Consider the following 56,103-nt stretch of genomic DNA (forward strand, 5'->3'; position numbering starts at 1 on the left):
GCCGGCACCGACAGCGCGGGGTCGACCGACCGGCCCGGCGCCGACACCGCCGCGTCGACCGACCGGTCCGGCGCCGACACGACCGGGGCACGCACCGACCGTTAGGATCGCCGGGTGCGTCTCGTCATCGCCCGCTGCTCCGTCGACTACGCGGGGCGACTCTCGGCCCACCTCCCCCTCGCCACGCGCCTGCTCATGCTCAAGGCGGACGGCTCGCTGCTCGTGCACTCGGACGGCGGCAGCTACAAGCCGCTGAACTGGATGAGCCCGCCCTGCTCGATCGAGATGGGTGAGCCGAGCCAGGAGCAGGCCGAGGCCGGTATCACGCAGGTGTGGACGGTCACGCAGAAGAAGACGCAGGACAAGCTCGTCGTGAGCCTGTACGACGTGATCGCGGACGAGTCGCACGACCTGGGCGTCGACCCCGGGCTCGTGAAGGACGGCGTCGAGGCACACCTGCAGCAGCTCCTCGCCGAGCAGATCGAGCTCCTCGGCGACGGCCACACCCTCGTCCGCCGCGAGTACATGACCGCCATCGGCCCGGTCGACATCCTCGCGCGGGACGACGCGGGGGCGAGCGTCGCAGTGGAGATGAAGCGCAACGCCACCATCGACGCGGTCGAGCAGCTGACGCGGTACCTCGAGCTCATGAACCGCGACCCGCTGCTCCGCCCGGTGCAGGGCGTGCTGGCCGCGCAGACGGTGGCCCCGCAGGCCCGGACCCTCGCCGAGGACCGCGGGATCCGCGTCCTCGTGCTCGACTACGACGCGATGCGGGGCATCGAGGGCGGGCACACCCGCCTGTTCTGAGGCGGGGGCCGGGCCGGCTGTCGAAACGCGCACGGTCGGGAGGCCCGGGCCACCTCCGTCCCGCCGGCGCGGCACCCGGACGGGCGCGTCCAAGGCCCCGGCTAGGCTGGGCAGGACATGACGCGCCCGTTCACCGCCATCCTCTTCGACCTCGACGGCACCATCAGCGACTCCGCTCCGGGCATCCTCGAGAGCATGACGCACACCTTCACCACGGTGGGCGTCCCCGTGCCGGACCACGCGACGCTCATGTCGTTCGTCGGACCGCCGATCCTCGACACCTTCCACGACGCCATGGGCATGGACACCGCGCAGGCCGAGCACACGCTCGCCGTCTACCGCGAGCACTACCTCTCGCACGGCGCCCTCGACTCGGCGATGTTCCCCGGCATCGACGTCGTGCTGCACACCCTGCACGAGGCCGGCCTGCCGATCTCGACCGCGACGAGCAAGCCCGAGACCCCGGCGACGTACATCCTCGAGCACTACGGCCTGACCGGCGACATCGACATCATCACCGGCGCGAGCGACGACGAGGTCCGGAGCTCGAAGGCCGACGTGGTCGCGGAGGCGCTGCGTCGGCTCGACGCCCGCGGGTTCGACGTCAGCCGTCCGGTGCTCATCGGCGACCGGAAGCACGACGTCGAGGGCGCCGCTGTCCACGGGGTGCCGACGATCTTCGCGGCGTGGGGCTACGGCTCCCCCGCCGAGGCCGAGGGCACCGTCGCGCAGGCGGCCACCCCGCTCGACCTCCTGCCGATCCTGCTGCCGTGACCGCCAGGGGCGCCACGGGCCGGACCGCTCGCCTGCGCGACGCCGCCTGGCTGCTGCCGGCCGCGGTGGTCCTCATCGCACTGAACTTCCGCGGCCCGATCGTCGCGACCGCTCCCGTCATCGGGGACGTCCGCGCCGACCTGGGGCTCACCGCGGGCATCGCGGGGCTCCTCACGACGATCCCGGTGCTGTGCTTCGCCCTCGCCACGCCGCTCGCGAGCTGGGTGATCGCGAAGGCCGACCCCGAACGCGCGGTGTCCCTCTCGCTCGTCGTCGTCCTGGTGGGCACGGTCGTCCGGTCGCTGCCCTCGTCGGCGGCGCTGCTCGTCGGCACCGCGGTGATCGGCATCGGCATCACGATCGGCAACGTCGTCATCCCCGTGGTGATCCGCCGTGACACCGCCCCCGAGCGCGTGGGGCTCGTGACGGGCGTCTACACGTCGGCGCTCAACGTCGGGTCGATGATCACCTCGCTCGGCACCGCGCCGATCGCGGCCGTCTGGGGCTGGCCGGTCGCCATCGCGGTGTGGGGCGTCCTGGCGGTGCTCGCCGGTATCGGCTGGACGTTCACGGTCGGTCCCCGTGCGGCCTGGCGTCGGCCGTCCGTGGTCGAACCCGTCCCGGAGACCGGGCCGATCGACCTCGTGCTCGACACCGACCACGAGCGGAAGGCGACCGCCCCGACGCCCGCGCCGGCCCGCCGGTGGATCACGTGGGGGCTCACCCTGGCGTTCGGCGGGCAGGCGTTCTCGTACTACGCCCTCACCGCCTGGATCCCGACGCTCCTGCACGACGAGATCGGCTTCTCGAAGGAGTCGTCCGGCGCGAGCTCGTCGGTGTTCCAGATCCTCGCCGTCATCGGCGCGCTCGGCGTCCCGGTGCTGGCGGCGCGGTGGCGACCACGGGCGATCATCGCGCTCGTCGAGTTCTTCTGGTTGGCGATGCCGCTCGGACTCCTGTTCGCGCCGCAGCTGTGGCTCCTCTGGTCGGTCCTCGGCGGCGCGGCGCAGGGCGGCGGCATCACCATCGTGTTCACCGTGATCGTCCGGATCGTGTCGAGCGACGCCGACGCCCGACGGATGTCCGCGTTCGTGCAGGGCGGCGGGTACCTCATCGGGAGCGCGGGACCGCTCGTCGCCGGCACGCTGCACGGGGCCACCGGGGACTGGACGGCACCGTTGCTCGTCGTGCTCGTGGCGGTGCTCGTCCTCGGCGTGGTCGGGTCGATCGCCGCGCGTCGGGTCGACTGACCCCGGGGCGACCGCGCCCACCAGGACCTCCGGCCGCCGCGGGGCAACCGCGAGCAGGTCAGCCGGGGCCTCGCACCTCGGGAACGCCTGAGACCCTGTTCGGTCCCGGCTGCGCGTTTCCTGGACGATGACCGGACGAGCCGCACGTCGGCTCAGCGGAGGTCGTGTGTTCGGGGCGTGCTGGCGGCTCGATCGCGGTGCACCGTCATCCCGGACGGCCAGGGTCCAGGTGTGGACACCGGACGACCGGCCCGCTGGGCCGACCAACACCTCGCAGCGCGGCTGGCACTGCTCCTCGTGCTGCTCGGCGCGACCGTGCTGCTGGGCTGGAACCTCGCCCGCGGCGGCGACGCTCCCTTCTACGCGGCGGCCGCCCGGTCGATGTCCGAGTCGTGGCCCGCGATGCTGTCCGGCGCCTTCGACCCCGGTGCGACGGTGACCCTCGACAAGCTCGCCGGGTTCCTCGTGCCGCAGGCGCTCAGCATCCGGCTGCTCGGGGACTCCACGACGGCGATCGCGCTGCCCGAACTCCTCGAGGGCCTCGTCACGGTGTGGGCCTGCTCGGTCGTCGGGCTCCGGTGGGGCGGGGTCGGCACCGGCCTCGTCGCCGCCCTGGCCGCCGCGACGACGCCGGTCTTCGTCTCGATGTTCGCGCACCCGATGGAGGACGGCATGGTCACGGCCGCCCTCGCCGCCGCCCTGCTCTGCTGGCAGCGGGCCGCGATCACCGGACGGTGGTGGCCGCTCGTCGCCGCCGGGCTCGCGGTGGGCGTCGGGTTCCAGGCGAAGATGCTGCAGGAGTGGTTCGTGCTGCCGGCGCTGCTCCTCGGGACCCTGCTCGCCACCGCCCGCCCGGGTGGTCGGCGCTGGGGCGTGTGGTGGCGCCTCGCGCGGACGACGGCGCTCGGCGTCGTGACCGGCGCCGCGTCGCTCGTGTGGGTGGTCGGGCTGGCGCGGACGCCCGTCGGGGCCCGGCCGTACGTCGACGGCTCCACCGACGACGACCCCTGGGCGATGGTGTTCGGCTACAACGGGCTCGATCGGCTGCACGCCGGCGCCTGGCCCGGGTCCGTGGCGGTGCGCCCGTCCACGGCCGCCTCGTCCGCCGGGGACCCGGGGCGGATCACGAAGCTGCTCGAACCGCACCTCGGCTCGCAGGTCTCGTGGATGCTGCCCGCGGCCGTGTTCGCCGTCCTCGTCGGCGTGGTCGTCCTCTGCCTGGGTCGTCGACTCGCCGCCGACGCACTCGGCGGCCTCTTCAGCACCGGCGCCGGCACGACGGCCGGCACCGGCACGACGGCCGGCACCGGCACGACCACCGGCACGGCCGCCGCCCCCCGCACCGGCGCCGTCACCCTCGTGGTGGTCACCGTCTGGCTGGTGACCGCGGCCGGCGTCCTCTCCGTGACGCGGATCCCGCACACCGCGTACCTCGCCGCCGTCGGGGTGCAGCTCGCCGTCCTCGGCGCGGTCGGGTGGCGGGCCGCTGTCGCCCTCGCGCGGTCGCACGTCGTCTGGGTCCGGGCCGTGCCGGTGGTCCTCGCCGTCGGCCAGGCCTGGTGGTGGCAGTACCTCGCCGCGGGCAGCCAGGCGCCCGCGGTCCTGACCCGCCCGGCGACGACGATCGCGACGGCGACGGTCGTCGCGGCGCTGGTCGCGGTGGTGTTGCCGCCACGCTCGGTGGTGACACGCGGGGCGGACCCGTTCCGTGCCTCCCGGGCGGTCGTCGCGGTCGTCACCGGACTGGCCGTCGTGGCCGGACCGGCCGCCTTCTCGCTGCAGGCGCTCGACGCGGCACGCGACGGCAGCGGTCTCGACGCGTCGGTGGGGCGGCACCGACCGGACACCCCCTTCGCGGTGTCCGCCCCGGAGTGGCGCGGTGGGGAGCCGACGTACTACCCGACCGACGTCCGTCGGCTCGTCGCGGAGGCCGAGCGCCTCGACGCGCACCAGGCCCCCGGCCTGCCGCTCTTCCTCACCGACACGTGGCGCATCTCGTCACTGGTGATCTCCGCGACCGGGCTGCCGGTCCTGACCGACGGCGGCTTCTCGGGGAGGGTGCCGGTCTTCACGGCCCAGGACGTCCGTGAGCGCATCGCACACGGTCTGCACGTGCTCGTCATCCGGGCCGGCAGCGACCGCGACGACCCGGTGCTCCGTGCCGCGCTCGACGGCGGCTGCCGGATGGTCGTCGCACACCGCTCGCCGACGCTCCGCCACGACCACACGGTCCTGCTCGGACGCCGTGCCGGGCGCGTCCCGCCGGTGGCGTGGTCGGTCTGGCGCTGCGGGCTGCCCGGTCCCTCGGTCGGCCGGGTGCTCGTGCACCCCGCCGACGGGCACGGCCCCGTCCAGGTGCTGGTCAGCCCTGCTCGAGGACGTCACGCAAGGAGAGCGGTCGCCGCCCCGTGACCCGTTCGACGTCGTCCGAGACGCGCGCGAGCGCCCCCTCGGCGATCGCCGTGTAGGTGCTGACCCACGCGTCCGCCTGCCAGGGCTCCGGGTCCCACCGCGCCCGTGAGGCGTACGCCTCCTCGACGGTCTCCCGGTGGTACCGCACCGGTGTGCCGCGCACCGCCGAGACCGTCGCCGCAGCCTGGTCGAGCGTGATCGCAGCGGGGCCCGTCAGCTCGTACGTGCGGTCCAGGTGCGCGGACGGTCCGCGCAGCACGGCGGTCGCCACCCGCGCGACGTCGGCCCGGGCGACCGCCGCCATCGCGCCGTCGCCGGCCGGGCCACGGATCACGCCGTCCTCGCCGACGAGGTCCTCCACGAAGTCGAGGTAGAACGAGTCACGGAGGAACGTGTGCGCCATCGAGGTCGCACGGATCGCCTCCTCGGTCGCCCAGTGGTCGCGCCCGAGCGTGAAGGTCGCGTCGGCCGCGGCGCCGACGAACGACGTGTAGACGACGTGCCGGACCCCGGCGGTCGCCGCGGCGCCGACGAACGCGCGGTGCTGCGCGAGGCGGTCCTCGGCCTCCGCTCCGGAGACCATGAGGAGCAGGTCGACGCCGTCGAGCGCGGCGCGGCTCGCCCCGGCGTCGCCGTAGGTCGCGACCGCGACCTCGGCGCCCGGCAACCGCGGGGCGCGGTCCGGGTCGCGGACGAGCATGCGGAACGGCACGCCGTCGGCGGCGAGCGCCCGGGCGACCGCGCCGCCGATGTTGCCGGTGGCCCCGGTGACGGCGATGGTCATGGTCGGTCCTTCCGTCGGGTGCGGACCCGCCTGCCGGGCCGCGTGGTGCGGGTGGTGACGTCCGGACCGTCGCGTCGTCCGGGCGGGACCGCGTGCCGCGTCGCGCCGTGCGGGTGACGACGTCTGCCGGGTCGCGCCGTGCGGGTGGTCACGTCGCGACCGTCCGGGAGGCACGGATCACCGTGGCAGCGACCCTCGCGGCGTTCACGCCGTCCACATCGAGCGCCCAGGCGCGCGCGGCGTCGTGGTCGCGGCCGTGCCGCATGTGCCGGCCCACCAGGCGGTCGACGCGCACGGCGTCGTCGACGACGCACGCCCAGGTCTCGGTGCACAGCGACGGCAGGTCCGCCCAGGGGGCGTCCTCGTCGAGCAGGTAGTTGCCCTCGGTCACCACGAGACGGGTCCTGCGCGGCACCGGGATGCTGCCCGCGACCGGCTCGTCCACCCGACGGTCGAAGTCGGGTGCCCAGACGACCGGCTCGTCGGCGACCGCGAGGCGACGGACCAGTGCGACGTAGCCGCCCGCGTCGAACGTGTCGATCGCGCCCTTGCGGTCGCGCCGTCCGAGGGCGTCGAGGGCCGCGTTCGCCAGGCGGAAGCCGTCCATCGGGACCTGGACCGCCGTCCCACGTCCGGCGTGGTCGTCCACGGCCGTCACGATGCGCCGGGCGAGGGTCGACTTGCCTGCTCCCGGGGCCCCGGCGATGCCGAGCACCACCCGGTCGGGGCCGGACGCGAGGTCCACGGCGCGCGCGACGGCCTCGTCGACGTTCATCCGGGGCTGGGACACGGTGCCATCCTGGCAGGCCCGGTGGTTCACTGGCCGCATGGTGGATGCGACGACGGCGTTCAGCGGGTTCTCGGTCCGGGACGTGCCGGAGGCCAGGGCGTTCTACGAGGGTGTGCTCGGGGTCCCGGTCACCGAGGAGCACGGCATGCTCTCCCTGCAGGTGGGTGGGACGCACGTGCTCGTCTACCCGAAGGGTCCCGCGCACGAGCCGGCGTCGTTCACGGTGCTGAACTTCCCGGTGCCGGACGTCGACGCCGCCGTGGACGAGCTCACCGCCGCGGGCGTGCGGTTCCTGCAGTACGACGGCGTCACCGACGAGCGGGGGGTGAACCGGAACGGCGGACCGCTGATCGCCTGGTTCACGGACCCGTCCGGCAACGTGCTGAGCATCGTGGAGCAGGAGTCCGGCCCGAGCCGGTGAGCCGCCGCGTCCCCGTCAGCGGGTGAGCGCGCCCGCCCAGCCGAGCGCGATCGGGACCAGCAGGCCGTGCCGGTGGTGCGGCAGCTCCGCGATCGGGACCCAACGGGCCTCGTCCGTGGAGCCGTCGACCTCGTCGCGGAGCTCCCCGCCGACGATCGTCGCGCGGAAGACGACCTGCACGGCCTTCATCGGCCGACCCCGCGCGCCCGCGTGCATCCGGCGCTCCGGCGGGACGACGTGGTGGCGGACACCGAGCAGGGCGCCGACCCTGGCCTCGAGTCCGGTCTCCTCCCGGACCTCCCGCACGACCGCCTGCTCGACGGTCTCGTCGAACTCGACGCCGCCACCGGGCAGGGTCCAGGTGCCGGACTCCGGGAAGCGCAGTCGCGCGAGGAGCACCCGGTCGCCCTCCGTGACCACGGCGTAGGCCGCGAGTCGGGTGTCGTAGTCGGTGTACTCCATCACCCGACCATGCCAGGAACGCGAGCGCGACCCGCTCAGCCGCGCCGCGCCTTGCGGCCGTCACACCGTCGCGCTCGACCGCCAGCCGACCCGGAGTCGCGCCACCGCACGGTCGAACCCGCCGATGACCTCGGTGTCGTCACGGAGCAGGGCCTGGAGCTGCAGGCCCTCGTACAGCGCGACGAGCTGCTCGGCGGCGTGCCGCGGGGACGTCCCCTCCGGCTCACGACCGGCGACGACGTCGCGGGAGAGGCCGAGGGTGATGTCCTCGAACGAGTGGTCGTACTGCGCACGGAACCAGCCCTCGGCCGGGTGGCCCGGCGTCGACGCCGCGCTGAGGAGGGCGATCCGCAGCCGGACGAGCGACGGTTCGTCCAGCCCGGCCTGCAGGCGCGCTCGGAGGTACGCGACCACGCCGTCCCGTTCGGCCACGCTCCACAGCGCCCGGCGGCTCCCGTTGTTCCAGCGGTCCATCACCGCGACGACGAGGAGGTCCCAGATGGGGTAGGCGCGCCGCACGTCGTCGACGTCGAGGTCGGCCGCCCGGGCGATCTCGACGTGACCGACGCTGTGGAAGTCGCCGGCACGGTAGGCCGCGATCGCACCGGTCACCACACGGGAGCGGAGCTCGGCATCGGAATCGGACATGCCGTCGATTCTGGGGCGGCGGCGGAGCCGGGGCACCGCCCAGTCCGGGGGACGAGGTGGGGCCGGTGCGGTCCCGACCATCCCGGTGCCGGTGCCGGTGCCGGTGCGGGCCCGGTACGCGTAGCGGGCCCGCACCGCTCAGCCCCGGTCGAACGTGATCGTGTCGTCGTCGGGAGCCGTCACGCGACCCGTCCGGGCGAACTCGGCCCACACCGTGCGGATGCGCCGCCCGCGCTCGTCCACCGCCGGCCAGTCGCGCTCGGGCACGAAGGCCGAGCCGGCCCAGGCGGCCCGCCCGCCGAGGAGCATCGGCAGGTCGCTCATGTGCACCGCGCCGGTCGGCCGCGCCGTCGTGCCCCGCAGCAGCCGGTAGGAGGTCGCGTGCCCGCCCGCGGCCCGGTGCCGGTCGCGGAACCGCCGGACGTCACGGCCGTAGACCACCTCGGACAGCGGGCGGACGAGCCACCAGCGCACGAGCGGCCGCAGCACCCGCGTCCGGGAGACGGCGGCGATCGCGGGCACCGACCGGACGAACATCGCCGCCTCGTCGACCGCGGACCCGATGAGCACGTCGACGTCGGGCGCCACCGCACGCCACGCGTCGGCTGCACGGGACTCCGTCGGCAGCGGGTCCTGCCCGTACTGCGTGCCGAACGGCATCCCGCCGCGGAGGCCGAACGGCGCTCCGGCCCGCGCCCCCGCCAGCTGCCGGGCCAGGACGTCCTCGAGCGGGGTCGCCGCGTCGACGGCACCGACGGCTCGGAGCACCGCGCGGCTCATCCGGGCGCGCCGTCGGGAGATGCCGAGCGGTGCGCTCTGGATGATCGCCCGTCGGAAGAGGCCCTCTGCGCCACGGCTGATCATGAGGTGCGCGATCGCGTCCCCGCCCGCGGACTGCCCGAACACGGTGACGGTGTCGGGGTCGCCGCCGAACGACCCGATGTTCGCCCGCACCCACCGCAGCGCTTCGACCAGGTCGAGCAGCCCGAGGTTGGCCGGGACGCGTTCGCCGTCGCCGAGGAAGCCGAGCACCCCGAGGCGGTAGGTCACCGACACGACGACCACGCGCTGCTCCGCCACGAGGTCGTGGGCGTCGTGGATCGGGAGGTCGCCGCCGCCGATGACGTACGAGCCGCCGTGCACCCACACCATGACGGGCAGGCGCTCGTCGGGGCGTGCGTCCGCGGGCAGGGTGATCGTCAGACGCTGGCAGTCCTCGTCGACGCCGAGGTGCTGCATCGGCGGCAGCAGCTCGTCGACGAACGCCGCCGGGGGCTGCGGCGCCACCGGGGCCGGGGTGACCGCGGCGAAGGGCTCCGGGAACGCGGGCGCCGGCAGCGGTCGACGGAACCGTTCGGCGGTCGCGTAGGGGATGCCCTGCGCCCGGACGACGTCGCCGTCCACGCGGGCCAGGACGGTGCCGACCGAGGTGTCGAACGCGCGCAGATCGGGCATGCCGTCCACGCTAGCGGGCCGAGCATCGGGCGCGGGCCCGGAGCCCGATGACGGGCCGTGCCCCCGGGCGCGGACGGGGCCGGAGCCCGATGGCGACCCCGCCGGCGCGGCCCTCCGCGGTGCGAGGAACGCAACACGGCGTCGAAAACTACACAGCGGGTGGTTTCTCCGGTAGCGTCGTCATCGATCTCGCCGTGGAGCATCGCTCCTCGACGGGCTGCGACCCCCGGTGCTGCGACATCCAGTGCCGCGACACCAGTCAGGACCGAAGGAGCACTCCGCAATGCCCACCACCTCTGTGCAGCTCTACTCGCTGCGCGACGCCATCGCCGAAGACCTCGACACGGCCATCGCCCGGGTCCGCGAGATCGGCTACGAGAACGTCGAGCCGTACGCGTTCGTCGAGCGGGTCGACGACCTCGAGCGGGCACTGCAGGCCAACGGCCTCACGGCGCCCTCCGGTCACGTCGCCGTGATCGACGCCGAGGACACCGCCCCGATCTGGGACGCCGCGAAGCGCCTCGGCATCGAGACCGTCATCGACCCGTTCATCCCGACCGACCGCTGGCAGACCGCCGACGACGTCAAGAAGATCGCGGACCGGGTGAACGAACTCACCGCCGAAGCCGCCGGGCACGGCCTGAAGTTCGGGTACCACAACCACCAGTGGGAGTTCACGAACAAGGTCGACGGCCGCACGGTCTACGACCACTTCGTCGCGCAGCTCCACCCCGAGACCGTCCTCGAGGTCGACACCTTCTGGGCCACCGTCGGCGGCGCGGACGCTCCGGCAGTGCTCCGCTCGCTCGGCGACCGCGTCGTCGCGATCCACGTCAAGGACGGCAAGGTCGACGGCGACATCCTCACCGCCCTCCCCTCCGCCGAGAGCGCCCTCATCGTCCCGGAAGCGCTCCAGCGGGCGTTCGAGAACCAGAAGCCGGCCGGCCAGGGCGACGTCGACGTCGCGGGCATCCTCGCCGCCGCGCCGCAGGCCATCCGCGTCGTCGAGTTCGACGCCTACGCCGGGGACGTCTTCGAGGGCATCACCGAGTCGCTGCAGTGGCTGCGCGAGAACGACACCGCCGGGGGCGCAGCGTGAGCCGCGTCGGCGTCGGCATCATCGGTGCCGGCAACATCTCCGACCAGTACCTGACGAACCTCACGCAGTTCGCCGACGTCGAGGTCCTGTTCGTCGCGGACCTCATCCAGGAGCGCGCGAAGGCCCAGGCCGAGAAGTACGGCGTCGCCTCGTACGGCACGGTCGAGGAGCTCCTCGCCCGTGACGACGTCTCGATCGTGGTGAACATCACGATCCCGGCCGAGCACGCGAAGGTCGGCCAGCAGATCATCGCCGCCGGCAAGCACACCTGGAGCGAGAAGCCCGTCGCCACGACCGCCGAGGACGCGCAGGACCTGCTCGCCTCCGCCGAGGCCGCCGGCGTCCGCTACGCGACCGCGCCGGACACCGTGCTCGGCGCGGGCATCCAGACCGCGATCCGCGCCATCGCCCGCGGTGACATCGGGACGCCGCTCACCGCGACGACGATGTTCCACGTGCCCGGACCGGACCAGTGGCACCCGGACCCCGAGTTTCTGTACGCCCGGGGCGCCGGTCCGCTGTTCGACATCGGCCCGTACTACGTCACGACGCTGCTGCACGCGTTCGGCTCCGCTTCGCGCGTGCAGGCCGTGTCGTCGAAGTCGCGCGAGACCCGCGTGATCGGTTCGGGTCCCCGCGCCGGCACCGAGTTCCCCGTCGAGGTGCCCACGCACCACGCCGCGCTCATCTCGTTCGCCGACGGCCAGTCCGCGCAGACGACCCTGTCGTTCCAGCACGCCCTGCCCCGCAACGGCTTCGTCGAGATCAACGGCTCCGAGGGCACCATCGTGCTGCCGGACCCGAACGTCTTCGACGGCGACAGCACCCTGTGGACGCTCGGCGAGGACGAGCCGACGACGCTCGCGCACACGGGCTCGACCTGGGGCCGTGGCACGGGTGTCGTCGAGCTGGCCCGCGCGATCGCCGAGGGTCGGCCGGAGCGCGCCTCCGGCGCCGTCGCGTCGCACGCGCTCGACGTCATGCTCGGCATCCGCGACGCCGCCGAGTCGGGTCAGCCCGTGGAGATCGCCTCGCGCATCACCAAGCCCGAACCGCTGCCCGAGGACTTCGACCCCTCGGCCGCGGTGCTCGCGGAGGGCGTGCGAGCCTAGTCGCCAGCACCACGAGGGGCCGGTTCCGTCGGGAACCGGCCCCTCGTGCGTCCTGCGGTGGTCTTGACGTCCCTGCCTGGAGGCGCGGCTCGGCTCGGTACCGCGGGCCGCGGTGTCAGCGACGGGCGCCCAGCGAGACCGCGCGTGCGCGTCCCGGCGACGCGCTGGTCCGCGGGAGCGCGACTGGCCGCCCGAGCGGTACGGTGCGGCAGGAGGACGGACATGGCAGCACCGACGATCGACACCGAGGTCACCTACCCCGCCGGGACGGTCACGAGCGAGGGCACGGTCGTGCACGTCGAGCCGGTCGGCGGCGACCGCTGGGCGGTCTTCCTGGACCGGACGGCAGCTCACCCGGTCGACACCGCCTGGCCGGACCAGCCGGCAGACCGCGTCACGCTCTCGACGCCGGACGCGCAGTACGACGGCGTCGAGGTCCGGGTCGCGGGCGTCCAGGACGGGACGGTCCACGTCGGTGACGACCTCCCGGTGCGCACCGGCACCGAGGGGTGGGTGTTCGCGGTCGCCCACGTCGTGCACGCGGACCCGCCGGCACTCGGGGACCGCGCGACGGTCACGGTCGACCGGGGGTTCCGGACGGCGCTCAGCGTCGCGCACAGCGCCTGCCACCTCGCGGCCCTCGCCCTCGACGCCGTGCTCGCGGACCGCTGGTCGAAGCCCGTGCCGGAGGACTCGCTCGGCCGGCCGGCGTTCGACTCCCTCGCGATCGTGCGGTCGTTGATCGGCGAGTACCGCTCCGAGGACGTCTACCGGATCGGGAAGTCGCTCCGGAAGAAGGGCTTCGACCCGGGCGCCTTCGACGACGCCGACGGCATCGCGGACCGCGTGACCGGGCTGCTCCGCGCGTGGACGGCGACCGGGGGTCCGATCCACGTCGTGGCGGAGGACTCCCGGCTGTCCGCTCGTCGGCAGTGGCGGTGCGAGCTGCCCGACGGCGTGGCGGCGATCCCGTGCGGCGGGACGCACCCGGACGCGCTCTCGGACCTCGTCGACCCGACGGTCGCGATCTCGGTGGAGGACGTCCCGGGGGCTCGCGTGGTCACGATGACGACGACGCTCACCCCCCGCTGAGTCGCACCCGGTTCAGTCGACCGGCGGGACGAGCCGTTCGAGCAGGCGGAGCACCCGCTCGCCGTCGACCGCGTCGGGGTCGAGCAGCCACTGCACCTGCAGACCGTCCGACGCCGCGATGCACAGGCTCGCCAGGTCGACCGCGTCGAGGTCGGGGCGGATGCGGCCCGCAGCCTGGTCCGACGCGATGGACTCGGCGAGCTCGGCCCGGAGACCCGTGAACCGCTCGCGCACGAACTCGCGCGTCGCCGGGTGTCCCTCCTGCACCGCGTCGGCCGAGAGGGTCGTGTACAGCTGCACCAGCCCCGGGACGGCGCGGTTGCGGACCGCGCTGTCACGCATGTCGCCCACCGCGGACTTCACCCGGTCAGGAGCGCCCTGCTCGCGGACCTCGTGCTCGTGGTAGACCGCCAGCAGCAGCTCGTCACGACTCGGGAAGTAGTGCCGGAGGGCGGCGTGCGTGATGCCGAGCGACTCGGCGACCGAGCGGAGGGACGACGCGTCCACGCCCTGTTCGGCGACCATGCGGATCACCTGGTCGAGGATCTGCGCCCGACGCTCGGCACCCTTGCGGTACCCACGGCGCTGCGGGGCCGTGTCGTCGTCCGGCGGGGAGGTCATCCCGCCAACTTACCGCTGGAAGGTTTTCCGCGCGAGCGCCCGAGCCCCCGGTCACACGACGACAGGGCCGGTCCGTGGAGCGATCAGGCCTGCCCTGCGGCGACGGTGTACTCGTCGACCGGGGTGGGCATCCCGGCCGTGAGCGCATCCACGATCGACGACAGCGCCCGGGCGACGACCTCGTTGTCGGCGTCGTCGAGGTTGTCGAGCACGCCGACCACGGCCTCGTGGAACCGCGCGTAGGACCCGTCGATCTTCGCCGCCGCCTGCGGGGTCGGACGCAGCACCTGCTGCCGCCGGTCCGTGGGGTGGGCATCGCGCACGAGGTCACCGCTCTCCACCAGACCGTCGACGATCTTCGTGACCGACGCGTTCGACACCGTGAGCATGACCGCGAGGTCCTTCGGCCCCATCGGCCGGGCGTCGCGCTCCGCCTGGAGCAGGTACCGGAGCGCGAGCGACTCGTTCTTGGCCAACCCGCTCTCGATCCGGGCCTGTTCGACCTGCTGCTCCTCGGCGTGCTGCAGCCGCAGGATCGACTCGACGGCGCCCCGTGCGGCGGCGGACCGCGGCTGGCGGGCGTAGAGGTGGTTGTGCTCTCGGCGGACGATGGTCAACGGCATGTGGTCATGCGCTCCTGGGTCAAGCGGTCGGTGCGGTGAAGAAGTCGGCGTACGACGGCTCGGAGCGCGTCGAGAGGAGCGACGGGTCGTTGATGCGGCGCTGCACGAAGGCGTCGATGACCGCCTGGTTCGTGAGGCCCACCCGCGGGTGGCTCCGGCCGACGCTCGCCTGCCGCGCCATCCCCGTGTACGTGCTGTGCATGTCAGACCCGCCTTCCCGTCGATCCCTGCATCCTCGTGGACGTCGTCCTCGTGGACGTTCCGAACTCTTTCACGACGTCAACGATTCGCGCAACGAACTGTTTGCACTTTGGACGTTTCGCGCACTGAACCGTTCGGACGGTTCGCGGGGTCCGGTCAGTCGACCCAGACGACGGTGCCGTTCAGGTCGTGCTGCAGAGCGGCGACCCCCGCGCGCAGTGCCCGCCCAGCACGCTCGGGCGTGAAGGTCGAGGGGTCGTGGTGGCTCGAGGCCCCGAGCTCCTCGCCGCGGAACCCCGCCCCGGTCCAGTCGGCGGCGGTCACGTTCGAGGTGGGCTCGGCGATCTCCGCGCCGAGCACGAGGAACTGCTGGTGGAGCGCGCTCGGCGAGATCGCTGCGACGGGGTCCACCATCGCGTTCCTGACACTGATGACGAGGTCGGCCCGGTCCGCGACCGCCTGGAGCACGGCGTCCGTCATGCCGTCGGCGGATGCGGGCTGGACGTCGGTCACGGTGACCCCCTCGGCGGTCGCCCAGCTCCGGACCGCCGATGCCAGCGTCGCGGTCTGGGCATCGTCACCCGCGCCGTACTCCCCCGGCGACAGCAGCACGACGTCGTAGTCGGCCGGCGGGTGGGTGCCGTCCCAGGAGCCGGGGGCCGGACTGATCGTCGCCTCGGGCGACGGGGGACTGCTCGGGTCGACGAAGCCGGCGCCGAGCGTGCCGGCGGCGTCCGACGACGGGGACCGGGTGGTCGGGACCCCTCCGGCCTCCCCGCTCGGACCGGACGAGCACGCCGTCAGCAGGAGCGCGCCCGCGACGGTCACGGCGAGCACGCCCGCGAGCACGGGCGTCCGGGAGCGGATGCGGTTCACGGTGGGGCCTCCGGGCATGACGGGGCGAGCAGGGCCGGACCATGGAACCACGACGCGCGGCACCTGCGGGAGGCGTGGGCGCGCTGATCCGCGGTCGGTCGGCAACCGGTCGCCGACTGTTCACCTGCCGGTTGCCTCGACCGGAGATCGTCTGCCCGGTGACCCCCGGAACCACCCGCTCCCCGCACCGCACCCCGATCCTCCGACACCGGATCGTGGCCGCGGTGCTGCTCGCCGTCGTCGCCGTCGTCGGCCTCCTCGCCCTCGGCGGCCCGGCGTCGGCGCACGGCTTCAGCTCGGTCGTCTACGCGCACGTCGACTCGAGGGATGCGGGGACCGTGCGCGCGCGGCTCGGCCTCGAGTACGACCTCATGCTCGTGTCCGTGGGGACGAGCGAGCACGACGACCCGTTCTACCGGGCGGGCCAGGCCGCGTGGGACGACGGGGACTTCCCCGGGATGCGGAAGACCGCCGAGGCCCACCTCGAGTCACTCGGCGCGTACGTCCTCGACCGGTTCACCGTGACCCCCGGCGGCCGGGCGTGCGTGGGCGAACTGGAGCCGACGGTCACGGTCGACATGCAGGACGAGGTCCCGTACGCCGAGGTGACGGCGGACTTCACCTGCCCCGACCCCGGTCGCACCGACTCGGGGCACGTGGTGTCCTCGACGCTCTTCCCGGACCACGAGTCGTACGTCACCGGCACGAAGACGATCGTCACGTACGACGTCGACGGCAAGCAGGGCTCCGCCACACTGGCCGCGGACAGCCCGTCGTTCTCCACCGAGCAGTCCGCCGGGCAGCGGTTCTGGGAGTTCTTCACCCTCGGCGCCGAGCACCTGCTCACCGGCATCGACCACATCCTGTTCCTGGTGGCGTTGATCGCCGGGTCCCGACGACTCCGGGAGGTCGTCTACACGGCCTCGGCGTTCACCGTCGCGCACTCGATCACGTTCATCCTCGCCGCCCTCGGGGTGGTGAGCCCGCCGTCGATCGTCGTCGAGCCACTCATCGCGCTCTCGATCGCCGCGGTCGCCGGCTGGTACCTCTGGCGCCTCTGGCGTCGCCGTTCCCGCGCGGACGAGCTCGCCGTCGGCACCGAGGGCCGGTTCGCCCTCGACCGCTCGGGCTGGTCCCGGCTCGCGGTGGTGTTCGCGTTCGGGCTCGTCCACGGGCTCGGGTTCGCCGGGGCGCTCGGCATCCACGAGGCGTTCTCGTGGCAGCTCCTGGTGTCGCTCCTCATCTTCAACGTCGGGATCGAAGCGGTGCAGCTCGCGATCATCGCGATCGTGTTCCCGCCGCTCGCGCTGCTGCGTCGCCGAGCCCACATCGCGGCCCTCTGGGTCACCGGGGCGATCACGGCCGGCGTCTTCGTCATGGGCATGATCTGGTTCGTGCAGCGCCTCGCCGCCGGCTGAGGCAGCGGCAGCCTCAGCGCCGTCGTCGCGACCCTGTGACGGTCCTCAGCAAACCGGGTCTGTCCGTACACACAGCGTTCACCGAGGGGTTTCACGGCGCGCCCAGAGTCTCCCGTGCACGTTCCTCTCGTTCCTGAACGGATCACGATCATGAGTCTCCTGTCCAGCACGCCCGCACGGCGTCGCACGACCCTCCGCCTCGGCGGGGCCGTCCTGGGTGCCGCGCTCGTCGCCGGCGCGGCCTTCACGGGCACCGGTACGGCGACGGCTGCGCCGACGACCCCGACCACGAACATCTCGACCGGCGGCCCCATCCACGTCCTGCTGGGCGTCGGCGCCACCGAGAGCCAGCGCATCGCCTCCTGGTACTTCCCGACCAACGTCGACCAGTCGCTCGAGATCGAGAAGACCGCCGACCTGGCGGACGGCGCCTTCACCAGCGCCAAGAAGACCATCGCCGCCTCGAAGGCCGCCAACACCGCGGCCGACACGAGCACCACCGACTCCGACACCAAGAGCATCGCCGGCATCGCCGCGGAGTCCGGCTACATCAACGCGCACGCGACGATCAGCGACCTCGAGCCGAACACGAGCTACACGTACCACGTGGGTGCGGCGGACGGCTCGGCGTGGTCGTCGACGTACACCTTCACGACGAAGCGCTTCAGCGGCGACTTCGACTTCCTGTTCTTCGGCGACCCGCAGATCGGTTCGTCGGGCTTCGTCGACGACGACGGCGCGGGTTGGGCGGACACGCTCGAGTACGCGACCCGGAACGACCCCGCGGCCGAGCTCCTCGTCTCCGGCGGCGACCAGGTCGAGCACGCCAACAACGAGTACGAGTGGGGCGCGTTCGCCGACAGCAGCGACGTGCTCAAGCAGTACCCGTGGGCCTCGACGATCGGCAACCACGACGTCGGCGGCAAGGCGTACGAGCAGCACAACCAGGTCCCGAACTCGCTGAAGGTCCCGGACTTCTACCCGGGCGGCAACAGCACCGCGAACTCGGGCGGTGACTACTGGTACACCTACAAGGGCGTCCTGTTCATCGACATCAACTCGAACGCCTACGCCGGTGGCTCGGACGCGGCACACGTGTCGTACGTCCGCGACGTCATCAACCGCTACGGCGACGACGCGAAGTGGACCGCGCTGGTCTACCACCACTCGATCTACTCGCCCGCCGACCACGCGAACGACGCCGACAACCAGCAGCGACGGTTCGACTTCACGCGAGCGTTCTCGGACCTCGGCGTCGACATCGTCCTGCAGGGCCACGACCACTCGTACTCCCGCAGCTACGCGATCAAGAACGGCAAGAAGGCCAACCCGGACGAGCAGCCGGCGGCCCCCGAGGTCTTCTCCGGCCCCGGCGGCGTGATCTACATCACCGCCAACTCGGCATCCGGCTCGAAGTACTACGACCTGACCGCTCCGGACGCCACCAAGGGCGGCTACGGTGCGGACCCGCTCGACCCGACCGGCAAGCGCCACTGGGCCAACTCGGTCGAGAACCAGGAGCACGTGCGGACGTACGTCAAGGTCTCGGTGACGGACGACGCACTCGACGTGCACGACATCCGCGCCGGTGACTGCTCCGCGCCGAACGCCGCCGTGACCCACGGCAAGGTGTCCGACTGCGGTGTCACGCTCCAGCCGACGGCCTCGGCCGACCCGGCCCCGATCGGGTCGACCGTCGACCGCTTCCAGCTCGACGCAGCCCTGCCGGCCACGACCACGAAGCTCTCGGTCTCGGCCCCGGAGCAGACCCTCGGCACCGCGAAGCCCGCCACGGTCACCGCGACCGTCGACGGCGGCATCGGCACCCAGGTCGGGACGGTGACCTTCTCGGACGGCGGCACGGCGCTCGGGACGGTCGACCTGGAGGCGGGCTCGGCGACGCTGACCCTGCCGGCCTCGCTGGCACTGGGCGAGCACGCGCTCTCCGCCACGTTCACGAGCACCTCGGCGTTCGCCGGGGCCTCCTCCGCCACGACCAGCGCCACCGCGTTCGAGGTCGCAAAGACCCCGTCGCGGACGGCCGTCAAGTACAGCGCCGGCAAGGCGACGGTGCAGGTCAAGGCGACCGGGGTCACGGTGAACGGCACCGCTCGGATCTACCAGGGCTCGAAGCGCCTGGCGACGGTCACGGTGAAGTCCGGCACGGTGACGGTGGCGCTGCCGCTGCAGAAGGGCACGCACACGCTGCACGCCGTCTTCGCCGGGACCGACCGGCTCACGACCAGCACGAGCCCGAACGTCACGGTCGTCGTCAAGTAGACCCGACCCCCGCACGACCGGAGGCCCCGCGACAGCCGTCGCGGGGCCTTCCGCATCCGCTGGCCCTCTCCGTCGGACTCCCAGCTGACACTGAGCGATCTGTTGGCACTCTCTGGGTTCGAGTGCTAGAACAGAAGCAGTTGAGTCGAGGGGACTCAACACAGAACACCACGAAGGAGTTGACGACGATGACGATGAACTTCGACCCGTTCCGCGAGCTCGACCGCCTCGCCGGCTCCCTGCTCGGGAGCGCCGGCGGGCCGCGTTCGATGCCGATGGACCTGTACCGCACCGGGGACCACTTCGTCCTCGACGTCGACCTGCCCGGCATCGACCCGGGCAGCGTCGACGTCGACGTGGACGGCTCGGTCCTCACCATCCGTGCCGAGCGCACCCTCGGCGCTCCCGAGGGCTCGCAGTGGATCACACGCGAGCGGCAGCCCGGCACGTTCGTCCGGCAGCTGACGCTCGGCGACCACCTCGACGCCGGCCGCATCACCGCCGCGTACGACAACGGCGTGCTGAGCATCACCATCCCAGTGAAGGAGTCCGCGAAGCCGCGCAAGATCGACGTCGCGGTCGGCACCGGCTCGCAGCAGCTCGCCGTCGCCGGCGGCACCTCCGAGTAGGCCCGGGGCGCGATGGCAGGACTGCTCAACGCGCTCTTCGCGATCGCGGTCGTCACCGTCGGCCTGACGGTGACGAGCCTCGACCGCCGGGTCGCGCTCGTGCTCGGGGCGACCGGCAGCACGGTCGGGTCGTTCCTCGCCTGGGTCGTCGCCCCGGCCGCGTGGTCGGGTGCGATGCCCTGGGTCGCGTCGGTCCTCGGGACCGCGGCGCTCGTGGCCGGGTGGAGCGCGGTCCGACTGTACGACGGCGTCTTCGCGCCGCCGCCGGAACCGGCGGACGACACCGGGACGGTCGCGACGACCAGGCGGTGACCGGAAGACGGACTGGAGGCGCGGTGCCGGCTGGCACCGCGCCTCCAGTCCGTTCGTTGCACGGGAGCACGCGACGCGCGCGTTCCGTGGGACGACTCCTCCTTGTTCGGCTAGCGTGCAGCGCATGGACCTGCAGCTCTCGGATCGTGTCGCGCTCGTCGTCGGGGGGAAGGGCTACATCGGCCGCGCGGTCGTGGATCGTCTCCGTGCCGAGGGGGCGATCGTCGTCGTGGCCTCGCGCAGCGCCGGGGACGACGAGGACGGCGTGGTGATCGACACCGCGTCACAGGAGTCCGTCGACGCCGGGGTCGCGACGGTGGTCGATCGGCACGGGCGCATCGACGTCCTGGTCGTGACGGCGGCTCCGAGCGCACGCACCCTCGACCCCGCGCGGAAGTCCGACCCCGAGCAGGTCGCCGCGGCGATCGACGGCAAGGCACTCGGCTTCCTGCGCGTCGCGAACGCCGTCGTCCCGCACCAGCGCGAGGCCGGCTTCGGCCGGGTCGTCGTCGTGAGCGGCCAGAACGCCTACATCTCGGGGAACATCACCGCGTCGCTCCGGAACACCGCCGCGAACGTGATCGCGAAGAACCTCGCCGACGAACTCGCCGGGTCGGGCGTCAGCGTGAACGTGGTGAACCCGGGGACCGTGACCGACGAGCCGGCGGCCCAGGTGCAGCACGGTGCGGGCGGCGAGTCGAGCCCGCGGCAGATCGCGGACCTCGTCGCGTTCCTCTCGTCCCCGCTGTCGGCGCTCAGCGGGGAGTCGATCTCGATCGCCCACCGGATGCTCGGGTCCGTCGTGGTCTGACCCCAGGGCGCGTCCCACGACGGCGGGCGGGGGGGACGACCCGTTCGTCCTCGGGACGGATGCGCTTCGGCCGCCCGCCCGATGCCCGACGGGTGGTCGGTCCCCCAGGCTGACACCATGGACTCCTCGATCAAGCACGTCATCGCCACCCTGTCGGTCTGCGCCGGGATCGTCGCCGTCACCGCGTGGGCACTCATCGCGATGTCCCCGGTGGCGTGAGCACCGGGAGCGACGCGGCCCACGGCCGAGCGGCGCACGACCCCGTGCGATGATCGGAGCCGTGACGGAAGGGCGCACGTTCATCCGACCGCTCGCCACGCGCTCGATCGTCGTCGACGTGGTCTGGGCGGTCGTCGCGGCGCTCGCCTTCCTCGCCCCGGTCGACCTCGAGCTCGAGCACGCCAGCATCCTCGCCGTGGTCGCCGCCGCCGGTGCCATCGCGGTGCGACGGATCTCGCCGTCGGTCGCGATGCTCCTGGTCGTCACGCTCGGCTTCGTCCAGGTCGCCGGCGGCGAACGGCCGTCCCTCGTCGACCTCGCGATCTTCGTGGTGATCGGCACCAGCGCGATCGTGGGCACCCGCGCCGAGGTCGTCCTCTCCGGACTGCTGGCGTTCGTCGCCGGCGTGGGCGCGACGCTCTACCTCACCGTCACCGGGTTCCGGTTCGCGGTGCTCGTGAACGGTCCCCGCGACCAGGCCTTCCTCGCCATGGCGGCACCGGCCGCGGCACTCCTGGCGGTGTGGGCGGGCGGCCTGGCGGTCCGCGCGTTCCGGTCCCGCGACCGCGAGTCCGAGCGCCGCGCCCACGCCGAGGAGGCCCGCTCCCGCGCCGAGGCCGTGGCCACCGAGGCCGAGGCGACCGCCACCCGCGCCATCGACGTCGCGGAGTCGGAACGCATCCGTGCGGCGATCGCCCGCGACGTGCACGACGTGGTGGGGACACTCGCTCGCGGTGATCATCGCGCAGGCGGACTCGGTGCCGTTCCTCGCCGACGAGGCACGGGTCCGCGAGGTCAGCGCCACGATCGCCAGCACGGCCCGGAGCTCGCTCATGGAGGTGCGGCAGGTCCTCGGCCAGATCGACGGCACCGGCGACTCCGGCCCGGCGACGCTCGACGAGATCGTGCAGGGCATCCGCGACGCCGGCGTCCCGGTGGAGCACGCCGTCCGCGGCGGTCCCCGACCGTTCGGCCACGACGCCGGGACGGCCGCCCGACGGGTGCTGCAGGAGATGCTCACCAACGCGCTCCGGCACGGCGCCCCCGGCATGCCCGTCACCGTCCGGGAGACGTGGCGGTCCGCCGACCTCGTCCTCGAGGTCGAGAACGTCGTCGGCAGCGGCGCGACCGGCGGCTCGGGCCGCGGGGTCGACGGCATGCGCTCCCGGCTCGCCGCGCTCGACGGCTCCTTCGACGCCGCGGTCCTCGACGACGTGTTCGTGGCCCGCGCCCGCATCCCGATCGACATCCCAGGGGGGACCAGATGACGAACACGACCGACGAGCCAGCCGACCAGGCACGCCCGACCGGCGGCGCCGACCAGGCACGCCCGACCGGAGGCGCCCACCAGCCAGCCGCCCCGGCGGGCGCGACCCCGCGCCCCATCCGCGTCCTCCTCACCGACGACCAGGCGCTCTTCCGAGCCGGCCTCCGCGTGGTGCTCGACGCACAGGACGACATGGTCGTGGTGGGCGAGGCGTCGGACGGCGCCGAGGCCCTCGCCGCGATCCCGGCCGTTCGCCCGGACGTGGTGCTCCTCGACATGCGGATGGCCGGCATGGACGGGGTCGAGACCGTCCGACACCTCTTCTCCGGGAGCTTCCCCGCCCCGGTCCCCCGCGTGATCGTGCTCACGACGTTCGGCCTCGACCCGGCGGCGGCGACCGCGATCCGCCTCGGTGCGAGCGGGTTCCTGCTCAAGGACACGACCCCGCCGTTCCTCTTCGCCGCCATCCGGGCCGTCCACGAGGGCAGCTCGGTCATCGCCCCGAACGACCTCGCACAGCTCTTCGGCACCGACGTCGAGCGGGCGCCGAAGCCGCAGCCGACGGAGTTCCAGTCGTTGTCCGACCGGGAGCGCATCGTGTTCGGGTGGGCCTCACGGGGTCTGTCGAACGCCGAGATCGCGGCGAAGGAGTTCGTCACCGAGTCGACCGTGAAGACGCAGATCTCGAGCATCCTCGGCAAGCTCCAGCTGCGCGACCGGGTGCAGCTCGTCGTCTACGCGCACGACCACGGGCTCGCCGGCGCGCGCGACGAGGGCTAGGCGCCGACCACCTCGTCGAGGATCGTCGCGATCGCCGCGGGGTCGTGCGCGAACCGCCCGAGGAACAGGCCGCCGATCCGCCCCTGCCCCCGGGTGAGGAGTCCCGGTCCGGCACTCCCGCCGTAGATCACGGTGCTGCCTGCCAGCTCCGGGCGGGTGGCGAGGTGCGCCTCGATCCCCGCGAGCACGTCGACGATGTGGTCGTCCGGCGCGGGTGCCGACGCGCCGATCGCCCAGACCGGCTCGTACGCCACGATCAGCGGCCCGACGAGACCGTCCGCGGTCGCGGTGGCGAGCGACCGGTCCAGTTGCGCAGTCACCTCGGACACGGCGTCCGCACTGGAGGCACGGTGCGGCTCCCCCACACAGACCAACGGCCGCAGGTGGTTGCGGAACGCCGCGTGCACCTTCCCCGCGACCTCGTCGTCCGTCTCGTGGAACAGGGAACGCCGCTCCGCGTGGCCGATCTCGACGAGGTCGACCCCGATCTCGCGCAGCTCGGCTCCGGAGACCTCCCCCGTGAAGGCCCCCTCGTCCGCCCACGCCAGGTCCTGCGCCCCGAGCAGCACCGGCGACCCGCCCAGCAGCGCGCGCACGGGGACGAGCGCCGGGAACGTCGGGACCACGAACAGCGTGGCCGCGCCGGACCGCACGGCGGGGTGCCGCTCGGCGATGCCCACGACGTCCCGCACCCAGGCGAGGGTTCGGGCGTGCGAGAAGTACATCTTGAGCGACACCCCGACGAGCGTCATGCGCGGTCGTCCCCCGACGCGTCGAGCCCCTCGGCCGCGGAACCGTCGTACCCGCAGATGGCCGCGACCTTCTCGGCGCTCGCGGACGAGGTGTCGAACTCGTACCCGAGCCACTCCGTCGCCAGCCGACGTGCGAGCTCGAGGCCGATGACCCGCTGCCCCATGCAGAGCACCTGGGCGTCGTTCGACAGCACCGACCGCTCGACGCTGTAACTGTCGTGGGCGGTCACCGCTCGGATGCCCGGGACCTTGTTCGCGCTGATGGCCACCCCGAGGCCCGTCCCGCAGATGAGGATCGCCCGGTCGGCCTCCCCGTTCGCGACCATGCGCGCGGCGTCGACCGCGATGTGCGGGTAGGCGGTGTGCCCGTCCGCATCCACCCCGACGTCGTGGACCGAGGCCACCCGGTCGTCACCGGCCAGGTCCGCCTTGATGGCCTCCTTGTACTCGAAGCCGGCATCGTCCGACCCGACCACCAGTCGCAGCGTCATCGTGCTGCTCCTTCCTCGATGACCTCCGTCACCGTCTCGACGATCAACGCGAAGGACACCGCTCCCGGGTCCCTCGTCCCCACCGCCTGGTCGGCGTGGGTCTTCGCGCGTCCCTTGCGGGGCACGAGGTCGGCGGTCGCGTCCGCGGCCGCTCGGGCTGCCGATGCGGCGGCACGCCAGGCGTCGGCGACGGACGCGCCGTCCCGGACGGCGGACCCGAAGGCCTCGTCGAACGGCACGAGGGCGTCCACCATCGTCTTGTCTCCCGGTACCGCGCCGAAGGCGAGGACGGCCGACGTGGCAGCGTGCACGGCCTCCGCGACCTGCGCCGACGACGGACGCGACGTGTCCCCGACGGCGCGACCCAGCGCCTCCAGGGCGGCGCCCCAGATCGCACCGGACGTGCCGCCGGCCTTGTCCGACCACGCGTCGGCCGCCACGGCGAGGAGTCCGCCCGCCCCGACGCCGCGACCCAGTGCCTCCCGGGCGGCCGCGTCAGCGGCGAGCGCCCCGCGTTGCATGCCGATCCCGTGGTCGCCGTCACCGGCGACCGCGTCCATCTCCCCGAGCTCGTCGACGTGCTCGTCGACGACGCGGCGGGCGGCGGCGAGCGCTGCGGCGACCCGCGCCGCGACCTCCTGCGACTCGGGGGAACCGGTGCCGACGTCGATGCCGTCGGAGGCCTCCAGCTCGGACTCCGGCAACCGCTCGGACACGACCGCGCCGCCCTTCCGGAACGCCGGGGTGTCGGCGGGCGCTGCCCAGAGCCGCTCGAGCTCGTCGTCGAGCCAGAACAGCGTGAGCGAGACGCCGGCCATGTCGAAGCTCGTGACGAGTTCCCCGACCTCGGGCTCGACGACGACGACACCGGCCTCCTCGAGGAGTCGGGCGACCGAGCGGTAGACGACGAAGAGCTCCTCGTACTTGACGCTGCCGAGGCCGTTGAGGATCGGGACGACCCGCGCTCCCGCCGCGTCGACGCCGTCGGGCACCTCGTCGAGCAGGCGCGCGACCAGCAGCGACGCGAGTCCCTCGGCCGTCGGGACGTCGGTCTCGTCGATGCCGCGTTCACCGTGGATGCCCATGCCGATCGCCATGCGACGCTCCGGCACCTCGAAGAGCGGTTCGGCCGCGCCGGGCAGGGAGCAGCCGGAGAAGGCGACGCCGAACGAGCGGGTGCGGTCGTTGGCCCGCGCGGCCACGGCCGTGACGTCATCGAGCGAGCGGCCCTCCTCAGCGGCGGCACCCGCGACCTTGAAGACGCAGAGGTCACCGGCGATGCCGCGGCGCTCCGCGGCACGGTCGGCCGAGGCGGACACGACGTCGTCGGTGACCCGGATCGTCCGGACCGGGATGCCCTCGGACTCGAGGGTGCGGGCCGCGGCGTCGAAGTTGAGGCAGTCGCCGGCGTAGTTGCCGTAGGAGAACAGCACCCCGCCACCGTGCTCGGCTGCGCGGGCCACCCCGGCGACCTGCTGCGCGGACGGGCTGGCGAACAGGTTGCCCATGGCCGCTCCGGCGGCCAGGCCGTGCCCGACCAGGCCGCCGAAGGCCGGGTAGTGCCCGGAACCGCCGCCGATGACGACCGCGACCGTGCCGTCGGGGCTCGTGGTCGCACGCGCCACCCCGCCGTGCACGCGGCGGACCCACCGCTGGTTGGCGAGGACGAAGCCGTCCGCCGCCTCGTCCGCGAAGTCCGCGGGGTCGTTGAAGAGCCTGGTCATGCGTTCGTCTCCTTCGTCGAGCGCGTCGCGGCGGCGTGCGGGTCCTCCGCGCGCTCCGCAGCCCCGCGCGGCCGGGTCGTCGCCACGTGGGAGGTGTCGAGCAGTTCGTCCGCCTTCGCCCCGCCGAAGAACTTCGTGCAGAAGATCATCACGGCCGCCACGAACGCGAGGACACCGAGCGAGACGATGCCGAACGCGCCGCTGTCGGTCGGCACCACCTCGTTGATCGCGGTCCGCATGATCGGGGCGACGAACCCGCCGAGGTTGCCGAGCGAGTTGATGAGGCCGATGCCCGCGGCCGCTGCGGCACCGGTGAGGAACGCCGTCGGGTACGCCCACGTGATCGGTCCGACGGCGAGGAAGCTCGCGACGGCCAGCGTGATGAACAGGATGCCGAGGATCGGCTGCCCGTTCGCGCCCGCCCACGCCGACCCGAGGATCGACAGTCCGGTGGTGACGTAGAACATCGCGCCCCAGCGGCGCCGGCGTCCGACGGTGTCGGCCTTCGAGCCGACGAGGTAGCACGCGACGAGCCCGACGAGCCACGGGATCGCGGCGACGAGGCCGACCTGCCAGCCGACGTCCTGCCCGAGGAGCGACGACACCTGCTGCGGCAGGTAGAACGTGGTGCCGTACACGGCGACCTGCAGGCAGAAGTAGATGATCGTGAAGTACCAGACGCGGCCGCTCGCCATCGCCTTCCAGATGCCCTTCGGGCCGTCCTCGTTCCGCGCGTGGTCCTCGCGGGCCATCGCCGCGGTGAGGGACGCCTTCTGCCGGTCGTCGAGCCACTTCGCCTGCTGCGGGCTGTTCGTCAGGAAGAACAGCGCGGCGACCCCGGCGAGCACCGCCAGGATGCCCTCGCCGAAGAACATGACCTGCCAACCGTGGAACGGGGTGACCTGGTCGCCGACGCTGATGAGCCCGCCGGACAGCGGAGCGCCGATCATCTGCGAGAACGGCTGCGCGAGGTAGAAGATCGCGAACATCCGCACGCGGACCTTGTTCGGGAACCACTCGGACAGGTACATGATGACGCCGGGGAACAGGCCGGCCTCGGTCACGCCGAGCAGGAACCGCAGGACGATGAACATCGTGTCGTTCGTCGTGAACGAGAACAGCGCGGCGACGATGCCCCACGTGACGGCGATGCGGGCGAGCCAGAAGCGGGCACCGAACCGCTTGAGCAGCAGGTTCGACGGGATCTCGAAGATCGCGTAGCCGATGAAGAAGATCCCTGCGCCGAGGGCGAAGGCGGCGTCGGAGATGTTCCGGTCGACGCTCAGGGCCTCCTCGGCGAAGCCGACGTTCGTGCGGTCGAGGAAGGCGACGAAGTACAGGATGACGAGCATCGGCATGAGGTGCTTCGTCGCCTTGCCGATCGCCGACCTGAGGGCGGGATCGTGGGTGGACCCCAGGGCGGGGCTGGTTGCGGACACGGTCGCTCCTTCGCGATCGGGTGGGTCTGACTGGAGGCACGACACGCGACGAGCACGTCGGCTCGCTCTGGTCGTGGGGCTGGGCCCGGGGCGCTTCAGTGCATGTAGAGGCCGCCGTCGACGTTGAGGGTCTGGCCGGTGACGAACCCGGCGTCCTCGCTGATGAGGTAGGCGATCGCGGCGGCGATGTCCCGCGGGGTGCCGATGCGCGGCAGCACGCCGTCGGCGGCCATCGCGGTCTTGCGCTCCTCGGAGAGCGTGCCGCCCATGATGTCGGTGTCGATCGGGCCGGGGGAGATCGCGTTGACCGTGATCCCCTGGTGTCCGAGCTCGCGGGCCATGCCCCGCGTGAGCCCGACGACGCCGGCCTTGGCAACCGAGTACGGCGTCTTGCTGAACGTGCCGCCGCCCCGCTGCGCCGACACCGACGACAGGTTCACGATGCGGCCGTAGCCGTTCCGGACCATCGACTGCGCCGCCCGGAGGCTCGCGAAGTGCACGCCGTCGAGGTTGATGCTCAGCACGCGGTGCCACTCCCCCTCGGGCAGGTCGAGGTAGGCGTGTGCGGACGAGACGCCGGCGAGGTTCACGAGGGCGGCGATCGGCGGCAGCGCGGCCTCGATGGTGTCGAACGCGGCGCGGACGGCTGCCTCGTCGGCGACGTTCGCGCCCGCCCCGACCGCCTGCACGCCGTGCTGCTCGCGGATCTCCGCGGAGACCTGCTCGCTCGCGGTCTGGTCGAGGTCGATGACGCCGACGTTCCACCCCTGCTCGGCGAGGTGGTGGGCGGTGGCGCGGCCGATGCCGCGGGGTGATGCTGCGCCGGTGAGGACGACGGTCTGCTGTTCGGTGCTCATGACGTGTCCCCTCAGTGGATCGGCGCCGGGCCGAGCTCGTCGAGGAGCTTCTGCATCGCGACGTACGCCTTGTTCCGGTAGGCCACGAGTTCGGGCGCGCGGTCGGCCGGCACGTCCAGGTAGCCGGCACCGGACTTCGTGCCCAGCTCGCCGGCGTCGACGTGCTGCTGCAGCGACGGCGGTGTGGCGAAGCGCTCCGGCCAACGGGTCTGCAACGACTCGAAGCAGAACGCGTAGACGTCGAGCCCGGCCATGTCGGCGATCGCGAACGGGCCGAAGAACGGCAGGCGGAAGCCGAACGTGGTGCGCACGATGGTGTCGATGTCGTCGGGGGTGGCGATGCCCTCGTCGGCGATCTTCGTCGCCTCCTCGAACAGCGCGTACTGCAGGCGGTTGAGGACGAACCCCGTCGAGTCCGTGACGCGGGCCGACTGCTTGCCGGTCGCGGCGACGACGGCCTCGCCGACCTCGATCGCGTGCTCGTTCGTGGTCGGGTGCGGGATGAGCTCGACGCCGGGGATGAACGGCGCGGGGTTCGAGAAGTGCACCCCGAGGAACCGCTCGGGGCGGGTGACGGCCTCCGCGAGGGACTCGATGAGGATCGTCGACGTGTTCGACCCGATCACGGCGTCGGGTCGCGCAGCCTCGCTGATCCGACGGAGCGTCGCGTGCTTGATCTCGATCTTCTCGGGAACGGCCTCCTCGATGAAGTCAGCCGTGGCGACCGCCTCCTCGATGGACGCTGCAGCGCTGAGGTGTGCGTCCACGCGGGCGACGGCGTCCGCGGGGAACAGGCCGTCCGCGACGAACTGCTCCGTCTCCGCGATGAGCCGGGCGCGGTTCGACGCAGCGATCTCGGCCGAGACGTCCGCGATCCGGACGGTGTGGCCGGCGAGGGCGAGGACCTGAGCGATCCCGCCGCCCATGTAGCCGGACCCGACGACGGCGATGTCGAGGGTGCTCATCGAGTTGCTCCTTGCTTCGTCGCCCCGACCACCGAGGTGGCAAGGACGGATCGGATGTACTGCTGGTTGGTCGCGCAGACGCCGAGGCTGTCCCCGCCGTACTGCTCGGTCATGACGATCCCGCGGAACCCGTCGGCGACGGCGTCACGGAGCACCTGCCGGTAGTTGATGAGCCCGGTCTCCATGGTGCTCGGCGCGCTCGTCGCCCAGGAGCCGTCCCCGGCCTCGTCGCGCGTGTAGTTCTTCACGTGGAGGTAGTTCGTGTACGGCAGCGTCTTCGCGAACAGCTCCCGCCAGTCCTCCACCGGACGGTGCAGGCGGATGAGGTTCGCGACGTCGGCGTTCAGCCCGACGGTGTCCAGGCCGATCTCCTCGACCAGGCGGACCGCGCTGTCGGCGGTCCCGAGGTAGGTGTCCTCGTACAGCTCGAGGGCCATCGGCAGGCCGACGCTGGCGGCGTGCTCCCCGAGCTCCCGCAGCCGCTTGACGGCGGCGTCCCAGACCTCCGGGTCGTCCGGGTCCTTCGGGCCCGGCGCCGTCCAGAACCACAGGGCCTTCCGCTGCGCCTCGGTGAAGGGCTGGTGCAAACCGGTCGAGAAGACCTGCATGCCCCACTCGGCCGCGGCGTCGATCGTGCGGTGGGCGTACGCGAGGTTGTCCTCCTCGTGCCCGGGCTGGATGACGCTCTTCCGCTGCAGGTGCACGGACGGGATGCCGATGCCGTGCGCCGCGGCGATCGCGAAGAGCTCGTCACGGCGGGAGCGTTCGAGGTCGGCGGGGCGGATGTGGCTGTCGGCGAGTTCGGCGAGCGAGAAGCCGGCGGCCGCGATCTGCGCGAAGACGTCGTCCCACACCTCGGCGGGGGCGTCGTGGAACGCCGTCCCTTCGCGGGTGACCTGGGCGAAGCCGTGCAGGCACGCGGCGATGGGCCACGTCTCGTCCGTCCAGGTCGTCGGGTCCCAATCCTGGGTGACCCAGTCCTGTGGTGATGCCACGTGCATGCTCCTTCGCAGTCGTGCGGTGCGGTTCAGCCCCGAACCTCTTTCCTATAGGAAAGATACTCGGAAACGGCCGGAGCGCAACCCGTCCGCGCGATCAGGCTGCGGTCAGGCCCCGTGTGACGCGTCCGCCCGGGACCGGACGCGCACGTTGTCGATGTGCACCCGCATCGCGGACACCGCGGCCGACGGGCTGATCGCGAGGGCGTCGAGGATCGACCGGTGCTCGGCCACGGCTCGCGACGTGTCGTCGTCTCCGCCCCCGACGATCTGCCGCATCCGGTGCACCCGGGTGGTGATGATCTCGGACATCTCCTCGAGGAACGGGTTGTGCGTCGCGTCGAAGAGCACCTGGTGGAAGTCCCAGTCGGTGCGGAAGAACCGGGCCATCAGCTCGTCCGGCACGGTCCCGACCTCGATCGCGGCCACCTCGGCGGCGACCTCGGCCTGCACCGCGAGCGCCGCGTCCAGCCGCTCCCGCAGGGCGTCGACGTCACCGCGGGCAGCGAGTTCGACGGCGCCGCTCTCGACGATGAGCCGGGCGTCGAACAGCGCCTCGAGCTGGTCGCCGGCGAGCGGTGGCGCGACCCGGTAGCCCTTGTTCGCCTCGCGCGTGACGAGCCCGGTCCGCTCGAGCTGCACGAGCGCCTCGCGGACGGGCGTCGGCGAGACCCCGAGCGTGCGCGCCAGTCCGTCGATCGACAGGCGCATGCCCGGTTCGACGTCGTGACCCATGAGGAACTCGAGCACGCGGTCGTAGACCCGGTCGCGGAGTCCGAGCTGCGTGATCCGCTCGCTGCCGAACCCGGCCATGGTGCTCGTCATGGTCCGATCATAGAGAATCGACGATCACCGACCCGGGCGGATGCCCGCCGACCCGCGAGTCAGCGCGTGAACTCCACGATGACGTTCTGCTCCCCGCCACCGCCGAACCGGAGGGGTGTGCGCTCGTCGAAGCCGTCGGCACGCAGGACCGCGGCGACCCGCTCGAGCTCCGCGGGATCGTCACCGACGTACCAGACGGTGCGCAGCCCGTCGGTCTCCTTCGCCGCGTTCACCGCGCCGTGCATCCGGGCGAAGAAGTAGTTCATGCCGACCGAGTCCGTCTTCGTCCACAGGTCGCGCAGGCCGGCGACGGAGGACGGGTATGCGATCGTCAACTGGTCGGCGGGCCGCCGCATCTTGCCGAGGATGAGCCCGGCCGGCCCGACCTCGTCGTGCCGTGCGTCGGTGAGCTCCTGCGCGGCCGTGGCCAGGTCGGTCGTCATCGGCGACGCGTACCGGACGCTCCACCAGACCTGCCCGGCGGGCACCAGGAACGCGACGAGCAGGATGCCGCTGATGACGCCCTTGGCGTACGGCAGCAGGGCGACGATGCCGGCGGCGGCCAGGATCGCGAGCGCCGGAGCAGAGTACGTCAGGTAGCGGCCGCTGTAGACCGGCTTGCCGAAGTGGGACGCCGCGAGCAGCACCACGGTCGGCAGCACCAGCCAGGGCAGCAGCACGACGAGCGCTTCCGAACGGCGCCGCAGCGCGGACCCGACGGCGAGCAGCACGAGCAGCCACGACACCACGGCGACCGCGGTCACGAAGGTCCTCGTCGTGTCCACCAGGGCGAAGTCGAAGAACTGCAGCCGCCACGAGCTCTCGATCGCGCCGCGCAACGAGGGGGCCTGCAGCCACGCGATCTGGCGTGACTGCGGGATCGCTCCGTGCACGAACGGCAGCGCCGCCGCGGCGACCAGCACGAGTGCCGTCGCAGCGGCGGCGAGACCGACCCACCGCCGCCTCGGTGCCGAGACGAACCGCAGGAAGACGCTGAGCGCGTGCGCGACCAGGACGAGTGCCGCCCACAGGAACACCAGCACGGAGAGGTACGCGACGACGGCGTACAGCAGCCACCACGCGACGACCACCAGGGGCGGTCTCCGGGCATCGGAGACGTCGAGCGCGTGCACGAGGAGCACGGTGGAGAGCACGGCGAGCAGCAACTCGAACGCAGGCGATCGGCCCGTGGTGCCGGCGGCGGCCACCACGGGCAGGAGCGGCATGACGATCGCCGCGACCGTCGCGGTGGCGATGGAGAACAACCGTTCGGCCAGCAGCACGAGCAGTCCTGCGGCCAGCCCGATCGCGACGGCGGACGGGAACCGCAGCGTGAACGGGCTGTACCCGACCAGGTCGAACCAGACGTGCATCCCGACGTAGTACGCCGCGTGCACGAGGTCGATCCGGCCGACCAGGTCCTGCAGGGCGTCCCACGAGCGCGTCGACGCCGCGATGGTTGGCGGTCTCGTCCAACCAGACGGTGCGGTGGGTGATCGCGACGAGGCTGATCAGCGTGCCGAAGAGGGTCGCGGCCCCGGCGACGAACCACCTGGCGCTCCCGCGGCTGGTCCGGCGGACGTCGACGTGCATGCCCGCAAGCGTATGGGACCGGGACGGCGCCGCGGGCCGCCGCTCGTCAGGGCACCTGGGCGAACCGGATCGCCCCGCGCTCCCGGAGCCGGAAGCCGAGGTGCTCGTACAGCCGGATCGCGCCCGTGTTCGTCGCGGCGGCGTGCAGCATCGGGACCTCCCCGCGCTCCCTGATCCCGTGCGCCACCGCGAGCACGAGGCGCCGACCGAGGCCCTGCCCGCGGTACCCGTCGTCCGTGCACACCGCGCTGATCTCGGTCCATCCCGGCGGGTGCAGGCGCTCCCCGGCCATGGCGACCAGTCGGCCCTCGCGGCGGATGCCGAGGTAGGTGCCGAGCTCGATGGTCCGGGGCAGGAACGGCCCGGGCTTCGTCCTGGCGACGAGGTCGAGCATCTCGGGGACGTCGTCGGCCGTGAGCACGACCGCCTCCGGATCCGGTGCTCCCGCCACCCCTTCGCCCGTGAGCTGCACCCCGCCGGCACCGTCCAGCTCGTTCCACCCCGGTGGTAGGACGGCGGACGGATCGACCCGGAAGCCGGCGCCCGGTCCGAGCAGCGCCGCGACGTCCGCCCAGTCCTGCTCCGTCGGGTGCACCGGGACTCCGGTCCACACCGAGACGTCGGGGCGGTACCGGACGATCTCGCCGCGGCGCTCGGCGAAGCGGGCGTGCACGCCGTTGAGGGAGGCGAGGGCGGGGTTGTCGAGCATGCGCGTCGGCGTGCCGTCCTCCGCGGTGGTCAGGTCGAGCGTGCGCACCGTGGCACCGCGCGCGTCGGGCACGAACCCCCGTTCCTCGAGGAGCCGTCGGACGCCGTCCGTGAGTCCGGCCGTGTCGACCACGACCGCTGAGGCGAAGCGCACGGTCGCGGCGTCGACGGCGGCGTCGACGAGGTCGCCGAGCGCCGGTCCCACAGCGTCGACCCCGGCTCGGACCTCGACCTCGCCGGGGCGGGTCAGTGCGCTGAGGTGCGCACCCGGAGCGCTCGACTCGGCGACCGCATCCGAGACGACGGCGTCGCCGCGCCCGTCGACCGCGCCCGACGCGACGGCGTCGCCCGGCCCGTCGCCCGCGCCCTGGTCGTCGTGCGTCCACCGCTCGACCCGGGGGTCGGCGGTGGCGGAGCGACGGACGACGGTGACGGGCGAGGTGGTCATGCCCCCAGTCTCCGACCCCGGCGCGGTGTCCGACGGATCGTTGCGGACCGTGACGGCTACGCTGCTCGCGTGACCGCAGCGAACCCCCGGCCCCGCATCGTGACGATCTCGGTCGTGCTCTGGCTCGTGTGGCTCGTCGGCTGCGTGCTCGCGTCCGTGGTCGGCTTCGTCGAGTTCCCGTCGAGCGTCCTGGTGACGGTCGTCTCCGTCGTCCTCTCCCTGGTGGTCTGGGGCCTCGTCGCGTGGGCTGTCCTCCGCGTCTCGCGGGGTTCGGCGACGGCACGCATCGCCCTCGTGGTGGTGGCGGTCGCACGGGCGCTGCTCAGCCTGGGCAACGGGCCGTCGACGCTCCTGCTCACGGCGCTCTCCGCGGCCGCCGCCGTCCTCCTCTTCGTCCCGGCCGCGCGCCCGTTCTTCACCCGGCGCTAGTCCCCGCGCGCCCGGAGAACACGCAGCCCGATCCGGTTAGCCCAGCCGCGCCACCACGAACTCGACCATCCGCCGCACGAGCAGCGCCCGCGACGACGTCCGCCGGTACTCGTGCCCCTCGCCCTCGAGCTCGAGGTACTCGACGTCGTGCGACCGTTCCCGCAGTGCCGCGACCACCTGGTGCGCCTCGCCGATCGGCACGTTGGTGTCGAGCTCGCCGTGCACGACCAGGAGGGGCGCCGCGATCTCGTCCACCGCCCGCATCGGGGACAGGGCGGCGAGCAGGGCCCGGTCCTCGACCGGGTGTCCGTACTTCGTCGCCGCCGCGGCCGCGATCCGCGGCTCGGTGTCGCGGTAGAACGTCGCGAAGTCGCTCATGCCGCACACGGCGACCCCGGCGACGAAGACGTCCGGCGTGAACGCGAGCGACGCCAGCGTCGCGCACCCGCCGTAGGAGCGACTCTCGACGGCGACCCGGGAGCGCTCGGCGTACCCGTTCGCCACGAGGTACCGGGCGCAGTCGACGACGTCGGCGAGCGCGTTCCACCGCCCGCGAGGTCGTCGGCGTGCACGAACTCGTGGCCGGAGCCGGAGGACCCGCGGATGTTCGGCGCGAACACGGTGACGCCCGCAGCGGCGAGCGCCTGGTGCTGGGGCGAGAACGTCGGTCGCTCCTGTGACTCCGGTCCGCCGTGCAGGTGCACGAGCGCTGCGCGCGGGCCGGGAGGCACGGAGCGCGTCGACGGATCGGCGTCCGCCGACGGATCGGCCTCCGCCGACGGGTCGGTCGGCTCAACGGCCCGGGACAGCCAGCCGGTCAGCTCCAGTCCGTCGCGTGCGGCGAACCGCTCGAGGGTCGGTTCGACGAGCGGCACGTCCGGCAGCTCCGGCACGCCGGTCACGCGGCTCCAGGTCAGGGCGTTCGTGTCGAGCCGCCAGAGCTCACGCGGACGGGTCGGGCCCTCGACGGCGAGCAGCACGCTCCGGCCGTCGCGGCTCAGCACGGGGTCGGTGACGACGGCGCCCGGCAGGTCCGGAACCGGGGTCCGCGACGCGTCGTGCGCGGCAGTCCACGTTCCAGACGAGGCGCACCGCCGCCCCGACTGACTCATGCTCGTAACACGATGGCGAAGCTTCGCTCTCGTGGGCCCTCATTGAAGGTTGTGCCGTAAACTTCAACAAGGACGAACCGGACGAAAGGGTGCGCGCGTGCCGACGACACTCGACTGGGAGGAACGCTGGCTGCCCCGGCCGGAGAACCCGGATTTCGATTCCCGTCGGATCCGAGCGCTGCGCGGCGAACCGTACCGGGCGGCGGTCCCTCCGGAGATCGCGGCCGCCGAGTTCACCATCGCTTCCCGGTCACTCTCCGACGCCGACGACGCCACGAGGGCGATCGCGCGGTTCGACGCCGAGTACGCCTCCTTCCCGGTCCCGTTCGCGGCGGTGCTCCTGCGGAGTGAGTCGGCATCGAGCTCGGAGATCGAGCACCTCACCGCCGGGGCGCGTGCCATCGCCGAGGCGGAGATCGACGAACGGGTGCAGGGCAACGCCCCGTTGATCGTCCGGAACGTGCGGGCGATGGAAGCGGCCGTCGCACTCGCGGACGACCTCGGGATCGAGACGATCATCGCGATGCACGAGGAACTGCTGCGCGACCAGACGCCGCGCCTCGTCGGCGGCTTCCGTGACCAGCAGGTCTGGATCGGCGGCTCGTTGCCGCACCTGGCCGCGTTCGTCCCGCCGCACCAGGAGCAGGTGCCCGCCGCGATGGACGACCTCATCGCCTTCACGTCGAGGACGGACCTCCCCCTGCTCGTCCTGGCCGCGATCGCGCACGCGCAGTTCGAGACGATCCACCCGTTCCCGGACGGCAACGGCCGCACCGGTCGTGCGCTCGTGCAGGCGATCCTGCGTCGGGGTGGGTTGTTGCGGCACCTCACCATCCCCGTCAGCAGTGGGATCCTCACCGACGTCGACGGCTACTTCGGCGCCCTCGACGCCTACCGCGCGGGCAAGGTCGAGCCGATCATCGACGTGTTCTCGTCGGCGTCGCTCGCCGGACTCCGGAACGCGAGCACCCTGGCAGCGGACATCCGCGGGCTGCAGGAGCAGTGGGGAGGCCGACTCGCCGGCCTCAGGACCGACGCCACCGCACGCCGCATCGCGAGGCTCTCGATCGAGCACCCGGTACTGAACGCGCGCCTCGCGATCGAACGGACGGGGTCGAGTGCACCAGCCGTCGCGAACGGGTTCGCGCAACTCGTCGACCGTGGTGTCCTCCGACCTGCGAACTCCAAGCAGCGGAACCGGGTGTGGGTGAACGATGAGGTCGTGGAGGCACTGGACGCGTTCGCAGCGCGGAGTGGGCGTCGCCAGGTCCCCACCGCCTGACCCGCTCGTCGACACGCGAGCGGGCGTGGTGTCCGGAGCCACCAGCCCGCTCGTGTCTCCCCGCTACTTGACGTCGTACATTGAGTCTGTGTCCGGGTGCCGCCAAGGAACGATCGACTTTCGAGACCAGCGGGATCCGACCAGGGGTGGAAACGCGCGCGTTCCGACGTCGCACGCGTCGATCGACGCGTGCGACGTCGAAGCGCCGCGTTCTTCCACCGCGGCGACCGGGCCTACCCCCGCGTGCGCGCCAACCGCCGATTGAGGGCGCCGTTCAGCAGCGCCACGAGCAGGCCCACCGCGAACACGAGCGTCCCGAAGCAGAGCACCTGCGGCGGCATCCCGGCCTTCGCGGCGCCGTACACGAACAGCGGGAACGTGACCGAGGGTCCGGCGACGAACGACGTGATGACGTAGTCGTCGATCGACATCGCGAGCGCCAGCAGCCCGGCGGCGAGCATGCCCGGGGCGAGGAGCGGCAACGTGACGAGCCGGAACGCCTGCAACGGGGTCGCACCGAGGTCGCTCGCCTCCTCCTCGAGCACCTTCGACGTCCCCGCGATCCGCGCTCGGAGCACCACCACGACGTACGCGACGTCGAACGCCACGTGGGTGAGGAGGATCGTCCAGAAGCCGGTGCCGAGCCCGATCGACAGGAAGAACGACAGCGACGCCGAGCCGACGACGATCGACGGTGCGGCGATGTCGACGAACACGATCGAGCTGACGACCCCGCGGCCGGGGAACCGGTACCGCTCCAGTGCCAGGGCCAACGGCAGACCGATCGCCACCGAGACGATCGCCGCGAGGAACGCGACGGCGACCGAGGTGCCGAAGGCCGCACCGAGCCCCGAGACGTTCCAGAGGTTCTGGTACCAGTACGTCGTGAAGCCCCGCCACGCGAAGGTCAGCCGGTTCGTCGGGGCGTCGTTGAACGAGTACGCGATCATGGAGACGATCGGCACGAGGGTGATCGCGATGACCACCCAGTACACGATCGCGAGCCACGGCCCGCGCCGGGTCGCGCCGCCGCGACGGCGTCGGACGGGCCGCTCGGCAGCGCCGGCGGCGAGGGGCGACACGGGGGCGGTCGACCCGGCCCGGGTCGGCGTGACGGCGGTCATACGAGGTCCTCGAGGTCGTCGGTGCCGGACACCCGGGCGTAGATGAACAGGATGATGCCGAACACGACCATGAGCACGGTCGAGAGCGCGGCGGCGACGTTGTACTGCTGGTTGCCCGAGTAGGCGTCCTGGATGGCCTGGCCGATCGTGTACGTGTTCGTCCCGCCGAGGAGCGCCGAGTTCACCGGGTCGCCCACGCAGTCGATGAACACGAGCAGCACGCCCGCGAAGATGCCGGACCGGGACAGCGGCAGCGTGGTGTGCTAGAACGCCCGGAACCGCCCGGCGTAGAGGTCGTGCGCGGCCTCGCCGAGGCGTGGGTCGATGCGCTCGAGGGCGGCGTAGATCGGCAGGACCATGAACGCCAGGTCGTTGTACGCGTTGCCGAAGATCACGGCGCCGGACGTCCCGAGGATGTGGAAGTCCTTCCCCGCGAGCCCGATCGCCTGCAGGGTCGTCACGACGGGCCCCTGCGACGCGAGCACGAACGCCCACATGTCGGTGCGGATGACGAACGACACCAGGAAGCTGATGAACACGAGCATGAGCAGCGGGTTCTTCCACCGCGGCGACACCCGGAACGCGATGAAGTACGCCACCGGGTACCCGGCCGCGATCGTCACGATGGTCGCGGCCAGGCCGTACCAGAGCGACCGGAGCAGGAACGTGAGGTACGGCACCTGCGGGTCGACGAAGAGCGATGAGTAGATCCCGAAGTTCCAGGTGAAGGTGTAGCCGTCGTCCGGGTTGCCCGACATGAGCGAGACGATGAGCCCGGACACGAGCGGGATGACGAAGAACACGCAGAGGTACGCCGTGCCGACGATCCCGAGCAGGAACGGCACCCGCAACCGACGACGGCCCGGTCCGGCGCCGACGCCAGCGATCGCCGCGGTCCCGACGGCCGTCACGACTGCACCACCGCGTTGAAGATGCCGTTCCACTCCGAGTACTCGTCGTAGTTCTGGAACACGCGGAACTCGTGCGACCGCTCGAGCACGTCCGTCGAGGGGAAGACGAGCGGACTGTCCGCCACGGTCGGGTCGTCGAGCACGTCGCGGACGTAGTCCTGGGCGCCGGGCACCGGGCACACGTAGTTGACGTAGTCCTCGACGATCCCGGCGATCTCCGGCGTGTAGTAGAAGTCCATCCAGGCCAGCGCCGACACCGGGTTCGCCGCCTGTCTCGGGATCATGAGGTTGTCGTGCCACATCATCTGCCCCTCCTCCGGCGTGATGAACTTCAGGTGCTCGAACCCCGACTGCTGTGCCTGGAACACGTCGCCCGACCAGGCCTGCGTGATCCAGGTGTCGCCGTTCTCGAGCTTGTTGATGTAGCTCTGGTCGTAGAACCCGGTGACGCTCGGCCGGAGCTTCCGCAGCCACTCCTGGGCCGTCCGCCATTCCGACGGCGTGGAGGTCTCGGGGTCGGCGCCCGTGGCGAGCAGCCCGAGCGACCCGAGCTCCGTGTTGTCGCTCATCAGTCCGACCCGTCCCGCGAACGCCGGGTCGAGGAGGTCCTGGAACGACGTGATCTCCCGGTCGATGTACTTCGGGTTGTAGGCGATCCCGGTGAAGCCGGTCTGCCAGACCACGGAGTGCTTGTTGTCCGGGTCGTAGGTCGGGTCCTTGACCGAGTCGCCGGCGTACTTCGCGAAGTTCGGCAGGCGCGAGTGGTCGAGCTCGCACACGAACCCGTTCTTGATCATCTGCGTGAGCTCGAACCCGTTCGTCATCACGACGAGGTCGTAGCCCGTCGCGCCCTGTGCCCGGAGGATCGGCGAGACGGTCGCGTAGAACGTCGCGTTGTCCTGGATGACCGCCTGGTAGTCGACGGTGATCCCGGTGGCCTTCTCGAACAGCCGGAGCGACTCGGACTTGCCCTTGTCGGAGTCGATGTAGAGCGGCCAGTTCGCGAAGTTGAGCTGCTTCGTGGCCGTCGCGTCGGCCCAGAACCGCTTCCAGTCCACGGGGTGTTCGGCGAGCGAGGCGGCGGAGCCCTTGATGCTGCACCCGGCGAGCAGTGCGGCCACCGCGGCGGCCCCGCCGCCGGCGAGGAACCCGCGCCGGCTGACGCGCGCGGACGTGAGTCCGCGGACCAGGTCGGGGCGGCTGCTCACGCGACCGCTCCTGCGGTCGCCGGCTCGGACTGGAGGCCCGGACCGGCCTGGGTGGTGACGGTCGCGTCGGACGCGTGGTGCGCCTCCAGGCCGAACCCGTGGTCGACGCCCCACGTGAGCCAGACCTCGGTCCCGGGGGCGATCCGCGGGCCGCCCTTGGAGTTCTGGGCGAAGACGGACACGTGCCCGGCGCCGGGCACGTCCACGAGGTACTGCGTGCTCACGCCGGAGAACGAGACGTCGACGACGCGGCCGGGCCCGAGGATGTTCCGACCGGCCTCGGGCGTCGGCTCCGCGGTGCGGATCTTGAGCTTCTCGGGTCGGACGCCGACCACGACGCGACCGGTCGTGGCGACGGCTCGAGCGGTGGGGACCGCGAGCGTCCCGGCACCGGTCGTGACGACCAGGAGCTCGCCGTCGGTCCCGCGGACCTCGCCCTCGAGCAGGTTCGACCGGCCGAGGAAGTTCGCGACGAAGGCGGTGCGCGGGAGTTCGTAGAGCTCCTGCGGGCTGCCCATCTGCTCGATCCGGCCGCCGTTCATGACCGCGACCGTGTCGGCCATGGTCATCGCCTCTTCCTGGTCGTGGGTGACGTGCAGGAACGTCAGCCCGACCTCGGCCTGGATCGACTTCAGCTCGAACTGCATCTGGTGCCGGAGCTTGAGGTCGAGGGCGCCGAGCGGTTCGTCGAGGAGCAGGAGCGCGGGGCGGTTCACGATCGCCCGTGCGAGGGCGACGCGCTGCTGCATGCCGCCGGACAGCTGCGCCGGACGCTTCGATGCGGATCCCTCGAGCTCGACGAGCCGGAGCGCCTCGGTCGCCTTCGTCATCGGGTCCGGGATGCGGCGCCGCTTCAGGCCGAACGCGACGTTCTCGAGCACGCTCATGTGCGGGAAGAGCGCGTAGTTCTGGAACACGGTGTTGACCGGCCGCTGGTACGGCTTGGTTTCGGTGACGTCGCGCCCGCCGATCGTGATCGTCCCGCTCGTCGGCTCCTCGAGCCCGGCGACGAGCCGGAGCGTGGTCGTCTTGCCGCAGCCGGACGGGCCGAGCAGGGCGAAGAACGAGCCAGCGGGCACGGTGAGGTCGAGCGCGTCGACCGCGGTGTGACCCGGGAACGCCTTGGTGATCTGCTCGAGCCGCAGATCGGCTCCGGATTCGGCGAACGTGCCGGTCATAGCCATGGTGCCTCCTGCTGCTGGTGCGCGGGTCGGGGTCGGGATCAGCCGATGTAGGACATGACGTGCTTGATGCGGGTGTAGTCGTCGAACCCGTACTGGGACAGGTCCTTGCCGTAGCCGGAGTGCTTGAAGCCGCCGTGCGGCATCTCGGCGACGATCGGGATGTGCGTGTTGATCCACACGCATCCGAAGTCGAGGTCTCGGGCGAAGCGCATGGCCCTGGCGTGGTCGGTCGTCCACACCGAACTCGCGAGACCGTACTCGACGTCGTTCGCCCAGGTCAGCGCCTCCTGTTCGGTCGAGAAGCGCTGCACCGTCTGCACCGGGCCGAAGATCTCCTGCTGCACGGCGCGGTCGCCCTGCCGGAGCCCGGACACGATCGTCGCCTCGTGGTGGAAGCCGCGGTCGCCGATGCGGTGCCCGCCGGTCTCGATCGTGGCGTGGTCGGGCAGGGTGTCGACGAAGGACCGGACCTGGGCGAGCTGGCCGGCGTTGTTGACCGGCCCGAACGACGGGTCCGCGACGTCCGGGCCGGTCCGGGCGTTCGTCCGGGCCTCGGCGACGAGGGCCGCGACGAACTCGTCGTGGATGCCGTCCTGCACGAGCAGCCGGGTGGCGGCGGTGCAGTCCTGGCCGGCGTTGAAGAACCCCGCGGCGACGATGCCGGCGACGGCGGACGGGACGTCGGCGTCGTCGAACACGATGACGGGGGCCTTGCCGCCGAGTTCGAGGTGCGTGCGCTTGAGGTCGGACGCGGCGGCGCGGGCGACCTGCATGCCGGCCCGGACCGAGCCGGTGATGCTCACCAGCTGGGGTGTCGGGTGGTCGATCATCGCGGCGCCGGTGGTCCGGTCGCCGAGCACGACGTTGAGGACCCCGGGCGGGAGGAACTCCGCGGCGACCTCGGCGAGCAGCAGCGTCGAGAGCGGCGTGGTGTCGCTCGGCTTGAGCACGGTCGTGTTCCCCGCGGCGAGCGCCGGGGCGACCTTCCACACCGCCATGTTGAGCGGGTAGTTCCACGGGGTGACCTGGGCGACGACGCCGATCGGCTCGCGACGGACGAACGACGTGTGGTCCGGTGTGTACTCGCCGGCGCTGCGACCCTCGAGGTTCCGTGCGGCCCCGGCGAAGAAGCGGATCTGGTCGACGGACAGCAGGATCTCGTCCTGCACGAGGGTCGCACGCGGCTTGCCGGTGTCGAGGGCCTCGAGGTCGGCGAACTCCTCGGCGCGCTGCTCCATCGCGTCGGCGATCCGGAACAGGGCGAGCTGCCGCTCCGCTGGGGTGGTGCGCCGCCACCCGTCGAACGCGCGGCTCGCGGCGGCGAAGGCTGCGTCGACGTCCTCGGCGGTGGAGACCGGCGAGGTGCCGTAGACGTGCTCGTCCGTCGGTGCGACGAGGTCCATGGTCGCGTCGCCGCGCGCGTCGACCTGCTCGCCCCCGATGACGTTCCGGAGCACGCCCCTGGCCGTCCCGCCCATCGCGGCAGCGCCCGAGACCGCCGTCGCGCGGCCCGGGGAGGCTGTGTCACTGTCCAGCATGGCGGTGATAGTGGCACGGAATGCGCTGCTCCGGAAGAAGATTCCGCGGGTTGTGGAGAACCGTAACAACGGAAATCGTCGCGAAACATCGTGTTCACAACGAAATCCCTTGCGCGCCCTCGACGCCGCTGCCATGCTGTCCGGCATGGCGGCAGCACCACGACGTCCGGGACCGATCGACGAGACCTCGAAACGGATCATCGAGCAACTCCAGGCAGACGGACGCCGCCCGTACGGCGAGATCGGCAAGGCGGTCGGTCTCAGCGAGGCGGCGGTCCGTCAACGTGTGCAGAAGCTCACCGAGACCGGCGTCATGCAGATCGTCGCGGTGACGGACCCCATGCAGCTCGGGTTCCACCGTCAGGCGATGATCGGCATCCGGGTCAGCGGCGACACCCGAACCGTCGCCGATGCACTCGAACGGCTCCCGGCGGTGGACTACCTCGTCATGACCGCCGGGAGCTTCGACCTCATGGTGGAGGTCGTCTGCGAGGACGACGACGGCCTCATCGAACTGCTCAACGGCACGATCCGGGCGATCCCGGGCGTCGCCGGCACCGAGACCTTCGTCTACCTGCAACTCCGCAAACAGCTCTACGACTGGGGAACGCGATGACCATCTCCGAACCACGTGCACGCCTGGGGTCCTACGATCCGTCCGCCCCGGTGGACGACGCCGCGCTGCAGCAGAAGTCGCGCGACCACCTCTGGATGCACTTCGCCCGACACGGCGCGAACCAGGCGGGCGCCGACGTGCCGATCATGGTCCGCGGCGAGGGGCACCACGTCTACGACAGCCACGGCAAGCAGTACATCGACGGGCTCTCCGGCCTGTTCGTCGTCGCCGCGGGGCACGGTCGGAAGCGCCTGGCGGAGATGGCCGCCAAGCAGGCCGAGACCCTGTCGTTCTTCCCGATCTGGTCGTACGCGCACCCGGCGGCGATCGAGCTCGCCGACCGGCTGGCCGACCACGCCCCGGGTGACCTCAACAAGGTGTTCTTCTCGACCGGCGGCGGCGAGGCCGTCGAGACCGCGTTCAAGCTCGCGAAGTACTACTGGAAGCTCCGCGGCAAGCCGATGAAGCACAAGGTGATCTCCCGCGCGGTCGCGTACCACGGCACCCCGCAGGGCGCCCTCGCGATCACCGGCATCCCCGCGATGAAGCAGATGTTCGAGCCGCTCACGCCCGGTGGCTTCCGGGTCCCGAACACGAACTACTACCGCGCCGAGGAGATGGGCTTCGCCGGTGGCTCTGAGGAGGAGTTCGGCTTCTGGGCGGCCGAGCGCATCCGCGAGATGATCGAGTTCGAGGGTCCGGACACCGTCGCCGCGGTCTTCCTCGAGCCGGTGCAGAACTCGGGCGGCTGCTTCACCCCGCCGCCCGGGTACTTCCAGCGCGTCCGCGAGATCTGCGACGAGTACGACGTGCTGCTCGTGTCCGACGAGGTCATCTGCGCGTTCGGCCGGATCGGCACCATGTTCGCGTGCGACACCTACGACTTCGTGCCCGACATGATCACGTGCGCCAAGGCGATGACCTCGGGGTACTCGCCCATCGGCGCGACGATCATCAGCGACAAGCTGTTCGAGCCGTTCTCCAAGGGCGACACGACCTTCTACCACGGGTACACGTTCGGCGGGCACCCGGTGTCGGCCGCCGTCGCGATGGAGAACCTCGACATCTTCGAGGAGGAGGGGCTGCTGCAGAACGTGCAGCAGAACGCCCCGCTGTTCCGGGCCGAGCTCGACACGCTCCGCGACCTGCCGATCGTCGGCGACGTCCGCGGTGACGGGTACTTCTACGGCATCGAGCTCGTGAAGGACAAGGCGACGAAGACGACGTTCGACGACGCCGAGTCGGAGCGCCTGCTGCGCGGGTTCCTGTCGAAGGCGCTCTTCGACGCGGGGCTGTACTGCCGCGCCGACGACCGCGGGGACCCCGTCGTGCAGCTCGCGCCGCCGCTGACCATCGGGCAGCCGGAGTTCCGCGAGATGACGTCGATCCTGCGGAGCGTCCTGACCGAGGCCTGGACGAAGATCTGACCATGTCGGGGTACCGGGGCGTCTCGTTCTGGCTCGACGCGCTCGTCGCCGGCGGGCGTGACGACCTCACGCCCCGGGCTCCGCTCGACGGCGACACGACCGCGGACGTCGTGATCGTCGGCGGTGGACTGACGGGTCTCTGGACCGCGTGGTACCTGCACCAGGCCGACCCGGGCCTCCGGATCGTCGTCGTGGAACGCGAGATCGCCGGGTTCGGCGCCTCCGGACGGAACGGCGGTTGGTGCTCCGCGCTCTTCCCGGCGTCCGCGGCGTCCATCGCCGAACGGCACGGTCGGGAGGCAGCCCTGGCGCTCCGCGCGGCCGTGCGCGACACGGTCGACGAGGTCGGCCGTGCCGCGGCCGAGGCGGGCGTCGCCTGCGACTTCGTCAAGGGCGGGACCGTGCTGTACGCGCGCTCCGCCGTGCAGGAGCGCGCGGCACGCGACGAGGTCGCCGCCTCCGTCGCCTGGGGCGACGACATGACGTACCGGGACGCGCGTCCGGGCGACGCGGCGGGCACCGCCGGCGTCGCCTGGACCCCCGACTGCGCGCGGGTGCAGCCCGCCGCGCTGGTCCGTGGCCTGGCGGCCGCCCTGGAGGCACGGGGCGTGCGGATCGCGGAGCACACGCCCGCCTCGTCCTGGGACCGCGGCCGCGTGGTCACGTCACGCGGGACCGTCACGGCGGGCGCCGTCGTCATCGCCGTCGAGGGCTACGGCGCGCAGCTCGAGCAGACCCGACGGCGCATCCTCCCGCTGTACTCGCTCATGATCGCGACCGCACCACTGCCCGCCGGGGTGTGGGACCGCATCGGCCTCGAGCACGGGCAGACGTTCTCCGACTACCGGCACCTCCTCGTGTACGGGCAGCGGACGGCCGACGACCGCATCGCCTTCGGCGGACGGGGTGCCCGCTACCACTGGGGGTCGTCCATCGAGCCCGGCCACGACCGGGTGCCCCGCGTGTTCGAGCACCTCCGGAAGGCCCTCGTCGACCTCTTCCCCGCCGTGGGCGACGCGCCGATCACCCACACCTGGGGCGGCCCGCTCGGCGTCCCGCGCGACTGGTGCGCCTCGGTGACCTGGGACGGCCACGTCGGGACCGCCGGCGGCTACGTCGGTGACGGACTCTCCACGACGAACCTGGCCGGGCGGACGCTCGCCGACCTCGTGCGCGGGGTCGCCTCGCCGCTCACCGCGCTGCCGTGGGTGAACCACCGGTCGCCAGACTGGGAGCCCGAGCCGCTCCGGTTCCTCGGCACGAACGCCGGACTCGTGGCCACCGACCTCGCCGACCGCGAGGAAGCGCTGACCGGCCGGCCCAGCCTCGCGGCGCGGCTCATGGCGCCCCTGACGGGAGGGCACTGATGTCCGACGTCCCTGGTCCGGGTGCCGACGTCGTCGTCGTGGGGGCAGGCGTGTCCGGTCTCGCGGCGGCACGTGCCCTGGCGCAGGGAGGGAAGCGGGTCGTCGTCCTCGAGGCCCGCGACCGCATCGGCGGCCGCACCTGGACCGACGACGAGCTCGGCGTGCCGGTCGACCTCGGCGCCTCGTGGATCCACGGCGTCGACGGCAACCCGCTCTGGGAGCTCGCGCCGGCGTTCGGCATCGACACCGTCGAGTTCACCGTCGGCAGCTTCCAGTTCGACGGTCGGCCGATCGGGTGGCACGCGCCGTCCGGTCGCCGGCTCACCGACGCCGAGGCAGCGTCCTTCGTCGCCGACCTGCGCGCCCTCGACGCCGCGCTGCCCGCGGTCGTCGGACACGCCCCGCCCCCGGCCACGTACGCCGTGGCGGTGAACACGGTGCTGCGCGACCTCCACATCGAGGGCGACCGGGCCGCACGCGTCCGCGAGTACACCGCCCGCCGCTCCGAGGACCTCTGCGGCGCACCCGTCACGGTGCTCGACGCGCACGGGCTCGACGAGGAGCACGTGCCCGGCGACGAGGTCGTGTTCCCTGGCGGGTACGGCCAGTACGCGCGGGCCCTCGCCGACGGGCTCGACGTGCGGCTCGGCGCGGTCGTGCGCGCCGTCCGGCAGTCGCCGCAGGGCGCCGCCGTCGAGCTCGCCGACGGCACGGTCGTCACCGCCGCCGAGGTCGTCGTCACCGTGCCGCTCGGTGTCCTGCAGGCCGGCTCGGTCACGTTCGAGCCGCCGCTGGAGCCGGACGTCCTCGACGCGATGGGCCGGCTCGGGATGGGGGTCTACGACAAGGTGTTCCTGCGTTTCCCCGAGCGGTTCTGGGGCGACGACTGGGTCGTCCGCCAGCAGGGGCCCGCCGGGGTCGACTGGCACTCCTGGTACGACATGTCCCGCGCAACCGGCGAACCGGTGCTCGCGGCGCTGCTCGGCGGAGCGGGCGCCCGGCGCATCGAGTCGCTGCCGGACGCCATCATCGTCGACGAAGGGCTGACCGCACTGCGGCGGATGTTCGGCCCGTCGGTCCCGGAGCCGGAGGCGGTGCGCGTCACCCGGTGGGCGGCTGACCCGTTCGCCCTCGGGTCGTACTCGTTCCTGCGCGTCGGGGCCTCCACCGACGACCACGATCGGCTCGGCGGGCGGTGCGGCCGGGTCCAGCTCGCCGGGGAGGCCACCTGGGGCGACGACCCTGCGACCGTGCACGGGGCGCTGCTGTCCGGGCTGCGGGCTGCCGGGCGGTTGCTCGGGCACGACGTCACGCCGGCGTCCCTCGCCGGGCCGCTCCGCGTCTGACGTCCCCGTCCCCGTCGCCGGCCCCGGCGAGTGGAGGGCGGTCGGCTGAGAGGGTCCGCACGGATGGCACCGCCGCCGACCTCTGCAGCGGTGCCACACTCGGACCGTGACGACGACGCGGCCCCTCCACCAGCACGAGCACCGCGCACCGGTCGCCGTCGCCGTGCTGGTCAACCTGGCGTTGAGCCTCTTCCTGCCGGACGAGGTGCTGTTCTTCCCGTCGTGGGTCGTCCCGCTGCTCGGGGTCCTGCTCCTGACACCGCTCATCGTCTTCAACCCCCGACGCCTCACCCGCGAGACGACCTGGTCGCGCTGGCTCTCGACGGGGCTCGCCGTCCTGCTCACGGTGGCGAACCAGTCGACCGTCGTGCGAACGGTCGACCAACTCCTGCACGGTCACCCCGACGGCGGCGCGGTGCTCCTCACGGCGCTGCAGGTCTGGGTGAGCAGCATCATCGCGTTCGGCCTCGTGTACTGGGAGCTGGACCGCGGCGGCCCGGTCGCGCGTCGGCAGCCGGAACTCTGGGCGAGCGACGAGGCCGACTTCTTGTTCCCGCAGGAGTCCGATCCGAGCAAGGCGTCGTGGCGACCCGTCTACCTCGACTACCTCTACGTGGCGATGACGAACATGGTGGCGTTCAGTCCGACGGACACGATGCCCTTGACCGTCCGGGCGAAGATGATCATGGCCTACCAGGCGGTCGGCGGGTTCATCCTGCTGGCGCTCGTCATATCTCGCGCGGTCAACATCATCAACTGACCCGGGGTCGTGACGGACGGGCGATCAGGACCCGTGCGCCTGCTCGGCGACCGGCTGCCACTCGCGCCACGTCGCCAGCCGCGACTCGTAGTCCCGCTCCGCGATCCCGAGCGGAGCCTTGCCGAAGAACACGCGCAGGGGTGGTTCGTCTGCGTCGACGACCGCGAGGATCGCCGAGCGGGTCGCCTCGGGCTTGCCGGGGTCCGCGGCGGACGGACGCTTCGATGCTGCCTCGCGGACGTCGTCGTAGGCGTCGAGCTCCGCACTCCGCTTCGACGAGGGTCCGGACCAGTCCGTCGAGAACCCACCCGGCTCGACGAGGGTCACGTGGATGCCGAAGTCCGCGACCTCCTGCGACAGCGACTGCGAGAGGCCCTCGAGCGCCCACTTCGAGGCGTGGTAGGCGCCCACGGTCGGGAACGCGCTGATCCCGCCGATGCTCGACACCTGCACGATGTGGCCGGAGCCCTGCTCGCGCATGATCGGCAGTGCGGCCTGCGTGGCCCAGAGCGCCCCGAAGAAGTTCGTCTCGAGCTGTGCACGCACCTCGTCCTCGGTGAGTTCCTCGACCATGCCGAAGTGGCCGAACCCGGCGTTGTTGACGACGACGTCCAGCGAGCCGAAGTGCTCGGCTGCGCGCCGAACCGCGGCGGTGTCGGCGTCGTGGTCGGTGACGTCCAGTCGCAGCCCGAGGAAGGTCTCCGGGTACTGCTCCTCGAGGTCACGCACGTCATCGGGGTTGCGGGCCGTGCCGGCGACGGAGTCACCGCGTCCGAGCGCCGCCTCCGCCCACTCGCGGCCGAAGCCCTTCGATGCTCCGGTGATGAACCAGGTCTTGCTCATGATGTCTCCTCCTGCGTCGTGACCGGACCACACAACGCCCGGACGGCTCCGCGCCGCGTGGACGTCCGGGGGACGTGCGCGGACTCCGGACAGTCAGGGACGCGGCGCCGCGAACTCCAGGTTGATGCCGTCCGGATCGCGGACGGACAGGATGACGAGCCCGAACGGAGGAAGGTCGGTGACCACACCGTGCTCGATCCCAGCGGCGTCGAGTCGGTCGACCGCCGCATGCAGGTCATCCGCGCTCGCCACACGGAAGCTGACGTGGTCGAGACCCACCCGATCGGGGTCGAACCGGTCGTCGACCGGGGCGACGGGTCGCAGCCCGAGGGTCTGTCCGCCGAAGGTGAACGAGCAGCCGCCGTACGTGCGCCACGGGTCGTCGTGGATGGTCGGGTCGTCGATCTCGTCGCTGAAGTCGCTCCCCGGCGGCATCCCGAACAGCAGCTCGTAGAACGCCTTGCTCCGACGGACATCAGTGACGGTGAGTCGGACGTGGGAGAAGCCGAGGGGGTTCACGATCGCTCCGGTCATGCCTCGATACAACTCGGACCTCGGCGCTCTTGTCATCGTTGATCGTATGGTCAACAATGACGGGATGGACGTGATCACCGCCGCAGACCAGCCGTCCCCCCTGCACCAGGACACCGGCGCGGCTCGCCGCCGGGTCCGTGTCGCGCTCGTCCAGACGCGCTGGCACGAGGACCCCGACGAGCACGAACGCACACTCGCCGACGGCATCGCCTCTGCGGCGGCGAACGGGGCCACCGCGGTGTTCCTGCAGGAGCTCACGCTCTCCCGGTACCCCGGTGACACCCCCGCCGGCGGGGTGCCGAAGGACGGCGCGGAGTCGATCGAGGACGGCCCCACGATGCGCTTCGTCCGCGATCAGGCACGGCGCCACCGCGTCTTCGTGCACGCGTCGCTGTACGAGCGCCCCGCGGACGACGACCAGCCCGAGGACCCGCGCGGGTACAACACCGCGGTGCTCGTCGCTCCCGACGGCACGCTGGTCGGGAGTACCCGGAAGACCCACATCCCGATCAGCGCGGGGTACTACGAGGACACCTACTTCCGCCCCGGACCCGACACGGACCCCTTCCCCGTGCACGACCCGGCGGGACTCGGTGCTCGGGTCGGCCTGCCGACGTGTTGGGACGAGTGGTTCCCCGAGGTCGCCCGGGCCTACGGACTCGCCGGCTCCGAGGTGCTCGCCTACCCGACGGCGATCGGCTCCGAGCCGACCTTCCCCGACTTCGACACGGCGCCGATCTGGCGGCAGGTCATCGTCGCGAACGGCATCACCGCGGGACAGTTCATGGTCGTGCCGAACCGCTGGGGCGACGAGGGGGCGATCACGTTCTACGGCTCGTCGTTCATCTCGGATCCGTTCGGCCGGGTCCTCGTCGAGGCTCCGCGGGACGCGGACGCGGTGCTCGTGGCGGACCTGGACCTCGACGCGCGCGCGGAGTGGCTCCGGCTGTTCCCGTTCTACGTGACCCGCAGGCCGGACCTCTACGCCACCCTGACCGCGCCGGTCGACCGTCTGCGCGACGGGTACGGCGCTGACGAGGCGATCCGTGCCTCCCTGGCGGATGCGTCGACCACCCACCGGGCCGGCGGCCCGCAGACCGCGGCGGCCGGCGCATGAGCTGGCGGATGCCGGCGGAGACGGCACCCCAGGCCCGGACCTGGATGGCCTTCCCGCGTCCTGGCGCGACCCTCGGCGACGACGCGGCGAGCGCCGAGGCCGCACGGAAAGCGTGGGCGACGACGGCCAACACGATCGTCGATCACCAGCCGGTCACGGTCGTCGTCGACCCGGTCGCCCGGACGGACGCCACCCGGCTCCTGTCCGGCGACGTCGACGTGCTCGAGGCACCGCTCGACGACTTCTGGATGCGCGACACCGGACCGTCGTTCGTGCTCGACGACGGGCGCCTCGGCGCGGTGGACTGGGTCTTCAACGGCTGGGGCGCGAACGCCTGGTCGACCTGGACCCGCGACGCCCGCATCGCGGCGGTCGTCGCCGAGGCCGCGGGGGCGGAACGCATCCCGTCGCTGCTCGTCAACGAGGGCGGTGCGATCCACGTCGACGGCGAGGGCACCGTGCTCGTGACGGAGACGGTCCAGCTGGACCCCCGTCGCAACCCGTACGCCGACCGCGCACGGGTCGAGGAGGAGCTCGCGCGGACGGTGGGGGCGTCGGACGTCGTGTGGCTCCCCCGTGGCCTGACGCGCGACTACGACGGCCTCGGGACGCGCGGGCACGTCGACATGGTGGCGACCTTCGCGTCGCCGGACGTCGTGCTGCTGCACGCCCAGCCGGACGCCGGCCACCCCGACCACCTCGTCATGCCGCAGGTCCGGGCGGCGCTCGAGCAGGCGACGGACGCGACGATCGTCGAGCTCCCGGCGCCGGCGACCCTGACCGACGACGACGGCCCGGTCGACTGGAACTACGTCAACCACGTCGTGGTGAACGGTGCGGTGATCGCGTGTGCCTTCGGGGAACCGGCGGCGGACGACCGGGCTCGGGGCATCCTCGCCGACGTGTACCCGGGGCGCCAGGTGCGGTCGGTGGACGCGCGGGAGGTGTTCGCCCGGGGCGGCGGGCTGCACTGCATCACCCAGCAGCAGCCGAGCGTCGGGGACCGCTAACCGTCGGCCGGCGCCAACCCGATCCGCGACTGCATCCACGCCAGTCCCGCCGCGAGTGCCGCCCGCGCGGTCGTCCAGTTGTGCTTGTCGCCGGGCACGACCCAGGTGGCGACGTGCATGCCTGCTGCCCGGGCGCGTGCCGCCTGGACGGGCATGACCGACCCGTACGTGGTGTCGAGCTGCCCGACCGCGAAGAACGCGTTGGTGTCCCGGTACGGGGCGTTCGCGCGGAGCAGCGCCTCGGGCTGGGCGGCGAGCCAGGCGGCGCGGCTGCCGGCGAACCCGTCGGCGATCGTCTCCGCCGTGTTCCCGAGCGTCGGACCGTCCTCCCCGGACACGTCGATGAGGTTGCCGAACCGCGACGGGTCACCGGCGCCGAGCTGGATGGCGCACGTGCCGCCCTGCGAGAAGCCGCCGATCGTCCACGCCGACGCGGCGGTCTGCACCGTGAGGTGGCTCGTGATCCACGCGGGGACGTCCTTCGTCAGGTACGTGCGGCTGTTCCCGAGCTTGCCGTCCACGCACATCGGGTTCGACGACCGGGGGCCGAGCTGGTCGGGCACGACGACGATCGGCGTGAGACCGCGGTCGACGGTCGCGAGCGCGTTCATCGTCTGCTCGATCTGCCCGCCGCTCTGGACGTCGTTCGGGCCGGCACCGCGCGACTGCCCGGACAGCAGGACGTCGACCGGCAGGTGCGGCGGGTCGGCGGTGAGCGCGGCCGGGGGCAGGTAGACGAGGGCCTGGCGGGCGACGAAGTGGCTGGTGGTGGCCGGGATCGTCTCGTGGAGCAACCGCCCCGCGGAGGGCATGTCCGCGGGCGCTGTCCAGGTGGTCGCGAGGTCGACGCTGCCGGGAGCCGTCGACCCCGCGGGTGACTCGGTCGCGGGGATGCCCAGGGACGAGGTCGGGACGGGTGTGTACGTGGGGACGGGTCGCGGCGAGGACTGCGCCCGCGCGGTGGAGGTCGCCGCTGCCTGCCCGCCCGACACCGCCACCGCGTGGCTCGCACTCCAGCCGCCGAGCCCGACGACGGCGAGCCCCCCGACGGCGAGCCCCACGACGAGCCCGATGCCGAGTCCCCCGGCGAGGAGTGCTGCGCCACGTCGTGCGCGGGGGGTGGTGGGTGTGCGTGCCATCGGTCGTCCTCGTCCTCCGTGCGTTCCGGCAACGGTCCGCTTCGGCCGCGAGCGTAGGGATCGGGTCCGGGAACCGGCTGCCGTCCGGGACCGAACGGCTGAGCGTCCTCCCCATCCGGCTCACAGCGACCGTCTGGCGTCCTCCGAGCAAGCGACATGACGTACAAGCACCGTCAGCACGGTGTACTCAGCGTCGAGTCGGGTGGGTGCCTCGACGTCGGTATCGTCGGCGAACCGGACCACCCGACGGGCGTCCGGTACCCGCACCGGCCGGGGCACCGTCGCCCCGGCCCCGGCCCCGCGGCAGTGCCGCGAGCAGGAGGGAACTCCCTTGGCAACACCCACCCTGGTCACCGCGCCGCCCACCACCACGCGGGGCGGGTCCCTGAAGCGGAACCTCGGCCTCTGGGCGATCGTCGGGCTCGGCCTCGGCTACATGACCCCGACCGTCGTGTTCGACACCTTCGGCATCGTCTCCGACGAGACGAACGGTGCGGTGCCCAGCGCGTACCTCGTCGCGCTCGTGATCATGCTCCTGACGGCGGTGAGCTACGGGAAGATGGTGCGCGTCTACCCCGCCGCCGGTTCGGCCTACACGTACGTGCGGGAGTCGATCCACCCGAACGCCGGCTTCATGGTCGGATGGGCATCGCTGCTCGACTACCTGCTGCTGCCGATGGTGAACGCGCTCATCATCCGGCTCTACCTCGAGCAGGTCTTCCCGGCACTGCCGGCGTGGGTGACTGTCGTGGTCTACACGCTGTTCGTCACCACCGTGATCTGCCTGTCGATGCGCGGCACCTCCAACCTCAACATGGTGCTGCTCGTCGGCGCGATCCTCGCGATGATCGCGTTCGTCGTCTTCGCCGTGATCGAGCTGACCCGCGGCGCCGGTGCCGGCACGATCGTGAGTCCCGAGCCGTTCGTCCACGACGGCGTCACCATGACGGCACTCCTCACCGGTGCGACCGTCGTCTGCTTCTCGTTCATCGGCTTCGACGCCGTCACGATGTACACGGAAGAGGCCAAGAGCATCCGGATCATGCCGAAGGCGATCCTGATGACCGTCCTGCTCGGCGGACTGATCTTCCTCGTGTCCTCGTACTTCGCGCAGCTCCGCTTCCCGACCAACGCACCCTTCGGCGAGTTCACGGACGACCCGCTCCCCCAGATCGGTCTGCTCGTGGGCGGCCCGGTGTTCCAGGCGATCCTCGTCGCCGCCGGGTTCGTCGCCGCCCTCGCATCCGGGCTGGCCTCGCACGCGAGCGTCGCCCGCATGCTGCTCGTGATGGGACGGAACAACGTCCTGCCGAAGCAGGTCTTCGGCTACGTCAGCCCGAAGACCCGCACGCCGATCCCGAACATCGTCATCGTCGGCGCGGTGACCCTCCTCGCGATGACGTTCTCGCTCGACACCATCTCGTCGTACATCAACTTCGGCGCCCTCATCGCCTTCACCTTCGTCAACCTCACGGTCATCGTGCACTTCGCGTGGCGTGAGGGCCGCCGCCGGACCGTCCGCGACTGCTTCACGTACATCGTGCTGCCGGGCGTCGCGATGCTCCTGACGGGTGTTCTCTGGTCACAGCTGCACGCCGACGCGCTCATCGCCGGCGGGGTCTGGGCCGCGATCGGCTTCGTGTACCTGTTGGTCATCACGAAGGGCTTCCGGGTGCAGCCGAAGGGCTTCGACGAGAACCAGCCCGTCACGGGCGTCAACAAGCAGCTCACCGACGAGCACGGACAGGAGACACGATGAACGACACCGCCACCACCTACGCGGTCACCGACCCGGCGTCCGGCGAGGTCCTCGCCACCTTCCCGACGATCACGGACGACGAGCTGCGGCAGGCGATCGCCACGGCCGACGACACGCACGCCGCCTGGGGTCGGTCGAGCACCGTCGCCGAGCGGGCTGCGCTCCTGCACCGCGTCGCCGAGCTCTACCGCGAACGCCGGGAGGCCCTCGCGACGACGATCGTCCGCGAGATGGCGAAGCCGATCGACCAGGCCTACGGCGAGGTCGACTTCTGCGCCGACATCTACGACTACTACGCCGACCACGCGGAGGAGTTCCTCGCGGACCAGCCGATCACCCTGGCCGAGGGCAGCGAGGGCAGCGCGTTCGTCCGGAAGTCGTCCGTCGGCGTGCTGCTCGGCATCATGCCGTGGAACTTCCCCGCGTACCAGATCGCCCGGTTCGCCGGCCCGAACCTCGTGATCGGCAACACGGTACTGCTCAAGCACGCGCCGCAGTGCCCGGAGTCCGCGCTCGCGATCGAGGCGGTCTTCCACGACGCCGGCTTCCCCGCGGGGGCGTACACGAACGTCTTCGCCACGAACGACCAGGTCGCCGACGTCATCGCCGACCCGCGGGTGCAGGGCGTCTCGCTGACCGGCTCCGCCCGCGCCGGTGCCGCGGTGGCCGAGATCGCCGGCCGCAACCTCACGAAGGTCGTGCTCGAGCTCGGTGGGTCGGACCCGTTCATCCTGCTCTCGACCGACGACCTCGACGCCGTGGTCGAGTCCGCCGTCGCCACCCGCCTCGAGGGCAACGGCCAGGTCTGCAACGCCGCGAAGCGCTTCCTCGTGGCCGACCACCTGTACGACGACTTCCTCGCGAAGTTCACCGCCGCCATGTCCACCGTCGAGCCGACCGACCCGAGCGTCTCCGGCGCCGAGCTCGGTCCGCTCTCCTCCCCGACCGCGGCGGACCGCCTCGAGGAGCAGCTCCGCCACGCGGTCGACCAGGGCGCTAGCGTCGTCACCGGTGGCGAGCGCCGCGGCAACGCCTTCACGCCGACGGTGCTCACCGATGTCACCCCGGACAACGACGCGTACCGCGAGGAGTTCTTCGGCCCGGTGGCCGCCGTCCACCGCGTCGCCGACGAGGACGCCGCGATCGCGATCGCCAACGACACCCCGTTCGGCCTCGGCTCGTACCTGTTCACGACCGATCCGGAGCAGGCGCTGCGGGTGGCGGACCGGATCGAGGCGGGCATGGTCTACGTCAACATCGTCGGTGCGGACAGCCCCGAGCTGCCCTTCGGCGGCGTCAAGGCCAGCGGCTTCGGCCGGGAGCTCGGCCCCTTCGGGGCCGACGAGTTCGTCAACAAGAAGCTGATCCGCATCGGCTGACGATCCGACCGGACCAGCAGCGGACGGGAGGCGCGGTGCCAGCCGGCACCGCGCCTCCCGTCCGTCGTGCCG

55 protein-coding genes and 1 pseudogene are annotated in these 56,103 nt (G+C 72.1%); 26 read left to right on the plus strand and 30 right to left on the minus strand.

Going from position 1 to position 56,103, the window contains the following annotated elements; genetic code table 11:
• The first annotated feature begins 114 nt into the window (after positions 1–114).
• The 4 genes from nucS to IEY20_RS15525 all read left to right on the plus strand — a co-directional run bounded on the left by nucS (position 115) and on the right by IEY20_RS15525 (position 5,246).
• Positions 115–810 carry an endonuclease NucS gene (gene nucS / locus IEY20_RS15510; protein WP_175327515.1) on the plus strand — a complete coding sequence of 232 codons (696 nt, stop codon included), beginning with the start codon at positions 115–117 and terminating at the stop codon, positions 808–810.
• Between the two features lie 117 nt (positions 811–927).
• Positions 928–1,584, plus strand: coding sequence for an HAD hydrolase-like protein (locus tag IEY20_RS15515; protein WP_175327514.1), 657 nt, complete (start codon positions 928–930; stop codon positions 1,582–1,584).
• Positions 1,581–2,834 (plus strand): MFS transporter, encoded by a 1,254-nt coding sequence (locus tag IEY20_RS15520; RefSeq protein ID WP_229728104.1) that lies wholly within the window; start codon positions 1,581–1,583, stop codon positions 2,832–2,834. Before IEY20_RS15515 ends, IEY20_RS15520 begins: the two co-directional genes overlap by 4 nt.
• Positions 2,835–3,065: 231 nt before the next feature.
• Positions 3,066–5,246 (plus strand): ArnT family glycosyltransferase, encoded by a 2,181-nt coding sequence (locus tag IEY20_RS15525; RefSeq protein ID WP_175327513.1) that lies wholly within the window; start codon positions 3,066–3,068, stop codon positions 5,244–5,246.
• On the opposite strand, the gene IEY20_RS15530 is transcribed toward IEY20_RS15525, so the two are convergent.
• Entirely contained in the window at positions 5,197–6,030 is an 834-nt protein-coding gene (locus tag IEY20_RS15530; RefSeq protein WP_175327512.1) for an SDR family oxidoreductase, read from the minus strand. The genes IEY20_RS15525 and IEY20_RS15530 overlap by 50 nt on opposite strands.
• Before the next feature lie 148 nt (positions 6,031–6,178).
• Complete coding sequence (locus IEY20_RS15535) at positions 6,179–6,820, minus strand: nucleoside/nucleotide kinase family protein (RefSeq protein ID WP_229728106.1); 642 nt, start codon at positions 6,818–6,820, stop codon at positions 6,179–6,181.
• 37 nt (positions 6,821–6,857) lie between these two features.
• Between IEY20_RS15535 and IEY20_RS15540 the strand changes: the two genes are divergently transcribed.
• The gene (locus IEY20_RS15540) at positions 6,858–7,241 is read left to right on the plus strand and encodes a VOC family protein (RefSeq protein WP_022905074.1); all 384 of its coding nucleotides are present in this window, start codon (positions 6,858–6,860) and stop codon (positions 7,239–7,241) included.
• 15 nt (positions 7,242–7,256) lie between these two features.
• On the opposite strand, the gene IEY20_RS15545 is transcribed toward IEY20_RS15540, so the two are convergent.
• From IEY20_RS15545 to IEY20_RS15555, 3 genes are all read right to left on the minus strand, one after another.
• Positions 7,257–7,703 carry an NUDIX hydrolase gene (locus tag IEY20_RS15545; RefSeq protein ID WP_022905075.1) on the minus strand — a complete coding sequence of 149 codons (447 nt, stop codon included), beginning with the start codon at positions 7,701–7,703 and terminating at the stop codon, positions 7,257–7,259.
• Between the two features lie 60 nt (positions 7,704–7,763).
• Complete coding sequence (locus tag IEY20_RS15550) at positions 7,764–8,351, minus strand: nucleotidyl transferase family protein (protein WP_148286310.1); 588 nt, start codon at positions 8,349–8,351, stop codon at positions 7,764–7,766.
• A 138-nt stretch (positions 8,352–8,489) separates the two neighbouring features.
• Positions 8,490–9,806: a carboxylesterase family protein gene (locus tag IEY20_RS15555; RefSeq protein ID WP_175327511.1), complete on the minus strand. Its 1,317-nt coding sequence runs from the start codon at positions 9,804–9,806 to the stop codon at positions 8,490–8,492.
• Between the two features lie 283 nt (positions 9,807–10,089).
• Between IEY20_RS15555 and IEY20_RS15560 the strand changes: the two genes are divergently transcribed.
• From IEY20_RS15560 to IEY20_RS15570, 3 genes are all read left to right on the plus strand, one after another.
• On the plus strand, positions 10,090–10,905 hold the full coding sequence (locus IEY20_RS15560; protein ID WP_175327510.1) for a sugar phosphate isomerase/epimerase family protein: 816 nt from the start codon (positions 10,090–10,092) through the stop codon (positions 10,903–10,905).
• Complete coding sequence (locus IEY20_RS15565; protein WP_175327509.1) at positions 10,902–12,017, plus strand: Gfo/Idh/MocA family protein; 1,116 nt, start codon at positions 10,902–10,904, stop codon at positions 12,015–12,017. The genes IEY20_RS15560 and IEY20_RS15565 overlap by 4 nt, the downstream gene beginning before the upstream one ends.
• Positions 12,018–12,239: 222 nt before the next feature.
• Entirely contained in the window at positions 12,240–13,109 is an 870-nt protein-coding gene (locus IEY20_RS15570) for an alanyl-tRNA editing protein (protein ID WP_175327508.1), read from the plus strand.
• A gap of 12 nt (positions 13,110–13,121) precedes the next feature.
• Here the strand turns inward: IEY20_RS15570 and IEY20_RS15575 are convergent, their stop codons facing one another.
• From IEY20_RS15575 to IEY20_RS15590, 4 genes are all read right to left on the minus strand, one after another.
• A complete protein-coding gene (locus IEY20_RS15575; protein WP_022905081.1) occupies positions 13,122–13,730 on the minus strand; it encodes a TetR/AcrR family transcriptional regulator in 609 nt (202 codons plus the stop codon).
• An 83-nt stretch (positions 13,731–13,813) separates the two neighbouring features.
• Positions 13,814–14,353, minus strand: coding sequence for a MarR family winged helix-turn-helix transcriptional regulator (locus IEY20_RS15580; protein WP_175327507.1), 540 nt, complete (start codon positions 14,351–14,353; stop codon positions 13,814–13,816).
• Between the two features lie 19 nt (positions 14,354–14,372).
• A complete protein-coding gene (locus IEY20_RS15585; RefSeq protein ID WP_175327506.1) occupies positions 14,373–14,555 on the minus strand; it encodes a hypothetical protein in 183 nt (60 codons plus the stop codon).
• Positions 14,556–14,710: 155 nt separating this feature from the next.
• Positions 14,711–15,430 carry a type 1 periplasmic-binding domain-containing protein gene (locus IEY20_RS15590; RefSeq protein ID WP_229728108.1) on the minus strand — a complete coding sequence of 240 codons (720 nt, stop codon included), beginning with the start codon at positions 15,428–15,430 and terminating at the stop codon, positions 14,711–14,713.
• Positions 15,431–15,588: 158 nt separating this feature from the next.
• Here IEY20_RS15590 and IEY20_RS15595 point away from each other — a divergent pair, with 158 nt between their 5' ends.
• From IEY20_RS15595 to IEY20_RS15615, 5 genes are all read left to right on the plus strand, one after another.
• Positions 15,589–16,848, plus strand: coding sequence for a HupE/UreJ family protein (locus IEY20_RS15595; protein WP_229728109.1), 1,260 nt, complete (start codon positions 15,589–15,591; stop codon positions 16,846–16,848).
• 150 nt (positions 16,849–16,998) lie between these two features.
• The gene (locus IEY20_RS15600; protein WP_175327503.1) at positions 16,999–19,128 is read left to right on the plus strand and encodes an Ig-like domain repeat protein; all 2,130 of its coding nucleotides are present in this window, start codon (positions 16,999–17,001) and stop codon (positions 19,126–19,128) included.
• 188 nt (positions 19,129–19,316) lie between these two features.
• Positions 19,317–19,757, plus strand: coding sequence for an Hsp20/alpha crystallin family protein (locus IEY20_RS15605; RefSeq protein WP_022905087.1), 441 nt, complete (start codon positions 19,317–19,319; stop codon positions 19,755–19,757).
• A 12-nt stretch (positions 19,758–19,769) separates the two neighbouring features.
• Complete coding sequence (locus IEY20_RS15610) at positions 19,770–20,069, plus strand: hypothetical protein (RefSeq protein ID WP_175327502.1); 300 nt, start codon at positions 19,770–19,772, stop codon at positions 20,067–20,069.
• A gap of 124 nt (positions 20,070–20,193) precedes the next feature.
• Positions 20,194–20,880 carry an SDR family NAD(P)-dependent oxidoreductase gene (locus IEY20_RS15615; RefSeq protein ID WP_175327501.1) on the plus strand — a complete coding sequence of 229 codons (687 nt, stop codon included), beginning with the start codon at positions 20,194–20,196 and terminating at the stop codon, positions 20,878–20,880.
• A gap of 193 nt (positions 20,881–21,073) precedes the next feature.
• Here the strand turns inward: IEY20_RS15615 and IEY20_RS15620 are convergent, their stop codons facing one another.
• Positions 21,074–21,688: a hypothetical protein gene (locus IEY20_RS15620; RefSeq protein WP_188889291.1), complete on the minus strand. Its 615-nt coding sequence runs from the start codon at positions 21,686–21,688 to the stop codon at positions 21,074–21,076.
• Between the two features lie 145 nt (positions 21,689–21,833).
• Between IEY20_RS15620 and IEY20_RS15625 the strand changes: the two genes are divergently transcribed.
• Together IEY20_RS15625 and IEY20_RS15630 are read left to right on the plus strand one after the other, a co-directional pair.
• Positions 21,834–22,367: a sensor histidine kinase gene (locus IEY20_RS15625; RefSeq protein ID WP_188889292.1), complete on the plus strand. Its 534-nt coding sequence runs from the start codon at positions 21,834–21,836 to the stop codon at positions 22,365–22,367.
• Positions 22,364–23,146, plus strand: a complete 783-nt coding sequence (locus IEY20_RS15630) for a response regulator (RefSeq protein WP_175327499.1) — start codon at positions 22,364–22,366, stop codon at positions 23,144–23,146. Before IEY20_RS15625 ends, IEY20_RS15630 begins: the two co-directional genes overlap by 4 nt.
• Here IEY20_RS15630 and IEY20_RS15635 read toward each other — a convergent pair.
• From IEY20_RS15635 to IEY20_RS17185, 10 genes are all read right to left on the minus strand, one after another.
• Complete coding sequence (locus IEY20_RS15635) at positions 23,143–23,898, minus strand: triose-phosphate isomerase family protein (protein ID WP_175327498.1); 756 nt, start codon at positions 23,896–23,898, stop codon at positions 23,143–23,145. The two genes, IEY20_RS15630 and IEY20_RS15635, sit on opposite strands and share 4 nt — an antisense overlap.
• A complete protein-coding gene (locus IEY20_RS15640) occupies positions 23,895–24,389 on the minus strand; it encodes a ribose-5-phosphate isomerase (protein ID WP_175327497.1) in 495 nt (164 codons plus the stop codon). The genes IEY20_RS15635 and IEY20_RS15640 overlap by 4 nt, the downstream gene beginning before the upstream one ends.
• Complete coding sequence (locus IEY20_RS15645) at positions 24,386–26,113, minus strand: dihydroxyacetone kinase family protein (RefSeq protein ID WP_175327496.1); 1,728 nt, start codon at positions 26,111–26,113, stop codon at positions 24,386–24,388. Before IEY20_RS15645 ends, IEY20_RS15640 begins: the two co-directional genes overlap by 4 nt.
• A complete protein-coding gene (locus IEY20_RS15650) occupies positions 26,110–27,552 on the minus strand; it encodes an MFS transporter (protein ID WP_229728110.1) in 1,443 nt (480 codons plus the stop codon). The genes IEY20_RS15645 and IEY20_RS15650 overlap by 4 nt, the downstream gene beginning before the upstream one ends.
• Positions 27,553–27,647: 95 nt before the next feature.
• Positions 27,648–28,409, minus strand: a complete 762-nt coding sequence (locus IEY20_RS15655) for an SDR family NAD(P)-dependent oxidoreductase (RefSeq protein ID WP_175327495.1) — start codon at positions 28,407–28,409, stop codon at positions 27,648–27,650.
• An 11-nt stretch (positions 28,410–28,420) separates the two neighbouring features.
• Positions 28,421–29,374 carry a 3-hydroxyacyl-CoA dehydrogenase family protein gene (locus IEY20_RS15660; RefSeq protein WP_175327494.1) on the minus strand — a complete coding sequence of 318 codons (954 nt, stop codon included), beginning with the start codon at positions 29,372–29,374 and terminating at the stop codon, positions 28,421–28,423.
• Positions 29,371–30,369, minus strand: coding sequence for a sugar phosphate isomerase/epimerase family protein (locus IEY20_RS15665; protein WP_175327493.1), 999 nt, complete (start codon positions 30,367–30,369; stop codon positions 29,371–29,373). Before IEY20_RS15665 ends, IEY20_RS15660 begins: the two co-directional genes overlap by 4 nt.
• A 111-nt stretch (positions 30,370–30,480) precedes the next feature.
• Entirely contained in the window at positions 30,481–31,197 is a 717-nt protein-coding gene (locus tag IEY20_RS15670; protein ID WP_175327492.1) for a GntR family transcriptional regulator, read from the minus strand.
• 59 nt (positions 31,198–31,256) lie between these two features.
• A complete protein-coding gene (locus IEY20_RS15675) occupies positions 31,257–32,570 on the minus strand; it encodes a glycosyltransferase family protein (RefSeq protein WP_188889294.1) in 1,314 nt (437 codons plus the stop codon).
• A 266-nt stretch (positions 32,571–32,836) separates the two neighbouring features.
• A complete protein-coding gene (locus tag IEY20_RS17185; RefSeq protein ID WP_022905102.1) occupies positions 32,837–33,946 on the minus strand; it encodes a GNAT family N-acetyltransferase in 1,110 nt (369 codons plus the stop codon).
• A 69-nt stretch (positions 33,947–34,015) separates the two neighbouring features.
• Between IEY20_RS17185 and IEY20_RS15685 the strand changes: the two genes are divergently transcribed.
• Entirely contained in the window at positions 34,016–34,375 is a 360-nt protein-coding gene (locus tag IEY20_RS15685; protein WP_022905103.1) for a hypothetical protein, read from the plus strand.
• Positions 34,376–34,411: 36 nt separating this feature from the next.
• Here the strand turns inward: IEY20_RS15685 and IEY20_RS17190 are convergent.
• Positions 34,412–34,906 (minus strand): annotated as a pseudogene (locus IEY20_RS17190) (alpha/beta hydrolase family protein); the annotation flags it as partial.
• Positions 34,907–35,584: 678 nt separating this feature from the next.
• Between IEY20_RS17190 and IEY20_RS17195 the strand changes: the two are divergent.
• Entirely contained in the window at positions 35,585–36,769 is a 1,185-nt protein-coding gene (locus IEY20_RS17195) for a Fic family protein (RefSeq protein WP_022905106.1), read from the plus strand.
• A 233-nt stretch (positions 36,770–37,002) separates the two neighbouring features.
• On the opposite strand, the gene IEY20_RS15700 is transcribed toward IEY20_RS17195, so the two are convergent.
• From IEY20_RS15700 to IEY20_RS15725, 6 genes are read right to left on the minus strand one after another with little or no spacing between them, the layout of a single operon-like run.
• Entirely contained in the window at positions 37,003–37,893 is an 891-nt protein-coding gene (locus IEY20_RS15700; RefSeq protein ID WP_175327490.1) for an ABC transporter permease, read from the minus strand.
• Positions 37,890–38,114: an ABC transporter permease family protein gene (locus IEY20_RS15705; protein ID WP_175327489.1), complete on the minus strand. Its 225-nt coding sequence runs from the start codon at positions 38,112–38,114 to the stop codon at positions 37,890–37,892. The genes IEY20_RS15700 and IEY20_RS15705 overlap by 4 nt, the downstream gene beginning before the upstream one ends.
• Positions 38,115–38,156: 42 nt before the next feature.
• Positions 38,157–38,804, minus strand: a complete 648-nt coding sequence (locus tag IEY20_RS15710) for an ABC transporter permease (RefSeq protein WP_175327488.1) — start codon at positions 38,802–38,804, stop codon at positions 38,157–38,159.
• Positions 38,801–40,012 carry an ABC transporter substrate-binding protein gene (locus tag IEY20_RS15715; RefSeq protein ID WP_175327487.1) on the minus strand — a complete coding sequence of 404 codons (1,212 nt, stop codon included), beginning with the start codon at positions 40,010–40,012 and terminating at the stop codon, positions 38,801–38,803. The genes IEY20_RS15710 and IEY20_RS15715 overlap by 4 nt, the downstream gene beginning before the upstream one ends.
• Positions 40,009–41,196, minus strand: a complete 1,188-nt coding sequence (locus IEY20_RS15720; RefSeq protein WP_175327486.1) for an ABC transporter ATP-binding protein — start codon at positions 41,194–41,196, stop codon at positions 40,009–40,011. The genes IEY20_RS15715 and IEY20_RS15720 overlap by 4 nt, the downstream gene beginning before the upstream one ends.
• Before the next feature lie 38 nt (positions 41,197–41,234).
• Positions 41,235–42,674: a gamma-aminobutyraldehyde dehydrogenase gene (locus IEY20_RS15725; RefSeq protein WP_175327524.1), complete on the minus strand. Its 1,440-nt coding sequence runs from the start codon at positions 42,672–42,674 to the stop codon at positions 41,235–41,237.
• 193 nt (positions 42,675–42,867) lie between these two features.
• Here IEY20_RS15725 and IEY20_RS15730 point away from each other — a divergent pair, with 193 nt between their 5' ends.
• The 5 genes from IEY20_RS15730 (at position 42,868) to IEY20_RS15750 (ending at position 48,250) form a co-directional block, all read left to right on the plus strand.
• The gene (locus tag IEY20_RS15730; protein WP_031274587.1) at positions 42,868–43,350 is read left to right on the plus strand and encodes an Lrp/AsnC family transcriptional regulator; all 483 of its coding nucleotides are present in this window, start codon (positions 42,868–42,870) and stop codon (positions 43,348–43,350) included.
• A complete protein-coding gene (locus IEY20_RS15735; RefSeq protein WP_175327485.1) occupies positions 43,347–44,777 on the plus strand; it encodes an aspartate aminotransferase family protein in 1,431 nt (476 codons plus the stop codon). Before IEY20_RS15730 ends, IEY20_RS15735 begins: the two co-directional genes overlap by 4 nt.
• Positions 44,778–44,779: 2 nt before the next feature.
• On the plus strand, positions 44,780–46,144 hold the full coding sequence (locus IEY20_RS15740) for an NAD(P)/FAD-dependent oxidoreductase (RefSeq protein ID WP_175327484.1): 1,365 nt from the start codon (positions 44,780–44,782) through the stop codon (positions 46,142–46,144).
• Positions 46,144–47,490 carry a flavin monoamine oxidase family protein gene (locus IEY20_RS15745; protein ID WP_188889296.1) on the plus strand — a complete coding sequence of 449 codons (1,347 nt, stop codon included), beginning with the start codon at positions 46,144–46,146 and terminating at the stop codon, positions 47,488–47,490. Before IEY20_RS15740 ends, IEY20_RS15745 begins: the two co-directional genes overlap by 1 nt.
• 106 nt (positions 47,491–47,596) lie before the next feature.
• The gene (locus IEY20_RS15750) at positions 47,597–48,250 is read left to right on the plus strand and encodes a hypothetical protein (protein ID WP_229728111.1); all 654 of its coding nucleotides are present in this window, start codon (positions 47,597–47,599) and stop codon (positions 48,248–48,250) included.
• A 24-nt stretch (positions 48,251–48,274) separates the two neighbouring features.
• On the opposite strand, the gene IEY20_RS15755 is transcribed toward IEY20_RS15750, so the two are convergent.
• Together IEY20_RS15755 and IEY20_RS15760 are read right to left on the minus strand one after the other, a co-directional pair.
• Positions 48,275–49,093 carry an SDR family oxidoreductase gene (locus tag IEY20_RS15755; protein ID WP_175327483.1) on the minus strand — a complete coding sequence of 273 codons (819 nt, stop codon included), beginning with the start codon at positions 49,091–49,093 and terminating at the stop codon, positions 48,275–48,277.
• A 93-nt stretch (positions 49,094–49,186) separates the two neighbouring features.
• Positions 49,187–49,627, minus strand: a complete 441-nt coding sequence (locus IEY20_RS15760) for a VOC family protein (RefSeq protein WP_022905118.1) — start codon at positions 49,625–49,627, stop codon at positions 49,187–49,189.
• 64 nt (positions 49,628–49,691) lie between these two features.
• Between IEY20_RS15760 and IEY20_RS15765 the strand changes: the two genes are divergently transcribed.
• Positions 49,692–50,744: a nitrilase-related carbon-nitrogen hydrolase gene (locus tag IEY20_RS15765; RefSeq protein ID WP_175327482.1), complete on the plus strand. Its 1,053-nt coding sequence runs from the start codon at positions 49,692–49,694 to the stop codon at positions 50,742–50,744.
• Complete coding sequence (locus IEY20_RS15770) at positions 50,741–51,754, plus strand: agmatine deiminase family protein (RefSeq protein WP_175327481.1); 1,014 nt, start codon at positions 50,741–50,743, stop codon at positions 51,752–51,754. The genes IEY20_RS15765 and IEY20_RS15770 overlap by 4 nt, the downstream gene beginning before the upstream one ends.
• Here the strand turns inward: IEY20_RS15770 and IEY20_RS15775 are convergent.
• Entirely contained in the window at positions 51,751–52,893 is a 1,143-nt protein-coding gene (locus IEY20_RS15775) for an alpha/beta hydrolase (RefSeq protein ID WP_188889298.1), read from the minus strand. The genes IEY20_RS15770 and IEY20_RS15775 overlap by 4 nt on opposite strands.
• Before the next feature lie 331 nt (positions 52,894–53,224).
• On the opposite strand from IEY20_RS15775, the gene IEY20_RS15780 reads away from it, so the two are divergent.
• Together IEY20_RS15780 and IEY20_RS15785 are read left to right on the plus strand one after the other, a co-directional pair.
• A complete protein-coding gene (locus IEY20_RS15780) occupies positions 53,225–54,652 on the plus strand; it encodes an APC family permease (RefSeq protein WP_229728112.1) in 1,428 nt (475 codons plus the stop codon).
• Positions 54,649–56,031 carry an NAD-dependent succinate-semialdehyde dehydrogenase gene (locus tag IEY20_RS15785; protein ID WP_022904097.1) on the plus strand — a complete coding sequence of 461 codons (1,383 nt, stop codon included), beginning with the start codon at positions 54,649–54,651 and terminating at the stop codon, positions 56,029–56,031. The genes IEY20_RS15780 and IEY20_RS15785 overlap by 4 nt, the downstream gene beginning before the upstream one ends.
• Positions 56,032–56,103: the final 72 nt, after the last annotated feature.

The organism is Curtobacterium luteum (genome assembly GCF_014646995.1).
Classification (GTDB): domain Bacteria; phylum Actinomycetota; class Actinomycetes; order Actinomycetales; family Microbacteriaceae; genus Curtobacterium; species Curtobacterium luteum.

Bases quoted from the DNA above. Each gene is read 5' to 3' on its own strand.
- IEY20_RS15735 (WP_175327485.1), top strand. From the start codon at position 43,347: ATGACCATCTCCGAACCACGTGCACGCCTGGGGTCCTACGATCCGTCC.
- IEY20_RS15760 (WP_022905118.1), bottom strand. From the start codon at position 49,627: ATGACCGGAGCGATCGTGAACCCCCTCGGCTTCTCCCACGTCCGACTC.
- IEY20_RS15580 (WP_175327507.1), bottom strand. From the start codon at position 14,353: ATGCCGTTGACCATCGTCCGCCGAGAGCACAACCACCTCTACGCCCGC.
- IEY20_RS15530 (WP_175327512.1), bottom strand. From the start codon at position 6,030: ATGACCATCGCCGTCACCGGGGCCACCGGCAACATCGGCGGCGCGGTC.
- IEY20_RS15675 (WP_188889294.1), bottom strand. From the start codon at position 32,570: ATGCACGTCTGGTTCGACCTGGTCGGGTACAGCCCGTTCACGCTGCGG.
- IEY20_RS15540 (WP_022905074.1), top strand. From the start codon at position 6,858: ATGGTGGATGCGACGACGGCGTTCAGCGGGTTCTCGGTCCGGGACGTG.
- IEY20_RS15515 (WP_175327514.1), top strand. From the start codon at position 928: ATGACGCGCCCGTTCACCGCCATCCTCTTCGACCTCGACGGCACCATC.
- IEY20_RS15655 (WP_175327495.1), bottom strand. From the start codon at position 28,409: ATGAGCACCGAACAGCAGACCGTCGTCCTCACCGGCGCAGCATCACCC.
- IEY20_RS15755 (WP_175327483.1), bottom strand. From the start codon at position 49,093: ATGAGCAAGACCTGGTTCATCACCGGAGCATCGAAGGGCTTCGGCCGC.
- IEY20_RS15605 (WP_022905087.1), top strand. From the start codon at position 19,317: ATGACGATGAACTTCGACCCGTTCCGCGAGCTCGACCGCCTCGCCGGC.
- IEY20_RS15600 (WP_175327503.1), top strand. From the start codon at position 16,999: ATGAGTCTCCTGTCCAGCACGCCCGCACGGCGTCGCACGACCCTCCGC.
- IEY20_RS15645 (WP_175327496.1), bottom strand. From the start codon at position 26,113: ATGACCAGGCTCTTCAACGACCCCGCGGACTTCGCGGACGAGGCGGCG.
- IEY20_RS15720 (WP_175327486.1), bottom strand. From the start codon at position 41,196: ATGGCTATGACCGGCACGTTCGCCGAATCCGGAGCCGATCTGCGGCTC.
- IEY20_RS15725 (WP_175327524.1), bottom strand. From the start codon at position 42,674: ATGGGCGGGACGGCCAGGGGCGTGCTCCGGAACGTCATCGGGGGCGAG.
- IEY20_RS15545 (WP_022905075.1), bottom strand. From the start codon at position 7,703: ATGGAGTACACCGACTACGACACCCGACTCGCGGCCTACGCCGTGGTC.
- IEY20_RS15730 (WP_031274587.1), top strand. From the start codon at position 42,868: ATGCTGTCCGGCATGGCGGCAGCACCACGACGTCCGGGACCGATCGAC.
- IEY20_RS15570 (WP_175327508.1), top strand. From the start codon at position 12,240: ATGGCAGCACCGACGATCGACACCGAGGTCACCTACCCCGCCGGGACG.
- IEY20_RS15775 (WP_188889298.1), bottom strand. From the start codon at position 52,893: ATGGCACGCACACCCACCACCCCCCGCGCACGACGTGGCGCAGCACTC.
- IEY20_RS15765 (WP_175327482.1), top strand. From the start codon at position 49,692: ATGGACGTGATCACCGCCGCAGACCAGCCGTCCCCCCTGCACCAGGAC.
- IEY20_RS15785 (WP_022904097.1), top strand. From the start codon at position 54,649: ATGAACGACACCGCCACCACCTACGCGGTCACCGACCCGGCGTCCGGC.
- IEY20_RS15700 (WP_175327490.1), bottom strand. From the start codon at position 37,893: ATGACCGCCGTCACGCCGACCCGGGCCGGGTCGACCGCCCCCGTGTCG.
- IEY20_RS15575 (WP_022905081.1), bottom strand. From the start codon at position 13,730: ATGACCTCCCCGCCGGACGACGACACGGCCCCGCAGCGCCGTGGGTAC.
- IEY20_RS15630 (WP_175327499.1), top strand. From the start codon at position 22,364: ATGACGAACACGACCGACGAGCCAGCCGACCAGGCACGCCCGACCGGC.
- IEY20_RS15615 (WP_175327501.1), top strand. From the start codon at position 20,194: ATGGACCTGCAGCTCTCGGATCGTGTCGCGCTCGTCGTCGGGGGGAAG.
- IEY20_RS15550 (WP_148286310.1), bottom strand. From the start codon at position 8,351: ATGTCCGATTCCGATGCCGAGCTCCGCTCCCGTGTGGTGACCGGTGCG.
- IEY20_RS15745 (WP_188889296.1), top strand. From the start codon at position 46,144: ATGTCCGACGTCCCTGGTCCGGGTGCCGACGTCGTCGTCGTGGGGGCA.
- IEY20_RS15670 (WP_175327492.1), bottom strand. From the start codon at position 31,197: ATGACGAGCACCATGGCCGGGTTCGGCAGCGAGCGGATCACGCAGCTC.
- IEY20_RS15555 (WP_175327511.1), bottom strand. From the start codon at position 9,806: ATGCCCGATCTGCGCGCGTTCGACACCTCGGTCGGCACCGTCCTGGCC.
- IEY20_RS15585 (WP_175327506.1), bottom strand. From the start codon at position 14,555: ATGCACAGCACGTACACGGGGATGGCGCGGCAGGCGAGCGTCGGCCGG.
- IEY20_RS15610 (WP_175327502.1), top strand. From the start codon at position 19,770: ATGGCAGGACTGCTCAACGCGCTCTTCGCGATCGCGGTCGTCACCGTC.
- IEY20_RS15660 (WP_175327494.1), bottom strand. From the start codon at position 29,374: ATGAGCACCCTCGACATCGCCGTCGTCGGGTCCGGCTACATGGGCGGC.
- IEY20_RS15560 (WP_175327510.1), top strand. From the start codon at position 10,090: ATGCCCACCACCTCTGTGCAGCTCTACTCGCTGCGCGACGCCATCGCC.
- IEY20_RS15640 (WP_175327497.1), bottom strand. From the start codon at position 24,389: ATGACGCTGCGACTGGTGGTCGGGTCGGACGATGCCGGCTTCGAGTAC.
- IEY20_RS15740 (WP_175327484.1), top strand. From the start codon at position 44,780: ATGTCGGGGTACCGGGGCGTCTCGTTCTGGCTCGACGCGCTCGTCGCC.
- IEY20_RS15635 (WP_175327498.1), bottom strand. From the start codon at position 23,898: ATGACGCTCGTCGGGGTGTCGCTCAAGATGTACTTCTCGCACGCCCGA.
- IEY20_RS17185 (WP_022905102.1), bottom strand. From the start codon at position 33,946: ATGACCACCTCGCCCGTCACCGTCGTCCGTCGCTCCGCCACCGCCGAC.
- IEY20_RS15770 (WP_175327481.1), top strand. From the start codon at position 50,741: ATGAGCTGGCGGATGCCGGCGGAGACGGCACCCCAGGCCCGGACCTGG.